General features: G+C 44.5%; 49 protein-coding genes and 1 riboswitch. Of the genes, 15 read left to right on the forward strand and 34 right to left on the reverse strand.

Annotated elements, in window-relative coordinates; translation table 11 throughout:
• Together JKP82_RS17705 and JKP82_RS17710 are read left to right on the forward strand one after the other, a co-directional pair.
• The coding region (locus JKP82_RS17705) for a hypothetical protein (RefSeq protein ID WP_218398065.1) at window positions 1–260 on the forward strand (260 nt) is incomplete at its 5' end.
• Window positions 257–610 carry a hypothetical protein gene (locus tag JKP82_RS17710; RefSeq protein WP_159528692.1) on the forward strand — a complete coding sequence of 118 codons (354 nt, stop codon included), beginning with the start codon at window positions 257–259 and terminating at the stop codon, window positions 608–610. The genes JKP82_RS17705 and JKP82_RS17710, both read left to right, overlap by 4 nt.
• A 55-nt stretch (window positions 611–665) precedes the next feature.
• On the opposite strand, the gene JKP82_RS17715 is transcribed toward JKP82_RS17710, so the two are convergent.
• Both JKP82_RS17715 and JKP82_RS17720 read right to left on the reverse strand, forming a co-directional pair.
• Entirely contained in the window at window positions 666–1,535 is an 870-nt protein-coding gene (locus JKP82_RS17715) for an amidohydrolase family protein (protein ID WP_218398066.1), read from the reverse strand.
• Window positions 1,532–2,281 carry an SDR family NAD(P)-dependent oxidoreductase gene (locus JKP82_RS17720; protein ID WP_159528688.1) on the reverse strand — a complete coding sequence of 250 codons (750 nt, stop codon included), beginning with the start codon at window positions 2,279–2,281 and terminating at the stop codon, window positions 1,532–1,534. The genes JKP82_RS17715 and JKP82_RS17720 overlap by 4 nt, the downstream gene beginning before the upstream one ends.
• Before the next feature lie 245 nt (window positions 2,282–2,526).
• On the opposite strand from JKP82_RS17720, the gene JKP82_RS17725 reads away from it, so the two are divergent.
• Window positions 2,527–4,287: an acyl-CoA dehydrogenase family protein gene (locus JKP82_RS17725; protein ID WP_159528686.1), complete on the forward strand. Its 1,761-nt coding sequence runs from the start codon at window positions 2,527–2,529 to the stop codon at window positions 4,285–4,287.
• Window positions 4,288–4,428: 141 nt separating this feature from the next.
• Here the strand turns inward: JKP82_RS17725 and JKP82_RS17730 are convergent, their stop codons facing one another.
• Window positions 4,429–4,959: a DUF3016 domain-containing protein gene (locus JKP82_RS17730; protein WP_159528684.1), complete on the reverse strand. Its 531-nt coding sequence runs from the start codon at window positions 4,957–4,959 to the stop codon at window positions 4,429–4,431.
• A gap of 248 nt (window positions 4,960–5,207) precedes the next feature.
• A complete protein-coding gene (locus tag JKP82_RS17735; RefSeq protein WP_159528682.1) occupies window positions 5,208–5,573 on the reverse strand; it encodes a hypothetical protein in 366 nt (121 codons plus the stop codon).
• Window positions 5,574–5,882: 309 nt separating this feature from the next.
• Between JKP82_RS17735 and ccoG the strand changes: the two genes are divergently transcribed.
• The 5 genes from ccoG (at window position 5,883) to JKP82_RS17760 (ending at window position 12,079) form a co-directional block, all read left to right on the forward strand.
• Window positions 5,883–7,316 (forward strand): cytochrome c oxidase accessory protein CcoG, encoded by a 1,434-nt coding sequence (gene ccoG, locus JKP82_RS17740; protein WP_218398068.1) that lies wholly within the window; start codon window positions 5,883–5,885, stop codon window positions 7,314–7,316.
• Window positions 7,313–8,284, forward strand: coding sequence for a serine/threonine protein kinase (locus tag JKP82_RS17745; protein WP_218398069.1), 972 nt, complete (start codon window positions 7,313–7,315; stop codon window positions 8,282–8,284). Before ccoG ends, JKP82_RS17745 begins: the two co-directional genes overlap by 4 nt.
• A 44-nt stretch (window positions 8,285–8,328) precedes the next feature.
• Window positions 8,329–8,544: riboswitch (cobalamin riboswitch) on the forward strand.
• A gap of 52 nt (window positions 8,545–8,596) precedes the next feature.
• Window positions 8,597–10,525, forward strand: a complete 1,929-nt coding sequence (locus tag JKP82_RS17750) for a TonB-dependent receptor plug domain-containing protein (protein ID WP_218398071.1) — start codon at window positions 8,597–8,599, stop codon at window positions 10,523–10,525.
• 197 nt (window positions 10,526–10,722) lie between these two features.
• Complete coding sequence (locus JKP82_RS17755; RefSeq protein WP_159528674.1) at window positions 10,723–11,355, forward strand: thiol:disulfide interchange protein DsbA/DsbL; 633 nt, start codon at window positions 10,723–10,725, stop codon at window positions 11,353–11,355.
• Between the two features lie 121 nt (window positions 11,356–11,476).
• Window positions 11,477–12,079, forward strand: coding sequence for an HD domain-containing protein (locus JKP82_RS17760; protein ID WP_159528672.1), 603 nt, complete (start codon window positions 11,477–11,479; stop codon window positions 12,077–12,079).
• A 163-nt stretch (window positions 12,080–12,242) separates the two neighbouring features.
• Here JKP82_RS17760 and JKP82_RS17765 read toward each other — a convergent pair whose 3' ends face one another.
• From JKP82_RS17765 to JKP82_RS17815, 11 genes are all read right to left on the reverse strand, one after another.
• The gene (locus JKP82_RS17765; RefSeq protein ID WP_232370714.1) at window positions 12,243–13,418 is read right to left on the reverse strand and encodes an alginate export family protein; all 1,176 of its coding nucleotides are present in this window, start codon (window positions 13,416–13,418) and stop codon (window positions 12,243–12,245) included.
• Between the two features lie 274 nt (window positions 13,419–13,692).
• A complete protein-coding gene (locus JKP82_RS17770) occupies window positions 13,693–14,559 on the reverse strand; it encodes an ABC transporter ATP-binding protein (RefSeq protein WP_159528668.1) in 867 nt (288 codons plus the stop codon).
• A gap of 15 nt (window positions 14,560–14,574) precedes the next feature.
• The gene (locus JKP82_RS17775) at window positions 14,575–15,570 is read right to left on the reverse strand and encodes an ABC transporter permease (RefSeq protein ID WP_218398073.1); all 996 of its coding nucleotides are present in this window, start codon (window positions 15,568–15,570) and stop codon (window positions 14,575–14,577) included.
• 36 nt (window positions 15,571–15,606) lie between these two features.
• Window positions 15,607–17,022: a CmpA/NrtA family ABC transporter substrate-binding protein gene (locus tag JKP82_RS17780; protein ID WP_159528664.1), complete on the reverse strand. Its 1,416-nt coding sequence runs from the start codon at window positions 17,020–17,022 to the stop codon at window positions 15,607–15,609.
• Between the two features lie 392 nt (window positions 17,023–17,414).
• Entirely contained in the window at window positions 17,415–18,731 is a 1,317-nt protein-coding gene (locus JKP82_RS17785) for a methyl-accepting chemotaxis protein (RefSeq protein WP_218398075.1), read from the reverse strand.
• A gap of 199 nt (window positions 18,732–18,930) precedes the next feature.
• Entirely contained in the window at window positions 18,931–19,926 is a 996-nt protein-coding gene (locus JKP82_RS17790; protein ID WP_159528660.1) for a glycosyl transferase family protein, read from the reverse strand.
• Entirely contained in the window at window positions 19,910–20,809 is a 900-nt protein-coding gene (gene cobA, locus JKP82_RS17795; RefSeq protein WP_159528658.1) for a uroporphyrinogen-III C-methyltransferase, read from the reverse strand. Before cobA ends, JKP82_RS17790 begins: the two co-directional genes overlap by 17 nt.
• Window positions 20,810–20,959: 150 nt before the next feature.
• Window positions 20,960–23,749 (reverse strand): nitrate reductase, encoded by a 2,790-nt coding sequence (locus JKP82_RS17800; RefSeq protein WP_218398076.1) that lies wholly within the window; start codon window positions 23,747–23,749, stop codon window positions 20,960–20,962.
• A gap of 42 nt (window positions 23,750–23,791) precedes the next feature.
• The gene (nirD, locus tag JKP82_RS17805) at window positions 23,792–24,145 is read right to left on the reverse strand and encodes a nitrite reductase small subunit NirD (protein WP_159528654.1); all 354 of its coding nucleotides are present in this window, start codon (window positions 24,143–24,145) and stop codon (window positions 23,792–23,794) included.
• A 14-nt stretch (window positions 24,146–24,159) separates the two neighbouring features.
• Entirely contained in the window at window positions 24,160–26,709 is a 2,550-nt protein-coding gene (gene nirB / locus JKP82_RS17810; protein ID WP_218398078.1) for a nitrite reductase large subunit NirB, read from the reverse strand.
• A 351-nt stretch (window positions 26,710–27,060) separates the two neighbouring features.
• Complete coding sequence (locus tag JKP82_RS17815; RefSeq protein WP_218398080.1) at window positions 27,061–28,626, reverse strand: SulP family inorganic anion transporter; 1,566 nt, start codon at window positions 28,624–28,626, stop codon at window positions 27,061–27,063.
• A 331-nt stretch (window positions 28,627–28,957) separates the two neighbouring features.
• On the opposite strand from JKP82_RS17815, the gene JKP82_RS17820 reads away from it, so the two are divergent.
• Both JKP82_RS17820 and JKP82_RS17825 read left to right on the forward strand, forming a co-directional pair.
• Window positions 28,958–29,242 carry a hypothetical protein gene (locus JKP82_RS17820; protein WP_057793943.1) on the forward strand — a complete coding sequence of 95 codons (285 nt, stop codon included), beginning with the start codon at window positions 28,958–28,960 and terminating at the stop codon, window positions 29,240–29,242.
• A gap of 242 nt (window positions 29,243–29,484) precedes the next feature.
• On the forward strand, window positions 29,485–30,849 hold the full coding sequence (locus JKP82_RS17825) for a nitrate regulatory protein (protein WP_159528648.1): 1,365 nt from the start codon (window positions 29,485–29,487) through the stop codon (window positions 30,847–30,849).
• On the opposite strand, the gene JKP82_RS17830 is transcribed toward JKP82_RS17825, so the two are convergent.
• From JKP82_RS17830 to JKP82_RS17845, 4 genes are all read right to left on the reverse strand, one after another.
• Window positions 30,826–31,431 (reverse strand): nucleotidyltransferase family protein, encoded by a 606-nt coding sequence (locus JKP82_RS17830; RefSeq protein ID WP_232370566.1) that lies wholly within the window; start codon window positions 31,429–31,431, stop codon window positions 30,826–30,828. The genes JKP82_RS17825 and JKP82_RS17830 overlap by 24 nt on opposite strands.
• 77 nt (window positions 31,432–31,508) lie before the next feature.
• Entirely contained in the window at window positions 31,509–32,183 is a 675-nt protein-coding gene (locus tag JKP82_RS17835) for a phosphatase PAP2 family protein (RefSeq protein WP_159528646.1), read from the reverse strand.
• A 79-nt stretch (window positions 32,184–32,262) separates the two neighbouring features.
• On the reverse strand, window positions 32,263–32,577 hold the full coding sequence (locus JKP82_RS17840; protein ID WP_218398082.1) for a BolA family protein: 315 nt from the start codon (window positions 32,575–32,577) through the stop codon (window positions 32,263–32,265).
• 7 nt (window positions 32,578–32,584) lie between these two features.
• The gene (locus JKP82_RS17845) at window positions 32,585–33,214 is read right to left on the reverse strand and encodes an alpha-ketoglutarate-dependent dioxygenase AlkB family protein (protein ID WP_159528642.1); all 630 of its coding nucleotides are present in this window, start codon (window positions 33,212–33,214) and stop codon (window positions 32,585–32,587) included.
• Between the two features lie 30 nt (window positions 33,215–33,244).
• Here JKP82_RS17845 and JKP82_RS17850 point away from each other — a divergent pair, with 30 nt between their 5' ends.
• Both JKP82_RS17850 and JKP82_RS17855 read left to right on the forward strand, forming a co-directional pair.
• Entirely contained in the window at window positions 33,245–34,495 is a 1,251-nt protein-coding gene (locus JKP82_RS17850) for a methyltransferase (protein ID WP_159528640.1), read from the forward strand.
• A 9-nt stretch (window positions 34,496–34,504) separates the two neighbouring features.
• Window positions 34,505–35,128, forward strand: a complete 624-nt coding sequence (locus JKP82_RS17855; protein ID WP_159528638.1) for a peptidylprolyl isomerase — start codon at window positions 34,505–34,507, stop codon at window positions 35,126–35,128.
• Here JKP82_RS17855 and JKP82_RS17860 read toward each other — a convergent pair.
• The 5 genes from JKP82_RS17860 to efp all read right to left on the reverse strand — a co-directional run bounded on the left by JKP82_RS17860 (window position 35,125) and on the right by efp (window position 40,767).
• The gene (locus tag JKP82_RS17860; RefSeq protein ID WP_159528636.1) at window positions 35,125–35,643 is read right to left on the reverse strand and encodes a GNAT family N-acetyltransferase; all 519 of its coding nucleotides are present in this window, start codon (window positions 35,641–35,643) and stop codon (window positions 35,125–35,127) included. The genes JKP82_RS17855 and JKP82_RS17860 overlap by 4 nt on opposite strands.
• Window positions 35,631–36,344: a gamma-glutamylcyclotransferase family protein gene (locus tag JKP82_RS17865; RefSeq protein WP_159528634.1), complete on the reverse strand. Its 714-nt coding sequence runs from the start codon at window positions 36,342–36,344 to the stop codon at window positions 35,631–35,633. Before JKP82_RS17865 ends, JKP82_RS17860 begins: the two co-directional genes overlap by 13 nt.
• A gap of 24 nt (window positions 36,345–36,368) precedes the next feature.
• On the reverse strand, window positions 36,369–38,798 hold the full coding sequence (locus JKP82_RS17870; RefSeq protein WP_218398084.1) for a TonB-dependent receptor: 2,430 nt from the start codon (window positions 38,796–38,798) through the stop codon (window positions 36,369–36,371).
• 239 nt (window positions 38,799–39,037) lie between these two features.
• A complete protein-coding gene (gene epmA / locus JKP82_RS17875; RefSeq protein ID WP_218398087.1) occupies window positions 39,038–40,006 on the reverse strand; it encodes an elongation factor P--(R)-beta-lysine ligase in 969 nt (322 codons plus the stop codon).
• A 191-nt stretch (window positions 40,007–40,197) separates the two neighbouring features.
• Window positions 40,198–40,767, reverse strand: a complete 570-nt coding sequence (efp, locus tag JKP82_RS17880; RefSeq protein WP_013785484.1) for an elongation factor P — start codon at window positions 40,765–40,767, stop codon at window positions 40,198–40,200.
• Window positions 40,768–40,803: 36 nt separating this feature from the next.
• On the opposite strand from efp, the gene epmB reads away from it, so the two are divergent.
• A complete protein-coding gene (gene epmB / locus JKP82_RS17885) occupies window positions 40,804–41,829 on the forward strand; it encodes an EF-P beta-lysylation protein EpmB (protein ID WP_218398089.1) in 1,026 nt (341 codons plus the stop codon).
• Window positions 41,830–41,831: 2 nt separating this feature from the next.
• Here the strand turns inward: epmB and JKP82_RS17890 are convergent, their stop codons facing one another.
• A complete protein-coding gene (locus tag JKP82_RS17890; RefSeq protein ID WP_013785486.1) occupies window positions 41,832–42,023 on the reverse strand; it encodes a hypothetical protein in 192 nt (63 codons plus the stop codon).
• A gap of 159 nt (window positions 42,024–42,182) precedes the next feature.
• On the opposite strand from JKP82_RS17890, the gene JKP82_RS17895 reads away from it, so the two are divergent.
• Window positions 42,183–42,497, forward strand: coding sequence for a hypothetical protein (locus JKP82_RS17895; RefSeq protein WP_159528626.1), 315 nt, complete (start codon window positions 42,183–42,185; stop codon window positions 42,495–42,497).
• Between the two features lie 92 nt (window positions 42,498–42,589).
• Here JKP82_RS17895 and JKP82_RS17900 read toward each other — a convergent pair whose 3' ends face one another.
• The 9 genes from JKP82_RS17900 to nudF form a co-directional block, all read right to left on the reverse strand.
• Window positions 42,590–43,939: a YfiM family lipoprotein gene (locus JKP82_RS17900; RefSeq protein ID WP_159528624.1), complete on the reverse strand. Its 1,350-nt coding sequence runs from the start codon at window positions 43,937–43,939 to the stop codon at window positions 42,590–42,592.
• Window positions 43,940–44,042: 103 nt separating this feature from the next.
• The gene (locus JKP82_RS17905; protein ID WP_159528622.1) at window positions 44,043–44,720 is read right to left on the reverse strand and encodes an HAD family hydrolase; all 678 of its coding nucleotides are present in this window, start codon (window positions 44,718–44,720) and stop codon (window positions 44,043–44,045) included.
• 142 nt (window positions 44,721–44,862) lie between these two features.
• Window positions 44,863–46,365, reverse strand: coding sequence for a GAF domain-containing protein (locus JKP82_RS17910; protein ID WP_218398091.1), 1,503 nt, complete (start codon window positions 46,363–46,365; stop codon window positions 44,863–44,865).
• A gap of 7 nt (window positions 46,366–46,372) precedes the next feature.
• Window positions 46,373–50,875, reverse strand: coding sequence for a chemotaxis protein CheB (locus tag JKP82_RS17915; RefSeq protein ID WP_218398093.1), 4,503 nt, complete (start codon window positions 50,873–50,875; stop codon window positions 46,373–46,375).
• 469 nt (window positions 50,876–51,344) lie between these two features.
• Window positions 51,345–53,240 carry a DNA topoisomerase IV subunit B gene (gene parE / locus JKP82_RS17920; RefSeq protein WP_159528616.1) on the reverse strand — a complete coding sequence of 632 codons (1,896 nt, stop codon included), beginning with the start codon at window positions 53,238–53,240 and terminating at the stop codon, window positions 51,345–51,347.
• A gap of 214 nt (window positions 53,241–53,454) precedes the next feature.
• Window positions 53,455–54,039 carry a YqiA/YcfP family alpha/beta fold hydrolase gene (locus tag JKP82_RS17925; RefSeq protein WP_159528614.1) on the reverse strand — a complete coding sequence of 195 codons (585 nt, stop codon included), beginning with the start codon at window positions 54,037–54,039 and terminating at the stop codon, window positions 53,455–53,457.
• On the reverse strand, window positions 54,036–54,791 hold the full coding sequence (locus JKP82_RS17930) for a metallophosphoesterase family protein (RefSeq protein WP_159528612.1): 756 nt from the start codon (window positions 54,789–54,791) through the stop codon (window positions 54,036–54,038). Before JKP82_RS17930 ends, JKP82_RS17925 begins: the two co-directional genes overlap by 4 nt.
• Window positions 54,788–55,183: a DUF1249 domain-containing protein gene (locus JKP82_RS17935; RefSeq protein ID WP_171008969.1), complete on the reverse strand. Its 396-nt coding sequence runs from the start codon at window positions 55,181–55,183 to the stop codon at window positions 54,788–54,790. The genes JKP82_RS17930 and JKP82_RS17935 overlap by 4 nt, the downstream gene beginning before the upstream one ends.
• Before the next feature lie 41 nt (window positions 55,184–55,224).
• Window positions 55,225–55,851 (reverse strand): ADP-ribose diphosphatase, encoded by a 627-nt coding sequence (gene nudF / locus JKP82_RS17940; RefSeq protein ID WP_159528610.1) that lies wholly within the window; start codon window positions 55,849–55,851, stop codon window positions 55,225–55,227.
• Between the two features lie 292 nt (window positions 55,852–56,143).
• On the opposite strand from nudF, the gene tolC reads away from it, so the two are divergent.
• Window positions 56,144–57,511 carry an outer membrane channel protein TolC gene (gene tolC, locus JKP82_RS17945; RefSeq protein ID WP_159528608.1) on the forward strand — a complete coding sequence of 456 codons (1,368 nt, stop codon included), beginning with the start codon at window positions 56,144–56,146 and terminating at the stop codon, window positions 57,509–57,511.
• The last annotated feature ends 160 nt before the right edge of the window (window positions 57,512–57,671 follow it).

Below are 57,671 nucleotides of genomic sequence, written 5' to 3' on the forward strand. Positions count from 1 at the left end.
ATATTAATAACGCAATATCAAGTTACGAGAACCAACTTAATCGTGCTATAAATAAATCGATTGAAGTAATACTCATGTTAATTGGGGGTATTTCTTTGGTAGATATTACCAATAATTTTGTCGCCGCCTCACACTCTGTGAAGCACGATTCAACGTGGGGTATCTACGATATATTCTCGCTAATGTCATCTGAAAACACGGTTAACTTAGCCTTAATAGCGGTGCTATTAATGGCCTTACTATTTGCGAAGAACAAATGAACAAGCGTACTAAATTTACGATTATATTGACACCAGGTTCACACGCTTACGAGCCAGTGAAACACGCGTTAAACGAATATTTATCTACCTATTATGGTGGATGCACACACATTGATTGTGAAGGTTCATGGCGCGAAGATGCCTGCGAATTCAAGCCTCGCTACGACGCCAGTTTGATCACAGAAAAATCACTCTGTGTGTGGTGCGCGGTAATGCCAGATAAAGCAGAGCGCTTTGTGGATGAGCTTCGTGCCTTCCTCACTATATTGAAAAAACAGCAAAGCGCAGAATTTAGCTTTATTCATATAGAAAGCCAGACGGTGGCCGCCCACCATCAACTTATAGACTAATACGAGGCTTAAGGATTTAGCGTAGCACCTTGTAAGCGGGGCTGAGAAGAGTCGTTTAAATATCTACGCCATACCAACGCGCGGTATTGTTTGCCATTAGGCTACACTTTGCGTCAAGGGTAAAATTTGCCAGCATTTTTTCGTATTGTTGCCACAGTGTTTGATAACTGTGGCGCCAGTTAGAAAGTGGGAAGTTACTTGCTAACATTACTCGCGACACACCAAATATAGCGACTGTTTCCACGACCACATTTTGCGCACTGCGCCAATGCCAATCTCTGCACTGCATTTCCCATCCCGAAAGCTTTACCGCCACGCGAGAACACTGAGCAAGTGCTTTCATATTAATACGCCACTGCTTAACGTAGGCAGCTGTAACGGCAGAACTTATTAGTGCCGCACCTGTGTGATTAATAATAACTTGCAGTGTCGGTCGTGCTTCTAATAGCCTAAGTAATGCATTGACCCCCTTGCTGTCACCCACATCCAATTGGGCATCGAAAGACAACCCATATTCGCTACAACGCTTCAGCGCATGTTTTGTTTTAGGGTGGGTTAATATAGAGGCGGCTTGTTCATCTAAAATATGGCGAAGCCCCGCCACTGAAAAGAACCCTGCTAATATTTCTATATGAGACAAGGTACTTTCACTACACAAATCGATACTTGCAACGCTTTTAAAAGGTAGTTGAGCACGCTGTTCTAAATAACGGATTTCGCGCCAAGGGCGTTGATTATCGAACCCTGCCTCAATATGCACATAACCAGCAAGAGTGTGACCGCTGGAAAGTGTTAAACTTCTCTCACCGCACGCCAACGCAATGGCTTGCTTATCCTGCCAATACGGCGGGTTTTGCGGCTTCAGCCAGTGATAATCACCCGCCTCTTGGGCAAAGAAATGTAGATGACCATCGACGATATTCACTTGGCGGTATAACCGCCATCAACAGCGTGTAAGCTGCCAGTAATAAAGTTCGCTTTTTCACTGCAAAGAAAGTACACCAGTTCAGACACATCTTCGGGTTGGCCAATTCGGCCAATGGGTTGCTCGGCGGCCTCTTGGGCTACGACTGCGGTTTTATCAGCACCTGATGCTGCAACGTACTTGTCAATGGCGTGGTGAAACAAGGGCGTTTCAATCGTGCCAGGGCATACTGCGTTGGCTCTGATATTAAAAGGGGCATAATCCAGTGCTGTGGTTTTTGCCATAGACGCTAAGGCAGACTTTGTTAACCCATAGGCAAAAGAGTTTTGTTTACCCACAAAACACTGATCTGAACCCATCATCACAATAGCCCCGCTTTTTTGTGCTTTCATGATAGGTAATGACGCTTTAATTGCGCCGTACGCCCCCTTAATATTTAGGCTCATCACCTTATCAAGCAATGCTTCATCGGTGTCTTCAATGGTTGCCGACACGTGCATGCCTGCGTTACAGACCAACGCATCTATACGGCCATATTTCACCGCGATATTATCAATAGCATGACGCACCTGTTCCACATTACTGACATCACAAGCCACCCATTCAGCGTTAGTTGGTGTGTCGTCAAAATCTCTTACATCTAGGTTTATCACTCGGTAGTCATTTTCACTGAATGTATGACAAACCGCTAACCCTATTCCTAAGCTACCGCCGGTAACGACACAAACTGATTTTCCGTGGCTCATGAGTACTCAACTTCTTAATACATGGAATTAACTATAGTTATAGGATGCCAGCGAGCTATCGAAAAGCAAGCTTTGGCAAAGATTATGATGGCCCTGTGATATAAATTTAAAGGCGTTGAGTGGTTATTGTACAAATACAGCGATATTATTTTTCATTAACTTTCCCTTAACGGGCTACTCTGTCTATGCTATTTGTGTCTATAATGTGGCAAAATTAAAACACTTGTTTGAAAAGGGAGTCTTCCATGCCTCTGTACCACGCCCCTACTACCGATTTTCAGTTCTTACTTAAGGACTGGTTAGGCCTAGATGCCCACTATGAAAAGTTGGGTATCAGCGATTTTGATAGCGAACTGGCTAACGAGATTATTGCACAAGGCGCTAAATTCGCCATTGATGTTGTTGCACCATTAAACCGTGAAGGTGATGAAGAAGGCTGTAAGCTGGAAGACGGAAAAATCACCACACCGAAGGGTTTTGCCGACGCTTATCAGGAGTATGTAGCCAATGGCTGGAACGCCATGCTAGGCACAGCTGAATATGATGGCCAAGAACTTCCCTACACCATGGCAGTGCCTGTGCATGAAATGCTAAATGCCGCAAACCTAAGCTGGCGTTTAACGACTATGCTGACAGAAAGTGCCACATTAGCGGTGACTAAACATGCTAGCAAGGAATTAAAAGACAAGTATCTCGCTAAACTCATCAGCGGCGAGTGGACAGGTACGATGAACTTAACCGAACCGCATGCTGGCACCGACCTTAGCTTACTTAGCACTAAGGCTGAACCACAAGGTGACGGAAGTTATAAAGTGACAGGTAATAAAATATTTATTACTGCTGGCGATCAAGACTGGAGCAGCAATGTTATTCATTTGGTACTTGCTCGCTTACCCGATGCGCCTAAAGGCGTGAAAGGCATTAGCTTGTTTTTAGTGCCCAAGTTAATGCTTGATGATAATAACGAGCCAAGTACTGCGAACTCGTTATCTGTGGGAAGTATCGAACATAAGATGGGTATCAAGGCGAGCCCGACCTGCGTGATGAATTTCGATGAGGCTACAGGCTGGCTAGTGGGTGAAGAAAACCAAGGCTTAGCCTGTATGTTCACTATGATGAACGACGCACGCTTCCAAGTTGGCTTACAAGGTCTGGGAGCTGCAGAAGCTTCTTACCAAGGTGCGTTAACGTATGCCCGTGAGCGAGTTCAATCTCGTGCGCCGCAAGGCATTCAAAACCCTGACGGAAAAGCCGATCCTATTGTATTTCAGCCTGATGTAGCCCGTATGCTACTCACGCAAAAATCACAAATTGAAGGTAGCCGCGCACTCTCTTTGCTTTACGCAAAGTACATGGACATAGAAAAACTAGGCACTGACGAGGAAAAAGAAAATGCAGATAAAGTGTTGCAGTTTCTTACACCAATTTGCAAAGCCTACATGACAGATATGGGCCTTGAAACTACTAGCATTGGGGTGCAAGTATTTGGTGGTCATGGGTTTATTCGTGAGTGGGGCATGGAGCAATTGATGCGTGATGTACGTATCGCTATGCTGTATGAAGGCACTAACGGTATTCAGGCATTAGATTTAATTGGTCGAAAATTAACCCGCGATGGCGGGCAAATGATGGAAGCAACTTACGGGGCGTTTGCACAGTTGGTTGCTGATATTAGCGATGCTGAAAACAAAGGGCTGGCGCAAGGTCTACTTGACGATTGGCGTGCATCATCGGCTGACTGCCTAGGTATGGATGGCACTACTGCAGCAGCGGCAGCAGCAGATTACTTAGCCTATTCTGCCTACTCGCTAATTGGTGTGCTGTGGTACAGCATGGCAGATAAAGCGGCGAGTACAGATAACGCGGTGCTAGCTTCTTCTAAGCAGAAAACCCGTGACTTCTATATGCAGCGAATATTGCCGCGTCGCAATGCACATAAGCAAGCATACTCAGCAGGCTATGAAAGCACACTGGCTATATCTGGCAGTGAATTCGATTACATTTAACTATAATCGTTAAGTAAAAAAAAACCGCCGATAAAGGCGGTTTTTTATTATCTTATCAATACAACAACAGCAAACTAAAACCCGTTAAGCTCTGGTGTTGTTGCTGCTCATTGGCACCATCACAAACGATGAGCAGCGGTGTTAATCGTGACTCACTATGCTTTGTGCAAACGTATCGTTAAACCAATCTTCAATCATGTTCTTCTCGTAAACCAGATTATCGGTGCTCAGCCTACGATTAACAGTATTCATGAACATCATATCTTTAATCTTAACGTCTTCGCTTTTAAGCACGGTGTTATCACTGCCAGAAAGTACATATGAAAACGACATTCTGGGAATGTCTATTTCCTTAATGATCCTTACATCAGTAGCAGACTGCCCCATACCAACAAAAGATGCAGGCCAGACCTGACCGGCTAAATCTAAGTCTGTTACGGTAATTAACAGCTTTTGATCTTCGGGAAGTTTTTCAGCGAGTTCAATAAAAAATTCATCGAGCTCTTTAAAAGTACGCTCTCTAAAGTGCACGCGAGATTCATTCGACGGCTTAACATCTCGGTAAGACTTTGGTTCTTTCCAAGTTACTTCAACCTGTGCTGCTTGCAACACACCAGACATACCCACGCTGGCGAGCAATACCGCACATAAACTTAACTTAGCTATTTTCATGTAACCCCCTACCTTGTTTTTAGAAACCCGGTATTAGTCAGCTACAAAGACTGAGTAAGCGGGTAACGGCGCTTAGTGAAGCATGGTTTCAACCATAGCAATGCTACTACTTTTATCACAACTATATGCTCAATAATAGCACAGGTAGCTGAACGTAAAGTGAATGGCTTTATCTATATACACGGTCAAAATGGGAAGAATTAGAGGACACAAGAAGCCAAGAAAAGAAACAAAGCGTTTATCGCTAATTATTTATCGGGTTCGAGTAACTTTGATTGCTCTATCAGTGTACATAACTGCTTGCGGTTGTCGCGACTAAAGTTAGGGTTTATATCGGTGGTTTCGCAATAAGCGCTATGAAAGCGCGTTACCGTTGAACGACTTGCCAGTATTCTTCGAAGGTAGTTCGCTTCGAATTCTTTTAAAGGAGCCAGCTGCGCCGCGGCCTGATTTCTTAACGTATCCAACTCTCGTTGTTCAGGTAACTCAGAAATAGAAACAAACCAACCTGAGACGGTACTTTGTATATCTGAAAAAAAGTACTGAACAAAAGGCGAGCGCAGCACAATCACCAATAATACAATTTCAGCACAGATGACAAAGAAACGAAGCATTTAAAATTATTCCACTACTACACTTAATTTAAACAACGCAGCTATCGTTAGTTATTTTTAATAAACACTTTCATCAAAAAAATCAAAAAGATAATTACTTGTATAATTTTCATTCGGTATTAAAAACTATTATCGCTATAAGAGTCAACTAGCATTAAGTAAAGGCATACCGATAAAATATAATTTCTGAACTTTCAGTATTGACTGAAAGATAAATAAAGATGATCATTGATCTATGTTAAACACGCTGAATTTTCAGCTGTTATAATGCGCCGCGCAATACAAGAAGTTGGCTAAGGTTTTGAAAAAATGAACGAACAGATTCCGGTTAAAAACGTTACCCCAGTAAAGGTGCACAAACCCGCATCATCCACTGAAGGGAAACGATACGATTCGCGCAGTCGCATTTATGTTCGTGCGGTTAAAGGCCCTCTTGAAACATTCAGGCGTTTCTTTGGTTTGTTTTTCCTCGCCTTATTTGCCGCTATTCCGTGGATTAAATTCAATGGTCAGCAAGCGGTGTTACTCGATATTGTAGAGCAGCGCTTTTCTATATTTGGGTTAACCTTATGGCCGCAAGATTTAACCTTACTTGCTTATATTTTTATCGTGGGTGCATTCGCGCTTTTTTTCGTGACGACCTTTGCAGGCAGAGTGTGGTGTGGTTTCATGTGCCCTCAAACCACCTGGGTATATATCTACACGTGGTTTGAAGAAAAAATAGAAGGCCCAAGAAATAAACGCATAAAGCTAGATGCGCGAAAAATGGACGCGGATAAGTTTATTCGCAAAATCCTCAAACATACGGCCTGGGTGGCAGTTGCCTTGCTTACCGCACTCACCTTTGTGGGATATTTCACCCCAATCGGCGCGCTCTTTATTGATTTTTTCACCTTCAACACGGGTTTCTGGGCAGCGTTTTCAGTGGTCTTTTTCGCGGTATGCACATATGCCAATGCGGGATATATGCGTGAAATCATGTGTACCCATATTTGCCCTTACGCGCGTTTTCAATCTGCCATGTTCGACAAAGACACCTTTACCGTTTCATACGATGCGAAACGGGGCGAACAACGAGGTCCGCGTCCGCGTAAATTAAGCCATGAACAGGTTCACGAAAAAGGCTTGGGCGACTGTATTGACTGTAATTTATGCGTACAGGTTTGTCCTACCGGTATTGATATTCGTAACGGCTTACAATATGAGTGTATTAACTGCGGCGCGTGTGTAGATGCGTGTAACGGCGTAATGGATAAAATGGGTTACCCCAAAGGGCTAATAAGCTTTACGTCGGAAGAAGAGCTGGCGGGGGGTAAAACACACATTGTACGGCCTAAGCTTATCGGCTACCTTATCGTTCTTATTGTCATGACAGGGTTATTGGTTGCTGACATTGTGACCCGCGTGCCTCTGGAAATTGACATTATTCGCGACCGTAATTCGTTATATCGCGAAACCAATGAAGGGTTAATTGAGAATGTTTATACCGTTAAAGTACTCAACAAATCTCAACAAACTCAGACCTATACCATTTCGGTTCAAGGGCTGCCTGAATACACCTTTATTGGTAATAAAGAAGTGACGGTACAAGGTGGTGAGGTTTATAGCACACCGATTTCGGTTGCAACCGACCCGTATAATCTGGAAGATGTGGTAACAGACATTCAATTCACCGTTACCACTACCACCGATTCAGGTGAAAGTGTAACGGTTAATGAGCCAACCAAATTCCTTTATCGATGAAAGATTTTTCGTTTTCTGGATTAGATCCAGACACTATATTAGATGCCCTGGAAACTCAGGGCATTTTTCTTCAAAGCGGCTTACTTGCTCTCAATAGTTACGAGAACCGGGTTTACCAATTTCAAGCCGATGACAACAAGCGTTACGTGGTTAAGTTTTACCGCCCCGCCCGTTGGACAGACGCGCAAATTATAGAAGAACACAGTTTTGCCCAAGAACTTGCTGATAGCGAGATTCCGATTGTGGCGCCATTAGCGCTAAATGGAAAAAGCCTTCACCATCATGGAGATTACCGCTTTACGGTTTTCCCTTCTGTAGGTGGGCGCCAGTTTGAGAACGATAATTTAGATCAACTTGAATGGATGGGACGCTTTATTGGCCGTATTCACCGCGTATCTCAAGCGAAAACTTTTAAGCAACGCCCAGATATCGACACGCAAAGCTATTTAGATGAACCTAGACAGGTTTTAGAAAATAGTACCTTGTTGCCCGATCACCTCAAAACGGCCTTCTTTGCTATTTTGAACCCCGTTATAACTGCGGCTTCCTCATCATATAAAGCCACCGACGTTATTCGGCTACACGGCGACTGCCACCCTGGAAATATTCTCTGGCGTGATGGCCCTACCTTTGTTGATTTAGATGATTGTCGAATGGGCCCCGCCATTCAAGATTTGTGGATGATGTTAAGCGGTGATCGCCAGCAGCAGTTATTACAACTTGATACATTGGTTGAGGCTTATGAAGAATTTCAGCCGTTTAATACTAATCAACTTGCGTTAATTGAACCCCTTCGCGCCATGCGTATGGTGCACTATATGGCATGGCTGTCTCGCCGCTGGGAAGATCCAGCCTTCCCTCGCGCTTTTCCGTGGTTTGCCGACGATAAATACTGGGAAGGTCAAATTCTTGCGTTAAAAGAACAGCTTTCTGCCATGCAGGAACCGCCTCTTAAAATCGGGTATTAGATCGCAAAACCTGAACACACTCGCTATTTATTAGGCACTTAAGCTATACTCCTTCGCGCTTAGGTGCCCATCAATGGGTTAAACGGGAAATCAGTGAAATCTGATGCTGCCCCCGCAACGGTAAACTCAGTGTGAACACACACATTCTCCTAAACACGCCACTGTGTCATCGCTATTTATATCGCGACATGGGAAGGCCGAGAAACCATACATTGTATTGGTGAGTGAGCCCGGATACCGGCCTAGCTTCACGGCAGTTAATCTGCTTACATTCACCCTTGTACTCGGGCGGAGTACATAGCGAGAAATACAATGAAATTTCAAACACACTTTACCTGCACTGCAGTTTATGCTGCCGTGGCAACACTGCTGTCTGCACCCGTTTTAGCGCAAACTCCTGATACCATTGAAACACTTACCGTTACTGGCACCCGTTTACCTGTACAAATAGCCAAGCTACCTGCATCGGTAAGCGTACTAACCGAGCAAGATATTCAAGCCTCAGGCGCAGTACAACTTACCGATTTAATTCGCGGCTTACCAGGTGTGAGCCTTTCTCAATCAGGTAGCCCAGGCGGCCTTACCGAACTTCGTGTTCGAGGCAGCGAAAGTAATCACTTACTGGTGCTTATTGATGGCGTGGTGTCTAACGACATTGGCCAAGGAAGCTTGATAGATTTGGCCCACTTGACCTCAGCGAACGTGGTACGTATAGAACTACTGCGTGGCCCGCAAAGTGCCTTATGGGGCAGTGGTGCGATTGGTGGCGTATTGAGTATCACCACCAAAGCAGGTGAAGGAACCAGCACAAAACCCAGTGTTAATTTAAGTGCAGGAATAGGCACACAAGGTACTTACCACGGCAGCATAAATGCCGCCACCAAAAATGGCGATGTGGCAGTGCGCACCTACGCCAATTACCTAAAAACAGATGGCGATAACATCTCACGCATTGGTAATGAAGATGATGGTTATGACAACATGACCGCAGGCATCAACATCGATTACGCATTGGCAGATGCACACACATTGAGCGCGAAATTCCGCAGCACCCAATACGAAAATGATTACGATGGTACTGACTATGTTACCACCGGATTGCCTGCAGATGCCGACAATGTGACTGATGGTAGCCAACTGAGCACTAAGCTAGCATGGCGCTTCGCACCAGATGCATCGGCTTATGCATCTACTGTGTCTTTCGATTACCGAAAAGATGATAATGAAAATACCACATCGGGTGCCGATGCGGGTGGCACGACTGGCGAGCGACTAGCACTTAACTGGACAAGCTTTTATCGCTTCGACAATTGGCAAGTGGCAGGTGGTGCTGAATACTTACAACGTTTGTTTGAACAACGTGGCCCTGTGGTGTTTGGCGATCCTAATCAAAAGCAACATGACAATACCACCAGCCTATTTGGTGAAGCTACAGGTGACCTTGTTGAGAATGTTTTCGCAACCTTAAGCGCACGATTCGATAACAACAGTGAATTTGATGACGCCGTTAGTTATCGCGCGGGCCTTACATGGCAAGTATCAAAAAGCTATGCGCTATTTTCTAGCTACGGCAAGGCCATTAAAACCCCAACCTTTACTGAGCGATTTGGCTATTTCCCAGATAGCTTTATTGGCAACCCAGACTTAACGCCTGAAGAGAGTGAAGAATGGGAAGTTGGCGTAAAAGCACATTGGAATTCGGTTTCGGCACAAGTAAGCGGTTATAGTGCCCAACTTGAAGATGAGATTAATGGCTTCGTTTTTGACACCACTCAAGGCGTGTATACCGCTGCGAATACAGACGGTGAAAGTAGCCGTGACGGCGTAGACGTTGAAGTAACGTGGCTTAGCGATTTAGCGAAGGTATCGGCGTCGTATAGCTATTTAGACGCCGAGCAAAACGATAATGGTATTGCTAACACCGAGCTTCGACGTGCACGACACCAAGGCGCATTATCGGCATTGTCTGATTTAGGTACCGAGAAATTTAGCCTTTATGCAAGACTGGCCTATACCGGAACACATTACGATACTTATTTCCCACCCTACCCAGCTAATGCAGAAACTTTGGGGCTGTCAGCTTACACACTAGCGTCAGTTAACCTTGGTTATAATATTTCTGAAAAGTGGGCGTTATCATTAAAAGTAAATAACCTTTTTGATAATGACTACGAGGATATCGTAGGCTATGCAGGCCAAGAACGTCGTGCATTGTTATCGGTGAGCTACAACCACCAGTAACTCCGAATATGTCGCTTTATAGACTCAAATAGCGATACTTCATTCGCTTCTTCTTTAAGAAGAAGCGAAACTTTCTGGTCTTATATCATCCATTCGTTGCATTTTTCCGCTCGCTTGTCGCGTAAACTAGTGCCCAATAAAAGCCTGTGGTAACCTCAACACTGATAGATAGATTTGAAATCAAAGGATTCAATTACATGAAGAAGTTTGTAGTATTGTTTGTAATGGCAATGCTTTTGCCATTAACCGCATGCGCCCAAGAAGGCGCAGCAAAGTGGAAAGAAGGTACCCATTACACGGTATTAGATGAAGAAGCGACCAAAAAGCCAGTTATCACGGAATACTTCTCTTTCTGGTGCCCACATTGCTTCCAATTTGAGCCAATCGTAAAACAAATTAAAGAGAAAAAAGGCGAGAACACTAAGTTCGAAAAAGTGCATGTTAACTTTATGCGCTTTACAGGCCCTGATGTTCAAGATGCCGCCACCCATGCCATGTTGATTGCCCGCGCAATGAAACAGGAAGATGCGATGAACACGGCTATATTCAACTACATTCATAAGCAACGCGCAACCATTACCAACCTTAAAGATTTGCGAAACATCTTTGTGGTAAACGGTGTTGATGGCGCTGAGTTTGATAAGTTAGCCACCAGCTTTGGTGTAAACAACATGATTCGTAAGAACCAGCAGCTTATCGACAAGAACCGAGATTACTTATCAGGCGTACCAAGCTTCGTTATTAATGGTAAATATCAGCCTACATTTACTGCTGAAATGACATTTGATGATATTGCTGATTTGATTGTTTGGTTATCTGAACAAAAGTAATTGCTAGGATTATTGAAGTAGGCCCCAATATGCCTATTTCAGTACAAGATTAAATGGGCCGTAGCGGTTAACGCTAAGGCCCATTTTCATTTTTCAATGCGAAAAAAAGCCGGAGCTATTCATGTCGTTTCTACCCGAAGATTTCAGTGCCTTTATTTGCGAATTAGACCAACTAAAAAGCGTTAAACGCCAAATAACCTTGCCTTGTGATGGCGATCGTCAGGAAAACTCTGCCGAGCACAGTTGGCATGTTGCATTGATGGCCAGTACCTTGGCACATTATTCCGAGAAGCCAATAGATGTCGCTCGGGTTATACGTATGATTTTAATTCATGATGTAGTGGAAATTGATGCAGGCGATTTGTTTGCCTTCAACGAGGACTCAGAACACGACGCGCAAGCACAAAAAGAGCTTGATGCGGCGAAGCGTATTTTTGGATTACTGCCCAGTACCTACGCCGATGAATTACTGTCATTATGGCTAGAGTTTGAAGAAGCGAAAACCCCTGATGCCGAGTTTGCCAAGGCGATGGACCGGGTGCTTCCTGTGTTTCAAAACATGCAAAACCAAGGTGGTAGTTGGAATAAACATGCTGTTACCAGAGATAAGATAGAAAAGCGTAACTTACATTTGAAGCATTGTGCGCCTAAGTTATGGGATTACGTCACTCGTCAATTAGATACCGCGGTACAAAATAATTGGCTACTTCCAGCACAAAGCTAAAACGGTAAAACGCGCTGACGTTCACACTTATAAGCGACAAAAAAGGCGCTAGAGAATCTGTTCTCTAGCACCTTTTTTATGAGCTTTTTTGGTGCAACCTGTTGGCAACGCTTAGTTGATGTCGCTTTTTATAAAATCTCCATCAAACACCCTTTGAGCTCGATTAAAAACGCGTACTTGCCCACATCCACAACTTGTTGGCATCTACCTTAGTGTCACCCGCAGAGTAGCTACCATACTTCACCGCGAGAGTGACTTTATCCATCACTTTAGTCACGTACTGCACGTTAATCTCGCTACCTAAATCATCCACTTCTGCGGAAGCTTCATCGGCACTAAAATCATGGTAGGCCAACAACCATTTACCACCGGCTAATTTTCCGGATACCGAAAAAGTAATATCTTGAAGTCCCTGTGCAGGCGTACCTAAGAATTGATCAGTCCAACCGTTAAATTTATGCAGGGTGGCCAGTGGCGTGGCAAAGCCGTATGCACCATCGTCAGAACCCAGCAATTCATAGTCAACCTTTGCGGTAATGCCTGAAAAAGTAGCAGCAAGGTTGGCATTAATATAACTAGCATCATAATCGGTAGCGGTGTCGCCTGAACCTGACTCGCTGCTTTGCGTAGCAAATTCAGCGCCGTATGCCCAGTTCACCGTCTCACCTTTCATACTGCCGTTATAGCGAATACCGTAGGTATCAAGCGCATTATCGGTGTCATTGTCAATTTCTAACAAATAGCCATAAGCGGTAAATTTTCCTACCGCTGTTTTGAAACTTGCGTTAAATAAATGGTCTTTTGAATCAAAGTCGGCGGCTTCTGCGAATATTCGATTTCGCTGGGTGAGGTATCCATAAAAGAAATTCACTTTCTCGTTAAGCGCATAGGTAGCAGTAACACCATCAAAGGTCTGCCTATCTTGACGCCATCCCACATGCCCAACGAATCTGTGATTATCGAGGGCAATCACTTGTCTGCCCCCTTTGAGTGTTAGCTTTTCATTCTTATACTGAATAAAGGCTTGATCCACTTCTGTGGTTTCAGGATCTGCAATCACTGAATACTCACCTACTTTATAGCCAGTAGGGCCTACTGTATAATCGCCCTGCCCCATAACAATACGGCTATCTTCCACTTCTGCGGTAAAGGAAAACCCGTTCAACGTTCCGGATTTAAAACCTAGGCGAGTACGAAGTGTTAATGCGCTAGCATCATCAAGTGCATTATCCTGGTCGACTGATTCATAACGTAAGTTCAAGTCTGCCCATGCAGACGCTTCACTAAGTACATCATGCCAGCTCTGCGCCATTGATGGCGCACTAAAACACGCCAACATAGCACTTGTCAGTGCTGCTTGAGCAAAGCGCTTTTGTACCGGTTTAAGTCTATATGACGGTGCTTCTGTCAGCGATGCTGATGCTTTTATATCTTGCGTATTCATGTGCGTTCCCTTGTTATTAACGATGTTAACGTTTGTTGGTTAGCGTTCTTATTGACGATTTTTAGTTAAGGGGCTCCCTCCCAGTAAAAAATGGGATAAGCACCTAAGGGTTTAAATAAGTTTTAGCGACTTATGTTGTCGCGCTTTGAATTAGCGTTAGACGCCTAACTCAAGCTGCGTCGGATTTACTGTTCGCTTTTTTTGCAGAACCACCTCCAGCTTGGTTAGATTTGATATGGGAAGACACTGGCTCAATTTTTTTTTGCTTATCGTACAAAAAGGTCAGCACTTCATGCCGATAGTGGTTGTACTGAGGGTTGTCAGCAAGTTTAAGTCTGTCTCGGGGTCTGGGCAGCTCAATATCAAGTATTTCACCTATAGTCGCTGCTGGGCCGTTATTCATCATCACTATTCTATCGGAAAGCAATACTGCTTCATCGACATCATGCGTGATCATAATCACTGTATTACCTAAATCTGCATGGATTTCCATCAATGAATCTTGCAAGTGCGCGCGCGTTAGCGCATCTAGTGCCCCAAAGGGCTCATCCATGAGTAAGACTTTAGGCTCCATGGCTAACGCGCGAGCAATACCAACACGTTGCTTCATACCCCCAGATATTTCACTGGGTAATTTATCAAGAGCGTGGGTCATATGCACAAGTTCTAGGTTATGCATGATCCAATCTCGCATTTCCTTTTTAGACTTACCACGCATGGTGTGCTTTACCGCCAGTTCCACGTTTTTATAAACGCTCAACCAGGGCAATAACGAGTGATTCTGAAAAACAACCGCACGTTCTGGCCCGGGGCTTTTTACTTCAGCACCGTCGAGTATGACGCCGCCCGTGGTGGCTTGGTGTAAACCCGCCACAATATTTAGCACGGTTGATTTACCACAGCCCGAGTGACCGATTAATGAAACAAACTCACCTTTCGAAATTTTAAGGTTTACATCAGTAAGTGCCGTAAACGGGCCTTTCGGTGTAGGGAAATCGATGCCTACTTGTTCTAATTCCAAGTGTTTAGCTTGCATGTTCTTTCTCCTTAATTACCGTAATAAGCTGGTTTTGTCCCAGCTCACTGCACGTTGAACCGACAACATTATTCTGTCTAGTATGAAACCAATGGCACCTATAGTGAGCACCGCTACCATGATGCGTGCTAAAGATTCTGAACTACCATTTTGAAATTCATCCCAAACAAATTTGCCAAGGCCTGGGTTTTGCGCCAGCATTTCTGCCGCAATCAATACCATCCACCCGATGCCAAGGGAGAGTCTTAACCCTGTGAATATCATAGGGATGGAAGAAGGTAGTATAATTTTTGTTAAATGAGAGGTAGGCGTTAAACGCAGTACCTTGCTCACGTTAATTAGATCCTTATCGATAGCAGACACCCCAACCGCCGTGTTAATTAACGTAGGCCAAAGGCAGCATAAGGATACCGTGAGTGCCGAGGTAACAAATGATTTTGAAAACATAGGATCATCGCTAACGTACAGCGCGCTCACTACCATAGTGACCAATGGCAACCATGCTAAAGGTGACACGGGTTTAAACAATTGAATCAGCGGATTGATAGCTGCATAAGCTGATTTACTTAGCCCACATAAAATACCGACAGGGACGGCAATCACTGAGGCAATGAGAAACCCCACCATGACGGTATAAAGACTTGTCCATATTTGATCAAAGAAGGTCGGTGAACCGGTGAACTCGCGAGTTTTTGGTTCGTAAGTTGGGTCTTGTGCAACCCGCGCGGCGTTGCGCTCTTCTTGTCTTGTGTAAAACGCGTCAGCTTTATCTCGCTGAGCACTGTGCTCAGTAATAAGCGAGCCTGCCTGCTCCCACACTTGAGCAGGGCCAGGAAATTGCCCGAGTGAGGTATCAATACTTTTTGCCACACCATTCCAAATAGCGAGGAACATCAAAAGGCCAATGAGAGGCAGTAGTAAAGCGGGCGCTCGACTATAAACCGCCCCCATGGTGCCGCTCATTGGTGATTTGGCTGGCGAAAAGCTTAATATATTTGCCATCTTACTCATGTTGTTCTCCGCTAATTGTGTATGACAGTGAAACTGTTAAAGAACAGTTTCACCCTTTAGCCCAATACCAAACTGTTCAAGGTAAGCATTTGGCTTGCTACCGTCGTAGGTAACGCCATCGATAAATTCAGATTGAGGTGGTTTGAAACCAGTTTCAGTGGCAAACGCAGGGAAGTCCGTTGCTTTTGCTTTTCCTTCGGCAATAAGCGCTTTTGCCGCCATCGCGTAAACCTCAGGCTTGTACACTTTGCGTGCCGTTTCTTTATACCAATCGTCTGGTTTAGGCTCTGAAATTTGTCCCCAGCGGCGCATTTGCGTTAAATACCAAATCGCGTCACTGTAAAATGGATAAGTAGCGTTATAGCGGAAGAATACGTTGAAGTCTGGTACTTCACGCTTATCGCCTTTTTCGTATTCGAAGGTGCCTGTCATGCTGTTAGCCAATACATCTTCATCAGCGCCAACATAGTTACTTTTCGCTAAGATTTTTACTGCTTCTGGGCGGTTAGCATTGTCATTTTCGTCTAACCACATGGCGGCGCGAATTAACGCTTTTACTACACGAATGTGGGTATTAGGATACTTTTCAGCCCATGCTTGGCTCACACCAAATACTTTTTCTGGGTTATTTTTCCAAATTTCGTAATCAGTAATAACCGGAACACCAATGCCTTTAAATACCGCCTGCTGGTTCCAAGGTTCGCCTACACAGTACCCATAGATAGTGCCCGCTTCCATCGTAGCTGGCATTTGAGGAGGTGGTGTAACTGATAGCAAAGCTTCAGCATCAATTTGGCCAGCATTATCGCCTTTGTGAGGTGCATAGTAGCCTGGGTGAATACCACCGGCAGCAAGCCAGTATCGAAGTTCGTAATTATGCGTCGATACGGGGAATACCATACCCATGTTAAATGGCTTACCTGCATCACGATATTCATCAACCACTGGCTTTAAGTAATCAGCTTTGATTGGGTGAACAGGCTTGCCATCTTCTACCGGAATATGGGCTTTCATTTTTTCCCATATTTCGTTTGAAACAGTGATGCCATTCCCATTTAAATCCATACTAAACGCCGTCACAACATGTGCTTCAGTACCAAAACCAATGGTTGCGCCAAGCGGTTGCCCTGCCAGCATGTGAGCACCATCAAGTTGGCCGTCGATGGTACGATCAAGCAATACTTTCCAATTTGCCTGGGCTTCTAAGGTTACATATAAACCTTCGTCTTCAAAAAAACCTTTTTCATAAGCGATGGCCAATGGCGCCATGTCGGTCAGTTTAATAAAACCAAATTTTAATTCTTCTTTTTCTGGCCAACCCACTTTTTCATCGCTTTGTGCGCTAGCGAGTGGCGCGCCTAAGGTGAAGGAAAGGGCAATCGCAGCGGTTATGCCTGCTGCCATTTTTTTCTTTATTTGTTTGAGCACTGAAACGTTTTTAAACTTGGTCATTTATGTTTCCTTTAGCCAAAAAAAAACCCACCAGCGTAGACGAATAAACGTCGCGCTTGGTGGGCTTCGATGCCAGGCCTGTAATCATTAATTAATGAGATACAGGCGAACTTATTGTTTGGGTGTTGGTTGTTGCTACCAGTACTTAATGTACTTTTTTGTTTTGGTGTCGCTTAATAGTGTAACTACGCCTGATAAAGCAGAGTTCGTGCCAGAACCCTAACCCATTGAATTTACAGGATTTAACAAAATCGCAAATGGTAATCATTCTTTTACATGAACAATAACAGTGCGTTTATTGCACTAGAAGTGTTCGATGCACGGCGGTGACGAGAATAGAAAGGCGAAGGAGACGCCACGTTCTCCCTCAATGCTTTATTTGTAGTTTAAGGTTACAGCCGTTGGGTGAATTGACCAATGGCGTTTACGACTTCTGTGGAGCCATTTTGAATTTCGTTCATAACTTTGCCTGACTCTGTTGAATACTCAAGCGCTTCTCTTGCTTTTTCCTGCCCCGCCTCAATGAGCTGCACCGCATTTTCAGTGAGCTTTCTGTTTTCATTTACTACACTTACAATTTCTTCGGTGGCAGTACTGGTTCTTGACGCAAGTTGACGCACTTCATCCGCAACAACGGCAAAGCCTCTTCCTTGGTCACCCGCTCTGGCCGCTTCAATTGCCGCATTCAGCGCCAGTAGGTTGGTTTGATCGGCAATGCCACTGATGCTTTTAACTAAATCGGCCACTTTTTGCGACTGCTCATCGAGTTCACGAATACCCTCGCTTGCCGTCCCCATCTGCGAAGTGAGTTCCCCCATAATACGCACCATGCTACCCACAACCTCTTTACCTTTCTGGGCTTGCTCTCCTGTACCTTCCGATATATTAAAGGCAACATTAGCGGCTTCGGAAATAGCAAACTCCCGTTGCATTTGTTCGGTAATAACGGTGGCAAACTTAACCACTTTGTAAAGTACGCCTTTGTCGTTTCGTATGGGGTTGTAAGATGCCTCTAACCACACTTCATTACCGCGACTATCCACTCGCTTAAAGCGGCTTGAAAACATTTTCCCCTGCGCAAGGTCGCTCCAAAATTGTCGGTATTCTGGTGTGTCAACTTCATCTGCAGGACAAAATATTTTATGGTGCTTACCGACTATTTGCTCTGATGAATAGCCCATAGAAGATAGAAAGTTATCGTTGGCTTTAAGAATAATACCCGTTAGGTCAAACTCAATCACTGCAGTGGAGCGATGCAAGGCCTCAAGCATGTCTCTCATTTCACGGCTTTTATTGATATTTGAGGTTTGCTCTGCCATATACAAGGCAAGCCGTTCGACCGCCCCGCGGTCGTTAAGAATGGGGTGCAGTATGCCTCTAAACCAACGGTCCTCGCTGTTAGCATTAGCAAGATTAATCGCACCATGCCAATGCTGAGCTTGCTTTATCGCAGAAATAAACTCTTTCGTGGCGGCTTGACTCATTACTCCCTGAGGAATGAGACTATCCATAGTTTTTCCATCAAGTGCATTGGATGAAAAATCCATTACATCTGAAAAGCTGTCGTTGACTCGATTGATTCTTCCGCTTCTATCTAATTCGATGTAGAGCATTTCAGCTCTGAGTTCACTTTCCACCGTATGAAATGATTCAACATCTTTGCGTAAGCGCTCCACTTCTTCTAACAATTGCTTATTCTTAAAAAACATCCCGTACTCCTCGACATTCGGATATAGCATCTCGCTCACATAAACTTCTCATAACGCTCATGAGAGCGAGCGAGGATACAAAGTCGTTATTGCTTAAATTGGTTGATCTAAAGATAGCAGAGGATTTACAAGTTACTTAATTATTAGAATAATTTGGAAATGATTTGATTCTTAGACAACAGCATTAACCCCAAATGGCCTAATGCTGAGTGAAGGGTAACGCGGTTTTATCTCGTTGTACCCACAGATTTGTGGCAAGGCCTCTCGCTTCATCTACGTCACAACCTTCAAGTAAAATAAGGTAGCTCACCAAGGTAGCGTGAATAGCTTGTTCACCATAAAGATGCGAAGTATCGCCCCGCCAAACCGCAAGCATATCGCTCACGTTCATTTGCGTATCTTTAAGAGCCATTTTTTCTGTTAACTCAGGAAGTATGATTTCTTCGGTACTTCCATTGCGCGTGACATAGAGTTCGGTTTTTCGTTCACTGTTTACTTCCGGATCTCCCCCATCGCCACGAAAGCACAGCGCTTCGAACGCGGGAAAACTTTCATTCACACGACAATGTTTATGATCAAGGTGCATGTGATAAACCCCCTGCACACAAAAAGGGGCCGACGTCGGGTTCAGCAAGCGCGCCAAGGTATTTGCGCATGAGCGTAACCCAAATACTTCACGTAATTTTATGATGGTATTGAGCGCTGGCAATAAATGCGACAAATCGAGATAAGTGGCACCAAATTCACGCATTTGGCGAGAGGCATCGGCAATACTGTTTACTTCTACAAGCCCCAATGCAGGTAACGCTTTGCTAGCATATAACCGACCCGAACCTGGCTCATGGGCGCCGTGCAGCATAATGGTATAATTATTTTTAGCCAGCACCGCGCACGATAATAGATACCAAGGTAACTGGCGGCGCTTACCGGCATAACAGCCCACATCTAATGTGGGTGTTAAGTTAGCAAGTTCAGGCTCCAGTAATTCACGGCATGCATCAATAAACCCAATGACTTCTTCTGGGGTTTCTTCTCGCGTACGCAAGAGCATTAAAAATGCACCACGTTGATCGCCGGTAACTTGATTAGACAGTACCATTTTCATAGACTCGTAAGCTTCTTGGCGGGTAAGACTGCGCCCACCTTTTTGGCCCTTGCCGATGATTTTTATATAGTTGCTAAATTGCTGAGACATGCTGCTTATTGTGTAAAAGTGATGTATTGACGAGTTGTCGTGACTCTATCACTTTTCCAAAAATAAGTAACGTAGGGCCGCTAACATTGGCGTTAGAGACTATACTACCAATGGTACTCACAGTACCTTCTATCACCCGCTGTTGCGGACTTGTCGCATTTTCTACTGCGGCTACAGGCCAATCATCGGCAATGCCGTGTTTTACCAAAGCATCACATAGCAAAGACAAACGACTCAACCCCATGTAAACCACCACGGTTTGAGAGGCAACACTTTTAGCCAATTGGGTCATATCTGGCCATGTTTCAGGGTTTTGAAAATGTGCAGTAATAAAGCTCACTGCCTGCGCACAGCGCCTATCAGTAAGTGGGATCCCCGTATAAGCAGACATGCCTGAAGCCGCCGTAATGCCAGGTACAATAGCAAAAGGAATGCTCGCTTCTGTCAGCGCTATGGTTTCTTCGCAGGTTCTAGCAAACAATGCAGGGTCGCCACCTTTAAGTCGCACTACACAATGACCTGCCTTCGCTAGCTCAACCACCTTCGCGCTAATCTCTTGCTGCTTCATACTGTGCTGACCACAGCGTTTACCCACATATTCACGTTTCACATGACGGGGAATTTCCGCAATAACATCTTTGCCCACTAATGCATCAAACAACACTATATCAGCTTGTTTGATTAATCTAAGCGCCTTAAGGGTGAGTAATTCAACATCGCCTGGGCCAGCCCCAACAATGTACACTTTGCCTTCTTTCTTGCTACGTGGCGCGCTTTTTCCGTTGCCTAACCATCCACTTAAAAAACCTGATGTGGAGTAGCTAGCAGGTTGCGATAATGCATTGCGAAACAACAGCCCAAAGGTGTTAACTAAAGTGTTCATGATAACCTCTCCAGAGCAAAGTTCGTCGTCGCTCTTGTGATAATAGCTATTGTAGGAGTCACGTTTATGCAAGATGCTTTGCTAGTAACATTGCCAGTAGCATTCTCGATAGTATCCTGTGTAGCCTTCTTATCAGCTACGCGCTTGGTGTTAACTTTCACGAGCGACGTCTTCTACTGGGGTGGCATATTCGTTAATTAATGTTGCTAAAGCCGGTTTGCAGGAACCGCAATTTGTGCCGCACTTTAACGAATCGCCCAATGCAGAAACTGATGAGCACCCTGCTGCTACCGCTTTATTAATGGTTTTTTCCCTCACAGAAAAACAACTACACACCACAGGGCCATTTAAAAATTCTTCGTCGACTTCACAGCGTAAAAAATTAGCGAGTTTTTCAGCGCTGAAACGTTGCTTCAATGCGCTGTCTACCCATGAATTTGGTACATCATACTTTGGCTTCGTACTGGGGCTGTGCGCACCAAAAAACGCCATAAAACAAAACGAATCTTGATAAGTACAAATAAGCACTTGGCTGTCGGCGGTTTTGTGTTGATAGCACACCCAAGTTTTAGGTAGTTTTTCTAGCAACCCTTTGATTACCGCTTGCGATTCAAGTTGGCTGGCAATGGATACGCCCAGCCCATTATCGATTAAATATTTAGCCCAGTAGCCGTTATTACTTTCCACTACCTCGCTCAGCACTTTTACGATATCCAATTCGCCATTTGCCACTTGAATGTCATCACTAATATAGAGCTTTCCGTAGCTTGAAAAGTTATGGGGCGTAATGGATACCGCACCATGTTTTAGTTCTGGCTGCCCTGAAATAGGATCGGTTGCCGGCGCATAAAGTTTTGCCAGCTTGCTGTGCGAACCCCACTCCCCTGACCAATGAATAGGAACGAACACATCGCCTTGGCGCTGACGTTTATCGATTTGCACAGGGAAAATACAGGGTGTTTCGCCGCTCACTTTACTGCTGAGAGAAACATAGTCATTTGCGGCCACACACAATGCTTTGGCATCTTCGGGATGAATATAAATATTGGCGTGCGCAGTATGGGCATGAAGTAAAGGCGCCTTGCCTGTTCGAGTCATGGTGTGCCACTGGTCACGCATTCGCCCGCTATTAAGCACAAACGGAAATTCACGCGAGGTAACTTGAATAGGAAGAGAAAACTGCACGGCGACAAAATTTGCTTTGCCCGATGGGGTAAAAAACACTTTGTTATAAAAGGGGCGAACAGCTGAAAGCGTTTTATCGCTATTGGTATTAAGTGGCCATTGTACAGGCGCCATTGCATCATATTGAGCCTGAGATTTCCCGGTTAAGGGGGAAAGGTTGAGCAATCGCGTGCCGTCGTTTTTGTATGCCGTTAACCGGGCGTGTTCATCAAATATTTCGCTAGGGTGAGAGTAGGCAAATGCGCTGGCAAAGCCCATTTTATTAGCTACATCACACATAATTTGCCAATCGTGTTTGGCTTCGCCTGGAGGCGGCATAATGCCTCGTTGACGGGAAATTCTGCGCTCGGAATTAGTGACGGTACCGTCTTTTTCAGACCACCCGGTTGCAGGCAGTGCAATATCAGCAAAGGCAAGGGTATCGTTACTTTGTACAATATCTGATACCACCACCATGTCGCACTTTTTCAGCGCCGATTCAACTTGCTCCCGATAGGGCATACTCACCACAGGATTTGTGCCCATTATCCACACAAACTTGATTTGTCCCGCATCCATAGCTGAAAACAAGTCTACTGCTTTTAATCCGCCGCACTCTGGCATAGCCGGAGACTGCCAAAACGCTTTTACATTTTCACGGTGGTTGGGGTTTTCAATATCACAGTGGGCCGCCAGCATATTGGCTAAACCACCCACTTCCCTGCCCCCCATGGCATTGGGCTGACCGGTTATAGAAAAAGGGCCGCAACCTGGCTTGCCAATAAAATCCAATGCCAAGTGACAATTAATAATGGCGTTAGCTTTATCTACCCCAGCTGAAGATTGGTTAACACCCATGGAATAGAAAGTAACTGCAGTGTCAGCATTGATAAACCAATCATAAAAAGTGGTTAAATCCGCCTCATTTAAACCGCACAGACTAGCCACGTCTTTTGCATCAATGGCGTTGGCACTGCTGACGGCTTCATCTAGCCCTTGGGTAAATGCGCTAACGGCAATCTTATCTATTGCCCCATTGTTGTGAGCAAATTGAAGTAACCCATTAAATAACGCAACGTCACTGCCTGCTTTTAGCGGTAAATGTAAGTCTGCGATAGTGCAGGTCTCAGTTTCTCTGGGGTCAATCACCACCACTTTCATGTTTGGATTGCGCAGCTTAGCCCTCTGAATACGCTGGAATAGCACAGGGTGCGCCCACGCAGCGTTGCTGCCTGTGAGCACCAATAATGAGGTACATTCCAAATCGGTGTAATCGCAAGGCACCACATCTTCACCAAACGCACGTTTATAACCGGCAACGGCAGATGACATACAAAGCCTTGAGTTCGTGTCTATATTGGCGCTGCCAATAAACCCTTTCATGAGCTTATTAGCAACATAATAATCTTCAGTGAGTAATTGCCCTGAAACATAAAACGCAACGGCATCCGGCCCATGTTCAGCAATAGTCTGGGTGATTTTATCAGCCACCGCGCGGGTAGCCGTGTCCCAATCTACCTTCGCACCTGCCATGGTTGGATGAAGCAAACGGCCGCTAAGATCGTTTGTTTCGAGCAGGTTTGTGCCTTTTACACACAGACGACCATAATTGGCCGGATGCTCGGGCGTACCAGTAACCTTGTCCAGGGAGGTAATACGCCCGCTAACGTTGCAACTGATATCTACACCACAACCCACACCACAATAAGGACAGGTGGTTTGCTTTTGCCGTAGTCGTGGTTCCAGCATAGTGGTTTTTGGTGTAGCCATATTCATGGATAAACTCTCTTAATAAACAAAACAACATAGAAAAGTGGGTTAGACAGCAACGAGTATTCGCTCACCTTCCACTTTCACGTCATACGCCACTACGCTTACGTCATCACGTTCAATACACTTGCCTGTGGCCAACACGTAGTGCTCTTTATAAAGAGGCGATGCCACCACAATATCATCCGCTATGGAGCCTATAAGGCCACGATATAGCACGTTTGCTTTGCCGATGGGGTCCCAGTTGCTAATGGCGTAAAGAAACTGCTCGCCACCTCTCATCACACTAAACAGTGCCACTTGCTGACCTTCAATAAGTGCACAAACACCGCTGTTTGTTACCACGTCATCAATGCCACACACGTCATGCCAAAGGGGCGCCACTTCTGTATTTGCTGTCATCAGTTTGTTCCTTATTAAATTACGTCAACCGCAATGAGGTTGTCGGCACCTTTAGATTTCTCTAATTCAGTGGCAGGCCTAACTTGACCTCGCTCAGAGACAAACTGAATGTTTGTGTCGGTGCCATCTGTGTTAACGAATTGACGGAAACGTTTACGCGATGCTTCGCTTTCAAGCGTGGTTTTCCACTCACACTGATAAGCACCAACAACGGTTTCCATTTGAGCTTCTAAATCAGCGTTAATGTTAAGCGAGTCATTCATAACAACATCTTGCAGGTAAGCCAAACCACCTTCTAAGTTATCCATCCATACCGATGTACGTTGCAATCTGTCGGCGGTGCGTACATAAAACATCAAGACCCGGTCGATGTACTTAACCAGCGTTTCGGTATCTAAATCGGTGGCGAATAAATCGGCATGACGAGGCTTCATACCGCCGTTTCCGCATACATATAAATTCCAGCCATTTTCGGTGGCAATAACACCAATATCTTTACTTTGGGCTTCTGCACATTCCCGCGTACAGCCGGACACGCCGAATTTAATTTTGTGCGGCGCGCGTAAGCCCTTGTAACGGTTTTCTAAATCGATGGCGGTTTTCACCGAATCTTGAACGCCGTAGCGACACCAAGTGCTACCTACACACGACTTCACCGTACGAAGGGCTTTAGCGTATGCATGCCCAGTTTCGAAGCCGCCTTTGACAAGGGCTTCCCAAATATCAGGAAGTTGATCGACCCGTGCGCCAAATAAATCAATTCGCTGACCACCGGTGATTTTGGTATACAGGCTGTATTTCTTGGCAACTTCGCCTAATAAAATTAGCTTTTCTGGCGTAATTTCTCCCCCCGCCACGCGAGGAACCACAGAATAAGTACCGTCTTTTTGCATATTACCAAGATAAATATCGTTGGTATCTTGCAGGGGTAAATGCTCTTGTTTAAGTACGTAATCGTTATACACAGACGCTAAAATAGAGCCTGCTGCTGGCTTACATATTTCACAGCCAAGACCAGTTCCATGCTTGTCGAGTAATTCGTCAAACGAAGTGATGCCGTTCACTTTTACAATATGAAATAGCTCTTGGCGGGTATGATTGAAATGCTCACAAATGGCTTTCGAGACTTCTACCCCTCGCTTTTCAAGCTCACTATCAACCACATTTTTAAGCAAAGCAGTACACCCACCACAACCGGTGCTGGCTTTCGTACAGCTTTTAACTTCGCCAAGGCTGCAACAGCCCTCGTCAATAGCCGATACAATGTCGTTTTTTGCCACGTTGTGACAGGAGCAAATTGTGGCGGTGTCCGGTAATGCATCAGCCCCTAACGCTGGCGCAGCACCTGAACTTGGCAGAATAAGCGTTTCAGGGTTTTCTGGTAAATCAATGCCGTTTAAGGCGTACTGCAATAAGGTGTCGTAGTCGCTGGTATCACCGACTAACACCGCACCCAATACTTTCTGCTGGCTTTCATCTACCACCAACTTCTTGTACACGCCTTCAGGCTGGTTAAAATAGGTGTAGCTTTGTGCGCCAGTAGTACGTTCGTGTGCATCGCCAATAGAACCTACTTCCACACCCATCAACTTAAGCTTAGTACTCATGTCGGCGCCAGTGAATACAGTATCACCACCAGTTAACGCACTTACCGCTGCGCGAGCCATGGTGTAACCTGGCGCAACTAAACCAAATATGCGGTTTTGCCAAAGCGCACATTCGCCCACGGCAAAAATGTCAGGATCGGAAGTTAAGCAGTTGTCATCGACAACAATACCCCCACGCTCCCCAAGCGCTAGCATGGATTTTCTGGCCAGTTGATCTGATGGACGAATACCCGCTGAAAACAGCACCATATCGGTCTCAAGAAAAGTGCCGTCGGCAAATACCATGCGATAACGTGCTTGCTCCCCAGCTTCGATAACCTGTGTTGCTTTTTGGGTATGAACGGTTACCCCTAACGACTCAATTTTACTGCGAAGTACGTCGCCCCCCGTTTCGTCTAACTGCACGGCCATCAGCTGAGGCGCAAATTCCACCACATGGGTTTCAAGTCCGGCTTCTTTCAACGCGTTTGCCGCCTCAAGGCCCAATAAGCCGCCCCCCACTACCACACCGACTTTGCTTTCTCGAGCAGAGTTTTCAATGGCAATCAGGTCATCAATAGTGCGATACACTAAACAATGTTCTTGATTGTTTCCGGGGATAGGCGGGACAAACGGGTAAGAGCCGGTGGCAAGTACCAATTTATCGTAGGGAAATACCTGACCATCTTCGGTTAACGCCTTTTTTTCGTCGCGCAGCAAGTCAGTTACTATGGCGTTCGTTACCACATTAACGCCCCAATCACGATATACATCAGCGGTTGTCAGCGCTAAGTCATCTGCGCTAGCGCCACTAAAGTAAGAGGATAAATGTACTCTATCGTAGGCCAGTCTCGACTCACCACACAACACGGTGATATCAACGTTATCGCTACTTTGATGAAGCTGTTCAACAAAATGGTGCCCTACCATTCCGTTACCAACGACGAGAATTCGCGTTTTAGATGCCAAAGATGTCATGGTCTCTCCCTTTATTCGGGACAAAAAAAAGCCCGCATCAACTTTCGTTGTTGCGGGCTTCATTGCCTATCAAGCGCTACGAGTTTTCATAGCTATCAAATTTTTCTGAGCTAGGTTGCTCTAAACATACACACACAATTTTTCACACTACAAAGTATATCCAATATTAGTGCCATGTCATTACCAGCCTGTTTTATATAGATTTATTAAAAAACCGGCTTTTCGAGCCACCTTATTTTGCACCAAATAAAAGCATTTGCGATATCATTTGGTGCACTCACATTGCTCTACCTTACTCTCCAGCCCTGGCAAGCACCTGAGCATTCACACCAAGGCGATTGCCACCAACTGTTAAGCCAGCTTATCGGTAGCAACACGATAACGAGGATCTTCATTCACGTTAATTTCTACGAACTTGTCAGCTTTACGCAGTAAGTTGCGACACTCGTCACTGATATGGCGAATATGCAGCTTCTTGCCTTGCTGTTCGTATTTATCAGCTAACGTATCTAAGGCATCAATACCTGATGAATCCCAAATTCGCGATTCTTTAAAGTCGATAACCACGTGCTCAGGATCATTGGCAATATCAAACAAGTCTTTGAAGTGGGTCACTGAACCGAAGAACAATGGTCCTTCTAATTCATACACTTTCCAATCATCGCTATCAATGTGGCTCTTAATTTCGATATGACGAGCGTGCTTCCACGCAAATACCAAGGCAGACACAATTACACCCACCACAACCGCAATCGCAAGGTCAGCAATGACCGTTACTGCGGTCACTAAGAACAGAACAAAAGCGTCCTCTTTATTTACACCACGAATAATGCGGAACGATGCCCATTCAAAGGTAGCAATAACCACCACGAACATAACGCCAACCAATGCCGCTAGCGGGATCATTTCAATTAATGGCGCAGCAAAAAGAATAAAGGCAAGAAGCACCAATGCTGCAGTAATACCTGATAAACGTCCACGACCACCAGAGTTGATGTTAATCATGCTTTGACCAATCATGGCACAACCGCCCATGCCGCCAAAGAAGCCATTTACAGTATTAGCCACACCTTGACCCACACATTCTTTGTTGCCACGGCCACGGGTATCTGTCATTTCATCAATAAGCGATAATGTAAGGAGTGACTCAATCAAACCAACCAGACACAGAATGATTGAAGTAGGCAGAACAATCATCACAGTTTCCCAGGTAAACGGCACCATAGGGATAGCAAAAGTAGGTAGTTCACCGGCAAGGGTAGCGCTAGCTTTCTGTGCTTCAGGTAGCAAATCACGCACGAAATCGATAACCGTACGGGCTTCTAAATCTAGCCCGTGCACCATAGCCGTTACGGTAACAATAGCCACTAAAGACGCTGGTACCGCAGTGGTTAACTTAGGCAGTAAGTAGATAATCGCCATAGTAAGCGCAACCAACCCAAGCATCCCGTACAACATGGTTCCTTGCATCCACTCCAACTGACCGAGGGCATTCACTACTTTAAATTGACCTAATTGGGCAAGAAAAATAACAATTGCTAAGCCGTTTACAAACCCGAGCATTACCGGGTAAGGCACCAGTCGAATAAATTTCCCGAGCTTGAACACCCCGCAGAGTATTTGCAGTAAACCGGCTAAAATAACAGCGGCAAACAGATATTGAACGCCATGCTGTGCCACTAATGCCACCATGACCACGGCCATGGCACCTGTCGCACCAGAAATCATTCCCGGACGTCCGCCAATGGCCGACGTGATAAGTCCCATCATAAATGCGGCGTACAACCCAATCATGGGCTCAACGCCAGCAACAAATGCAAAAGCAACCGCTTCTGGTACCAGTGCAAGTGCAACGGTAATACCAGAAAGCACGTCATTTTTTACATTACTATCTCGATTAGTAATTAAATCAAACATGTTTTCTCAGGAGTCTAGAGGTTTTAGGAGTCGTGCGTTGCCAGATTAGCTGTGGATGCTGTAAATCACTGTCATGCACAAATTTTGCGTGCGATTCTACCACTAATAATGCTGAAAATCTTTTAATAGAATGTTAATCGTACAGAGGATTTTAAGCTGACAAGGCTGACTTTCCATGGCATCGTAATAAGCTTAGTTTTTGCCGAGCAATTGATTTGCCATTGATTCGTCATTGGCGCTCTCAGTTGTATTCACACTGACTGTTTCAATCTACGTTGCTGATCCTTTTGTTGGCGGCGAGGTGTATTTGACCAACCGATAAGGAGTGGAAGTGGTCCCTTATTTACTCACAATTTTATGCGTGCTGGTGGCCGGCGCTATTCATTGGGCGTTTCCAAAAACCTTTTGGAAATCTACGTTAATGTCTACTGCAGTCATTTTACTGTTTTCTATTGCCGCATTATTTATCTTCAAAGCATCCGGCATGTTAATGACTGAAACCGGTGAAGATCCTGACTTTTCAGGAAAGTTATTGATGATTACTGCTTTGATGTCTTTCTTCGGCCTTCTTATTTCTATTTTTGTTGGCTGGTTTCTCCGAGTAGTAAGGGCGTAATACCAAATATTGAAGTAGGTGCAAGGCTAAGATCATCTCAACTTGCACCATTATTGAGCATCTATGATGAGACGCTCAGTATTGCTGATTAATATTTGCTGGAAAATCCCCCAACATTGAATCAAACGAAAAAATTATCCGCATAAAAACAGCAACTTAAATCAACTTCATCAAGAGTGGTTCGTTAAGGCATAGGCATTGCTTTTGTTAGAAGCTAAGTCCGCTAAACTCCTAGATGTATCATGCAAACAGACCATGAAATAACGGCCACTACGCATTATAGCGATGCCACTAAGCGTTTCTTGCTTGCCGCTAAACGAGCTGAAATTACTGTGCTTGAGCAGCTATCCAGCAACTGCCGCATTGTTATTTCCGTTCGAAACATGGTGCATGCCCTACAGCGGGAGCGTGGTGCCACCAACATTTATTTAGCGTCTAAAGGCGAAAGATTTTCGCAGCAACGTGCTACCCATATTGAAGCCAGCTGTGAAGCCGAATCTATGTTGCGCAGCCAACTTAAATCATTGTATTTAACCGAAAGTCATGACACCGCAAACCCTCGCTTATTAAGCAGCATTACGTTAGCGCTTCAAGGTATTGACTACCTCCCGGTTCTTCGTGAACAAGCGAAAAAACTCACACTGTCTCCGTTAGACTCCACCCGCGCTTATTGCCGCTTAGTGGCAGGGCTACTTACGGTAATTTTTGAAGCGGCAGACATTGCCAGCGATCCAGTAATTACCCGCCTTTTAGTTGCACTATTTAATTTCATGCAGGGTAAAGAGTATGCAGGGCAAGAACGTGCATGGGGGGCTATTGGCTTTGCAGAGACGCATTTTGATAAACGCCTGTGCGACAAGCTCAGCGCACTACAGCACGCTCAGCAACATCACTTTACCGTGTTCAATGAATTCGCACGGACTTGCCATAAAGACGCCTACGAGCTTTTAGATGACAGCCCTGCCGCACATGATATTAATCAATTACGGAAAATGATTGCACAGCTTGCTGATGGTAGCCCCATTGCGGCTGAAATTAGTGAAGTGTGGTTCGATGTAGCCACGCGGCGTATTGATGCAATGCAAGAAATTGAAAATAAGCTGACCGACAGCTTAACGAAAGAAGCGCAAACCAAAGTAAGTAACGCCCATCATGAAATGAAAAACCATCAGCGGTTAATTGAAAGCTTTACCGATGAACACGCACAAGATGGCTCCCCCCTCACTATGCTGTTCGACCCTAGCATGCCAGGTTTGGTGGAAGACAGTGAGCTCGCGTTGCTACAGACTGATATGACTGGCTCGAGTAAAAATGCTGATATTAGCGAACAGACACAAACCTTGTCTGCACATCGCTCATTTTACGATTTATTGAGAGGGCAAGCACAGTATATTGAAGACATGAGTCGTGAGTTAGAAGAAGCTAAACGCGCCATTACCGAGCACAAGCTGGTGGATAGAGCCAAACTCATTCTGATGCAGCAATTTCAACTAAATGAAAATGATGCGTATCGAAAACTACAAAAGCAGGCCATGAATGAGCATAAAAAGCTGACCGACATAGCCGCGACCGTGGTTGAAATATCAAATAGCGCTAACCAACGCTGAATCTAAAGTAAGTTGCGGCCACGTTACTAGCCAGTTTTTCGTTTTCACCCGCTGGGTAAATACATCGCCTCTAGGATGGCGGGGGTTTATCGAAATCGTACCGGCAAAATTACTTGATAGCCCATAGGGTGCAAGCATATCAAACTTATCGCCCTCTTTATTTGGGCAAAGCCTAATAGCCACACAGGTTTCTTGTTCTATCCAATAGCTAATCGCTTCTTCACAGTCTTTATACGCGTTGTGACCGTGGTGCACATGCATACGAGCCTGATTCTTCACTTGCCAGTGGGCTGAAGGTACCTGCGCAGACAACGCATTTTCTATGTGGAGCTCTGATTCTTTTGAAGTATCTGATGGGTTGAAGTAGATAACATCGATGTCATTTAACGGCGTTGGTTTCTTATAGCCGTGACTATCATCCCATATAGCATTACGCAGAAACCCCGCCGCTAAATAACCTTGGGGTAACTGTAGCGATTTTAATGCAGCCAAGCATTGCATCCGGTATAAGTCGTGAGACATCATACGGATAACGGCTTGCTTAGCGTGTTCTGGGTTTTCTCTAGGATCGCATATGTTCACAACTTGTACCTAGTTTGGTCTTCGTATTGTGGCCGCCCTAATTTCCCCTAGCAGTTTGGCCTTCCACGTCTAGAAAACTAAGGGTTATTTCGAATGCGCAGATTTCTTTGCCATTTAATCACATAAAAACTAAACGCGGCAATGGTTCCGCCACCGAGCCACCCAGCAATGACATCGGTAGGCCAATGCACGCCTAGCTGTACTCGACTCAGGCCAATAACAAATACCAATAGTGTAGTCAGAGAATATACCCATATTTTCAATTTAACTTTTGTAATAGAAAAGCAAAAAAGCCTAGCAATACAGAAGTAAACAAGGGTAGACATCATGGCATGTGCAGATGGAAAGCTTTGCGTTAATACGGTAACTTGATGGCCAGACAGCGGCGGCCTAGGGCGGTCTATACCGACTTTAAGTACAAAGGTAATCACCAATCCTGCAGCTACCGCTATTAATAGCGTAAATGCTTTATTGGGATGCCCGGTTAATTTCAAAAAACCGGCTACGGCAAGTGAAAAAAAGATAAGTACTTCGTTACTGCCAAGCGCAGTGAAATTTTCAAAGAAGCGTTGAATCACCCCGGGCATATCGTCCCACACCAGCATCTGAATGACGGCGTTATCGAAAGGCGCTAGAACCTGCATAGAAGCAAATAGCATTAGCAGCAAAAAGCCCCCCCCTAATAACACCACCTGCACCGTGGGTGTTTTTACTATCTGCAAATACGCGTTTACCGAACTTCTTACTTCCATGTTACCAAGCGCTCCTGTTGGGGCTATAGAAAATTAAAATAAATACTCAATTGAAAAACGAAACGAATATAAAAACGCGTTACGACTTACTGCCACCTAAACAGACTGGCGAAGTGAGCGCTTCGCCACCTCGCGCCACCCACTCTGTTGGGGTATAAGTATGTAATGCTAGCGCATGCACAGGCCCTTTCAAGGCTTCATCGACCAACGTATTAATTTCACGATGACGGGCAATTAAACGTTTGCCTTCAAAGGCATCCGTGACCACGGTTACCTTGAAATGGCTTTGCGCACCGTCTGGAACGTTGTGCATAAAGCTCTCGTCTTCCACGTTCAACAACGCTGGCGAAAGCGCGCGTGTTAGGGTCGATTCTATAAATTCTTTAACATTCATATGAAAACTACTTGGTTGTAATTAAGTGCCGGAAAGTAAGGTTAATTCTACCACCGATATGTTTAGTCGTCTTAGCAATACCGTGCAGATATTGCGATTGAGTGGTTTCCCCCATGACTAATAGACTACCGTGCTCTAATATTTGGGTAAAACGGGCACCGGTTTCTTTGTGTTTAAACACAAAAGGGCGAGACTCACCAAAAGTGACCGACGCTACCACGGGATTAGGTCCGAGTTCAGGCTCATCATCAGCATGCATACTCATACTGTCTTGCCCATGTCGATACCAATTTGCCAACACACTGTTGAAAGGAATATGACAAACCTCAATGCATTTATCTCGAATGACCGCTAATTCAGGGGTCCAAGGTTGTGGTGCAAGCTTAATACCCGAATATTTATAAAGACATTCAGGATCACCGTGCCAAGCCTGTAACCTAGGCACATCGAGGTATTTTCCATACATACGAATGGTATCTTGTCGCCACGGCAAAGTGCTTTCAAACACACCTTGGTAGTCATTCGCTTGCTCTGAGCTAAGCCATTGCGGATAATAGCGCACCTCAGCTTCTGGCAACGGTAGCGTAATGGGTGAGTTTTTCGCTGCTTTCGCGTCAGTAAAAAGTGGTAATTGCATAACCCCCCGATAACTTTAGACAAGAAAATAATGAATACAGAATTTTCAATGGCAGAGCGCCAGTTTACCTTAATACGCTACCCTGAAAAACATCAGCACAAAAGCCTACAAGCGTGGGATAGTGCCGATGAGCTGCTTATTGAGCATGTAGAAGCGCACCTTGATGCGCTTGTTGAAGCCCTAAATAAAGCCCAAGACGAAAACCAACCTGAAACGTCATCTACCTTGGGCCCCATACTCATTTTTAATGACGACTTTGGTACCCTTGGATGTTGGTTTACGCAGTATAGTCCTATTTGGATTTCAGATTCGTATATTAGCTTGCGATCATTACAAGAAAACCTTAGGCGTAACCATTTAAAACCGGTTATTGATGAGGAAGGTGCGCTAACGTCACCCGTAACCAGTTTAACCAGTGTTGAAAGTCTTACTTTCATGCCAGAGAGTGCCCCAAGCGTTATCATGCTTAAAGTGCCGCGCACGCTAGCGTTACTTGAACAACAGCTTATCGATATTAAACGTTATGCAGCGCCTGGTACGCATATTGTGGCGGCAGGTAAAATAAAAGCCGTGACCAAGTCGGTATCCGCCTTGTTCGAGAAAATCATTGGCCCTGCTAAAACATCCTTGGCAAAGAAAAAGTCGAGATTGGTTTTTAGTACCCTTGATGAAAGTATTGCCCCCATCCCTTCGCCTTATCCTGAAATATGGAAATGTAAGGGCGCCACAGGCCAAACTTTTACACTTAAAAATCACGCGAATGTATTTTCTCGTCAGTCATTAGATATTGGTGCCCGTTTAATGCTTGAGCATATGACGGTAAGTGCTAACGAAACCGTGGTCGATTTAGGCTGCGGCAATGGAATATTAGGCGTAAACGCTTTAGCCTTAGCAGGCGACTGCAAGGTAATATTCATTGATGAGTCTTTTATGGCAGTGGAAAGTGCACGATTAAATGTACTTGAGAATTTTCCAGACAAGATTGATCAATGTGAGTTTATGGCCAGTAACTGCCTTGAGAGCTTGCTAGAGCAGCAACAATCGCCTTGGGTAACTAAGATATTGTGTAACCCCCCTTTCCATCAACAAAATGCCATTACCGACCATATTGCATGGCAAATGTTTAACGATTCGAAACACGCGTTAGTAAAAGGTGGCCAGTTAGTGGTGGTTGGAAACAGGCATCTTGAACATCACGTTAAACTTAAACGCATGTTTGGTGGTTCAGACGTACTGGCAAGCGACAAAAAATTTGTTATTTTGGGCACCGCTAAACGATAAGGAATGCACATGTTAAAACCGCTTATAACGGCCTTAATCTTCTCAGCTTTCGTTTTTACGTCTGCAGCAATTAGCCCTAATGCATTGGCGGCTAAAAAAGATGATGGCTCACAAATTCAGCCTGATAACTATTACCCAAGAGTTAAAATTGAAACCACCATGGGTGATATTGTGGTGGAATTAGACCGTCGCCGCGCGCCCATTACCGTGAATAACTTTTTACGTTATGTAGACAAGCGCAGTTATGAAAACACCATTTTTCATCGTATTGTGCCGGGGTTTGTGGTGCAAGGCGGAGGCTATACCACCGATTTTGAAGGTAAGTCTAACTACCCTGAAATATTCAATGAGTCGGGAAATGGGCTAACCAATGACTTACACACCATCGCTATGGCTCGGCAAGATGATCCGCATACTGCAAATCGTCAGTTTTTCTTTAACGTTAATGACAACGAAACGCTAAACCCAGGGCGAGACTGGGGCTATGCGGTGTTTGGCATGATTGTAGAAGGTGAAGATATTGTAGATGCGATGTCTGAAGTAGAAACCGAGTATTCGCTAATGCTAAACACCAACAATGTACCTATTGAACCTATCATCATTAAAAAGGTTACGGTGCTTCCACCGTTCTAACGGCTAGCGAAATCACTGTTGCGCCAGAATAGGGTTTGAACCGGTGTGGACTTATCAATAAAGTAAGGGCCGCGTTTTTCAAACCCTAGCTGGTGTAATAGATGTTGAGAACGTGCGTTTTCGGGGTGGGTAGAGGCGGTAATGAAATGCATATCTTCTTCCATGTCCACCCAATCAATAACCGCTTTAGCTGCTTCTATCGCAATTCCCTGTTTACGCGCACTCGGTAGCAGTGCAAAGCCTAAATCAGGGCAGCTGAAAACAAAGCGATTAATAAGCCCACAAACACCATAAGGCGCGTTGGTTTTCTTATTTCTTATTGCCAATAAGCCATATCCCCACTCATTAACCTGCGCGTTAACCCGGTCAATATAATCAGCGGCATCTTCAACGCTCGCCACCCCACGATGACCAATAAACTGCTTCCATAACGGGTCTTGGTGCATTTCAACTATCCACAGTTTATCTGCTTGCGTCAGTGGGCTTAATTCCAACCGTTCAGTTAGTAACAACATGAATGAGTACGCCTCTGTGTGGGTTGTTTTACCTTTTTTAGCAGCGTGTCTATTTGCGTTAAATGTTGCTTAGAAATAGCGGCGGCTCTTGGGTAAACAGGATTTGATCTGTCATCAATACTAGGGTGATTCCACCCATGGGTGTGTTCAATAAAAGCGGTAGCTTCACTTATTCCACCATGCTCTAAACAGCCCACAAGACAGGTATCAATGTAGGTTTGTGAAACAGGAAAGTCGGTGCTGGGGTGATGACAAAGTAAGGTTTCACATAACCAGAGTTGATGATGGCTTAACGCATCGCGAAGCGCAGGGGTGAAAGAAGGTTGATTGCACAAGGAGGAACTTACATGTTCGATTGCACTGGCTGGTACTTCGACAAAGCGGTAGTTTTTTTCTCGCGCGCGTAATGAAGGGTTTACTTCGGCGGGAATAAGCTGTGCATTTAATTGAGATGCTTTATCGGCAACGGCGCCTACATAGGTTTGCTTTTCTTGCAGACTACGGGTAACCCATGCGCGCTTAAAACCTGAAACACGCACGGGTAAACCTTGAGTATATATTTGGGAGTGACGCTCTCGGGAATCTCGACTAAGCAAACTGCCGTAACCTAGCACAATATGCTTACTTTTTTGGCTAGCTAAGGTAGCTAACCAACTGTCTTTCACTGATTCTTTCACCGATTCTGCCTTTACGTCTACCAAGCGCACCCCGTTTTCGCTGCAATATTAGAACAGCGCACGTACTCCTAGCGTAAGATTACGGCCAGGTAGTGGCGCCTGATCTTTCAAAAATGATGTATGAACGCGAGCCTCTTCGTCTGTTAAATTGTTTCCTTTTGCATAAACAATCCACTCAACGCCTTGGCCGCCAAATTCGTACTGAACACTAGCATCTAACAAGGTATAACCATCGGTTTGTGTCTCGTAAGACGCAACGTCGTCTTGGTCATCATACCAAGTTACGCCAACATCAGCACTTAGCCCATTGCTCACATAACTGATGTTACCACCAAATCGCATAGGTGGCGTTCGAGGCAGGTTATCATCATCAATTTCTGCGTTAATGTAATCGCTAAATACCGTCACGCGTACTTGCGCGTTTATATCGTAGTAGGCTTCGGCTTCTAAGCCCCAGATATCCGCATCAGCTTGCTGGAAGTAGTAGATAGGTGTGCCTTCTTCTTCATGGCCTTCCTCATCTTCTTCCTCGTGATCTTCGTGCTCTTCAGTTATTGCCAATAACCCAGTATTCGTTTGATAAATATAATCATCCGCTTGGTTATAAAACAATGAAACCGTATAACCCCAATCGCCGGTGAATTTACGGAAAGTAACATCGATATTAGTGCTAACTTCTTTTTCTACGTCTTTTAAGCCTTCTTCAATATGACCGTCTTCATCTAAGTCAAAAACCAAACCTAGCTCGTAGCTTTGTGTGGCCAAATGCTGACCTGCAGAAAACAGCTCTTGTTGGCTAGGCGCACGCTCACTACGTGAAAGTGTAGTGGCAATTGAGCGACCTTCTGCATATTCCCAGTTTAAACCAGCAGATAAAGACGTACTGGTGAAGTCATACTTATTGAAGCTATAAGACGTGACTTGCTCTTCATGTTCTTCGTGATCCTCTTCTTCATCAGCATGGGTCACTTCAAGAGATAATTCACTGTCATCGGCATCGTATTCGGTGTATTCAACACGACCACCTAATTCGAAGGTCACATCACCCACGACTTTTTGCTCTACAAGGTAGACAGCATAGTTAGAAGAGGTATTTGCAGGGGTAAAGGCTTCTTCACCCTCTGCTTCATAATCACTGTGTTGGAATTGAACACCTAGCACACCATGCCAGCCATCCACTTCTTCGTGCGACACTGAAGCGCGAATATCGCTAGATTTGTTAGTGAAGATAGTCCCTTGCTCGCCATCTTCAATTTCAACATGTTCGTAATCGGTATAAGCCGCGGCAAACTTCGCATTGGTTAACCCTCTGATAGGTGAATGCCATTCGCCTGCCGCTTGATAACGTGTCATGTCTACGTCAATCAATACGCCTTCTTCTTCGTGCAACTCTTCATCATGATCTTCTTCATCGTGAGCTTCGTCGTCATGATCTTCATCATCGTGCTCTTCTTCATGTTCGTGACTGTGACCAGGCACGCCATAACGGTTATCAAGTTGCTCTACCGCAAAGCCAAAGTAACCTTCCTCACCAATATAAGACAAGCCAGCCGTTATATCGCTGGTTTCCATCGCAGTGCTTTCTAATACACCGTATGCTTCGTCTTCATCAGGCTCTACTGAGGCATAACCAGGAATATCAGTGTCATCTGTGTTACGAGAGTAACCATCGATATGCCATGCAAAGTTACCGCTGCCACCAGTGACATCACCGCGAGCGTATTTACCGTTATCTACTGTGCTGTAGCTAACTTCAGCCTCGCCTTCAACACCGTCCATTTGATGTTGCACAATACGCTTATCAACAATATTAACCACACCGCCAATGGCGCCGCTTCCATATTGTAATGTTGCAGGACCACGAAGCACTTCTACTTGTGTGGCACTTGCCAGGTTGCTCGTGACGTTATGGTCAGGGCCAACACGAGATACATCAGAAACATCTAACCCGTTTTGAACAATTTTAACCCGTGGGCCATCGTTACCACGAATAATTGGGCTACTTGAAACTGGGCCAAAGTACGTGCTTTGTACCCCAGGCGTATTCTTTAAGGTTTCGCCTAATGTAGGCGCTTCAATACGTCTAAGGCGCTCTGCTCCAATCACGGTAACGGGCGTAACAGACTCAAGCACTGAAGATTGTAATGCAGTAGCCGTCACAACAATATTTTCAACTGACGAAGGGATAAGTGAAAAATCAACGGTTTTGTCACCCACGATTTCACCAAGGTCGTTGTCACCATGAATATATTGGCTTGAAAATACGTGAAGATGTACATGAGTTTGCTTAACATCGCTAAAACGGTAAACACCATTTTCATCGGTGGTAACGACTCGGCGAGTACCTTCAATGCTAACCTCGGCACCTTCAACGGGCTGACCTGATACATCGGTAACTTTACCGCTAATAACAGTCGCAAAGGATGGAGACGAAAGTAGACCTGCTATCGTAAGACTTAGCAGTGAACGCATTTTCATAACGGTTTCCCTAACAAATTTTTATTCATTTTGACCATTTGCATGGTCACTTTTGTGATGTTATAACATTTTGTGGGTTAGGGCGTTTATTGTCAATGGCAACTTGTCTATGATTTAACTTCATTCAACGACAACGTTTATTATGTAAATAAGTAATTGATTAGTGTACGCAGCGCTCTGGGTTAAGCGGGTACTGATAAGATCTTGAATCAATAATATCTGAGACTGAAAATAAAAATTTACGCCCTACTCACTGGAAAGTTAAGCACCTCTTTAATATGCGACGCGCCTAATTTAAGCATTAACAACCGATCTATACCTAACGCTACCCCTGCGCAGTGTGGCAAGCCGCTTTTCAGCGCAGACAGAAATCGTGTATCAATGGGCTTTGTAGGCTGGCCATTGCTGCGACGCTTTTGATTGTCGTGCTCGAAGCGTTGCTTTTGTTCCGAAGCCTCGTTTAATTCATGAAAGCCATTCGCCAACTCTGCCCCTTTAAAATACACTTCGAATCTGTCGGCAGTACGTGAGTCTTGTTTATTGATACGGGCAAGAGATGCTTGTGAAGCAGGAAACCCAAACACAAAACATGGCCGTTCTTGGCCAATAACCGGTTCAATCGCCGTTGAAAACAGCAGTTGTAGTTTACTGTCTTTATCAAGCTGTTCAGGGCTTGAAATATCGATAGTGCAGTCAGCCATTTTAGCCAGAAGCATCTCATCTGTAGCGGTTAGCGGGTCAATACCCAACTGAAATTTAAACACATCTTGATAACTGATCATCTCGCCGGTATCTGTGCCTAGCGTTTGTATTAATAACGCATCAACTTCCTGCATTAGGGCATGATGGTCGAAGCCCGGTCGATACCATTCCAGCATAGTGAATTCAGGGTTATGCCAGCGCCCTTCCCCTTCGTGTCGAAATGCTTTGCAGATTTGATAAATAGCACCACTTTGGTCACACAATAGGCGCTTCATAGCAAATTCAGGTGAAGTCTGCAGGTAAAGGTCTACCGGTGCGCCATCCTGCGAATGATTGAACTTTGTAAGGAATGCATCGAGATGTTCATCGGTTACCGTGCCGCTGGACAATAATGGCGTTTCTACTTCTAGCACATCTCGGGTATAGAAAAAGTGTCTTATGCTACGCAGTAAATTGGCTCGCGCAATTCGAGAATCATGTGATGAGGTAGGGTGCCAGTCGTTCATGAACAGAGGTGTCTTTGCTTATTAATAAGGATGATGACAAATATGATAAACAGCTTTGGGGCTATCGATTAGCAAGCTTTATTTGGCGAATAACGCATAGGAAAAAATGCGTAACAGTAAGCGAGTTACCGATGCCAAATACGGCATCGGCTAACTGCAGTTGTTTCTTATTTCTAACTTACTTTTGTTACTTACTTTTGCGCGCGAGACGCATACTCACCAGAGCGAGTATCTACTTTAATCACTTCACCTGTTTGCACAAACAAAGGAACACGTACTACTGCGCCCGTTGTTAGTGTAGCTGGCTTACCACCTGTACCCGCTGTATCGCCTTTAAGGCCTGGGTCAGTTTCAGTAATTTCAAGTTCAACGAAGTTGGGTGGCGTTACTGTAATTGGCGTACCGTTCCACAAGGTGATAACGCACACATCGTTTTCTACCAACCACTTAACACTATCGCCTACTGCTTTTTCGTCAGCCGCGATTTGTTCGAATGTTTCGTTGTTCATAAAGTGGTAGAATTCGCCGTCGGTGTACAAGTAAGCAAGCTCAGTGTCTAAAACATCTGCGCCTTCTACTGACTCACCAGAGCGGAAGGTTTTTTCTAAAACCTTACCTGAAATAAGTTTACGAATTTTAACGCGGTTAAATGCCTGACCCTTGCCCGGCTTCACGTATTCGTTTTCTAAAATGTTACAAGGTTCACCGTCCAGCATGATTTTCAGGCCGGCTTTGAACTCGTTAGTGCTGTAATTAGCCATAATTCCTCTGTCTAAACATAAGGTACAAAAAATTTCGTGGAACAAATAATACCTAAAAAAGCGATTTCTGTAGAGCATAACTGGCAAAAAGAATTAGCTAATAGCTTTACCAGCCCTGAAAAGCTGTTGTCTTTTTTAGATTTACCTAGCAAAGATTACGAACAAGACAGTAAAGCACGACGCCTTTTTCCTATGCGTGTTCCTCGGCACTTTGCCTCGTTAATGGAAAAAGCAAACCCGAACGACCCGCTTTTTCTGCAAGTGATGCCGCTTAAACAAGAGTTTAGTATTGAACCGGGTTACACGAAAGACCCATTAGAAGAACACGACACTGCTGGTAAAGGTTTGCTACATAAGTACGACTCTCGCGTATTATTAATGGTACGTACTGGGTGTGCGGTTAATTGCCGTTATTGCTTTCGCAGACACTTTCCTTATGCCGATAACGCGGTAAATAATACCCAGTGGCAAGAGGCATTAGAATACATTGCGGGCAACCCAGCGATTAACGAAGTGATTTTTTCGGGCGGCGATCCGCTAATGGCAAAAGATGATCACCTAGCCGCATTAGCAAAAGAAATCGCCGCAATACCTCATATTAAACGACTTCGTATTCACACCCGTTTACCGGTTGTACTACCCGAACGCCTCGATAATGCTTTTTTTGACTGGTTTACTCAGCTGCCTATTCAAAAAATACTCGTGTTGCATGTTAACCATGCGAATGAAGTATCACCAGCACTTAAGAGCCGCTTAGAGAAATTGCGCACTCACGGTGTTACCCTGTTAAACCAATCGGTGTTACTAAAAGATGTGAATGACTCAGCAGATGCACTGTGTGAATTAAGTGAGCGTTTATTTGATGCGGGGGTTCTGCCCTACTATTTGCATGTACTTGATAAAGTACAAGGGGCAAGTCATTTCTATGTAAGTGACGACATGGCAAGACAGATTATGCAAGAAGCGATAAAGCGCCTACCAGGCTTCCTTGTGCCTAAACTCGTTAGAGAGATAGGCGCTCAGCCTGGCAAAACGCCTATCGACTTACATTTACATCCCTGACCTTAAGCGAAAGTATCTATATTTGCGCCTACCGCTGGGTTAGAAGATGTTGATTTTGGTACGTCAGCTGAATTTTCTAATAGCTGAAGCGCCGCTTTTCCTTCTTGCTCTTGTTGCCCTTTGGCCAACTTAAGCGAAGCGAGTTCAAGTGACGCACCGGACGTTCCAGAGGCACTAGCACCTTGTAGATCCATACCGTTTTCCTTTGTTGCTTGAAGCAAAGTAAAAAAATAGGCAAAATTGCCCACCTTCGAGGTTATCGGCTCAGTATGCTGAAACTTTAATCTAATTTTACACTGCTTTTTAGGCAAAATTTGTGAGACGTCTTTTTGAGGCGCTTTTTGAGGATATATATGCAAGCTATTCACCAGCAACTTCAGGATACTATCCAGACCCTTTACCGAAAGGCGGTAGATGCGGATCAGGCATTGGATCGTTTGCAAAAAGACAGTCAAGGCAAGTTTGCCGCCATATTTGCTGAAGATAGTCCGTTCACCACACAAGCAAAACGCTTTGGCCCTTATGTAGAAGAGATTGCGTTAGATTGGCAAGCTTTGAAAGACATGACAGAGGAAGAAGCAAAAGCAGCTCTGCCCGCACTGATTAAAAAGATTGAATTGGCACTCACTACCGTATCTCAATTTCAGCAGTCGCTAGCAAGTAAATAGACGAGCATTTCAATGCTGAAAATACCGATGCTGTCTTGGCTCACATCTAAACTAGCATGGTTGTTTTTAGGTTTGGGGGCTAGCGCAAGCTATTAGTGTTCCCCGACCTCACCCGCTTCAATTTGATTTATTAAATTCCCTTCAGCATGCGCCTTCTGATACATAGGCACTTGTTTGATAAGGCGCTTAATCTCAGCCACTTCATTTAAATAAGCTTCACTGTCTACACGTCCATACTTCTCGGTAAACGCTTGCTTACTTAATCCTTCAGGAAAGGCTTTTATCGCTGGAACAATATCGGAATCAGATTGGATTCGTGCCACAGCATTTTGCGTACTTTCGGCATGCTCAGGCATGGTCGCCACTCGGGCAAATTGTGAGCCCGACATGTCGGCACCTAAATCCACAAAACTGTAGCCTGAACCACCTGTGCCTCTGTCCATTAACTCTTTAAATTCACCAATTGCCCACGACATGTCTTGCTCGGCAAGTAACTCTAGGGCGGCGGAAATAATGAAATGACGGGCTAAGTCGTTACGCTCTAGTAAAATAGCAGGGGCACGAGGCTTTAATGCTTTTGTCGGATCGGGCTGTAAGTCGCCCACTAAGCTACCAATACGATAATGCCCCACATACGCTGCAAGAGCCAAAATCACCGCTTTGTTATGTAGAGCAGCCTGTTGTGCAGAATTACTCTGCTCTCTTGCACGGGCCATGCCTTCCCGTAAGTACTCAATAAGAGGCACTGGCTGCTTTGATAGCGCTAAATCTCGCCCTGAGATGTAACGCAAATAATAAGCCGCAAGGGTTTGAAGCTCTGTTTCTTCTTCTACGCCCATATTGTTAGAAACCACGGTAAGCTCTTCTAACAAAGAGGCCAGTGGCGCAGTATGTAAAGACACCTCACCGCGGCGCATCGTCACTTTTTCAACCCGCGTCAGGGCAATAGTGGCAATTTCAGACTTTGTCCAATAATTTATACCCTTTTCAGCAAATGCTAGCATGAGAGGCCCAGACAAAGACAAATCGCCCACACTAATATAATCAATTTGCAGGCTGTCGCCGGGTAAAATCAATGCTGATACATTGAAATATAAATCAACACTACTGGGTGAAAAGGTAAAGGTAATAGTACTGCCCACTTCGGTAACGTTCACTACGCCACTAAAATTAGGCACGGCTCGCTGCAATACGCCTACTAAGCTTTCAATTTGGGTTTCTGTCAAATGAATAACGTGGTTAGAACTGCGCTCAGTGAACGCATTTTGTAACTGAGACAGTAAGTCGTTCACGCTATCTGCGCCATCTAATTGGTTTGGTGCACTAGCCACCACTAACGGCGAGCGCTGAACCACAGCAACGCTCACCCCTATCAATATGATAAAAGTAACCACGAATACAGTAACGATAACACCAAGAACCCAACGACCCACACTTCTCATGATTTAATCACTTCCCCAAACACCATGAATACATACAACCGTGACATTACCAGCACGCTACGTTGTGAAGAATAGAAATAGTAGCTAAATCTAGTGTTTATGACTAGCGACCTGTGATCTCTTGTTCCACCCATAATTGTAAGCTTTCGTAACGGGAAGTGGCGTTGGTAAAATCGTGGGTAGCCGATTGCGTAGTAGGAATAACTACACACGCTAATTCAGCCGACAACGCCGACTGCATGCCAGTGTGAGTATCTTCAATGGCAATACACTGGGCTGGGGATACACCTAACTTCTCCATTGCTAACTGGTAGCAATCGGGTGCAGGTTTACTGTGAGTAACATCTTCTACCGCCACCACACATGAAATGTAGTTAGCTAGGCCATAATCAGTCAATGTTTTTTCAACTGATAATGTACTTCCCCCCGTTACTATCCCTATGGTGTACCCTGCATTTGCGCACGCCTTGATGGTTTCAGCAGCGTGTGGCATAAGTGGGAAAGCTTGCTGAGAAAGATACGCTTCAATTTTTTCGTGTTTCTTTTTGGCCAATTGCTCAGGGGTTTCGTCTAATGAGAAATGCTCAACGACATCTTTGGCATTTTGCTTAACCGGTATACCCGCCATTGCTTTGCAGTAAAATTCATCTGTTAGCTCTGCACCATAACTGGCCACTATTTCTTGCCACAGTGCAAAGTGGACGTGTTCTGAATTAATCAAGGTACCATCGTGATCAAACAATAGCGTGGTAGTGTTATTGGAAACGGAAGAATTTGCCATCGGTTCACCTCGAATATGAACAAATATTAAAACGACTTTTCGACTTCTTGCGTGAAAGATTGTTGAAAAATGTAGTGGTAACTGTACTTGAAAAAAAGAACCTCCAATCAGGAGGTTCTAGATAGATTGTCAGACTAAATACCTAACGTGTTAGCGTTCGGATTAACGATGCCCGCAGTTTTTTGGAAAACAAAATATCTCGTTTAGTCCACGGTAAGCTTTGCTCACCATCAACTTCACTCCACCGCTCAAAAGACGCACGTGGCGATAGCATGCCTTGTTCGTTAACGCCTTTTTCCGGTTTACCAGCCCAGTGTGTTATTTGCGCTTCGGGCTGTCTAAAAATATACAATCGTGCTTTGGCTAATTCGTAGTTCATACGAATTAGCATCACGCCTCTTACATTTTCTGGGTCTAATGTCTCTAGCCCTGTGTACTGGCGAATATCTTGTGTATGCAGAATCACATCAGAGGTGTCTGACTGAAAGACTTTATCGATACGCTTTAGTTGTCTTTTATCATAACCATCATCGTTACTGAAAAACCACTCCCCATTAATAAAAATGGCCGCCCCGCATGCGGTGAAATCTCGCTTTACGTCTTCTAGGAAAGCTTGGGTTGCTTGGGCATCTTTCAAGCGAAGCTTATGCGTAATGGCGCCAACCTTCTCGTCCAAAGATGTCAGTAATTGCAGGCGCTTTTTCGATTTGTGCGTGGAGTACACCATAGAAAAATACTTAACCAGCATTTCAGCTTGATGGCGCAATTGCGCATCAATGTGCGATTCGGTGCTATTGTGACAGGACACTATGCCCCACAGCTTACCGGTTTGAATGATAGGAATAGAAAATGACGTAGCCACCCCCATATTTTGCATGTATTCGCCATGAATTGGCGACACACTTCGTAAGTCTGAGTAAGTTAAGTTTAGCGGTTGTTCTGCTTGATTCAGAAAGTGAGCTGGCGGTGTAACACTGCTAGCAATATATCGTGACGGATTCTCATAATACATTTGACGGGCAATAGCAGGTATGTCCGATGCTGGAAATTTTAGTCCGAGATACTTCGCTGCCCCTTCAATCACCTTTTCGGCCACGACTTCGCCGCTCCAAAGCTCATTAAAGCGATAAAGCAGTATACGCTCACAGGGCAAAAACTCATCAAGGGTTGAGATAAGTTGCTCCCAAAAATCTTTATCTTCCCAATGCTGTTCGATAGTCGGAAGTATTGAGGATCTTAATTGTAAGTACTGACGCTGAGAGACGTTGGTAATACTAGATTCTATCTCAATTAAAATACCTTCGTCGCTACGATGGCTTCTAAAATTCATCACATCATCGTTGACGGGCTCGTTAAAGGCATAAGCTCTGTCGCCAGGCTTTGACCCTAAGTTATACAGTAAACTTAACGGCAACCAGTCGAGTGATTTTACCGGGCAGCCCACCAGTTCAGAGGGCGAAAGTTGAATGAAACGGGCCAAATTACTGCTAGCCGCAGTTACCTGTAGGGATTCACTATCGATAAAAAACGCACCACCAAATTGCTGTACCTTGCCACTTAAGTGCAAAGCCTCTTTTTCGCAATTTTCAACCAAGGTGTCCATCTCAGCATCGTGTTTATTTAGGGTAATCGTATCAGTGTTCATAATCTTGTTAGCTAATTTTTTTATTAAGCTCTAAGCAAGTAAGCATAGGTGAAAGAACCAGCCCCTGTACCACATCGCACCCGATATCTCGTAAGTATTCGAGTTGTTGTTGAGTTTCAACTTTATCCGCGATGATTTTAAGGCCTAGGGCTTTTCCTGCATTAACCAATGCTTGGATGAGTTTGTATGTGTCTTTGTTGTCGCTAGCGTCGGCCATTAATCGGCTGGAAAGCTTAATTTCACTCGCACCGCTTCGCTGAAGCTGAGATATCGCACTGTTGTACAGACCATAGTCATCTATACTGATCATACTGCCCATGGCGGCCAAAGTCTTCAACCGATGGAAAATTCGCTCTTCACCACTTTCAATATCTTTTTCTGATACTTCGAATTTAAATAGGCCTGCGGTTAGTTCATAACGCTCAAGTACTGCCACAAAGTTTTTAATAAAATCAGATGTAACCAACTGCGCTCCAGATAAATTAATCGCTATGGCGGGCAGTTTACTACCAAGCTGAATATATTGAGCAATTTCTCGCGCTACCAACTCAACCGCATGAAAGCCAATTGTTTCAATCAGTTTTCCACGCTCGGCAATATTAATAAATGACTCAGCATTGAGTACTTCACCGTCGCTATTTTTATAGCGCAACAATGCCTCGGCGCCAACTATGACGTTCGAAGTAGACTCGTACTGTGGCTGGTACACCATAGAAAACTGTTTACCTTCTAGCGCCACTTTAAGCTGTTTCTCAACTTCTAACCGCGCCAATGCCTGTTCTTTCATCTTAGCAGTAAAGTACTGATATTGGTTGCGACCAGAAGATTTTGCTAAATACATGGCTTCATCTGCGTGCTGCAAGAGTACTTCTGAGCTGATCCCATCAGCAGGGTAAACGGCGATACCAATGCTCGCAGAAACTGAAATAGAATGGGTAGATACATCAAACTCGTTTTGAACCTGACTGATAATACGCTTTGCAATATCATCAACCTCGTCAATATGAGATGCCGATATTAGGGCTACAAACTCATCGCCACCTATTCGTGCCAACATATCTGTGTCGCGAATACATTGTTGCAGACGCTTCGTGACTTGCTTGAGTAGCAAATCGCCTACCTTATGGCCCAAGTTATCGTTAACCGGCTTAAAGTTATCTAAATCAACAAAGAGTACACCGCATAATTGTTTGCTTCGCTTCGCCCCACTAATCATTAATTCCAGGCGTTCAAGCAACACGGTTCTATTGGGTAGCCCTGTAAGCTCGTCATGGGTAGCGAGATATTCAATACGGCGCTGCATATTCTTTATTTCGTCAATATTACTATAGGCCGCCACGTAGTTAACAATATCGCCATTGGCACCTTTCACCGCATTAACCGTTAACCACATTTTTACGTGGCTACCATTTTTAACTTTGTTAATGACCTCACCTTGCCAAAACCCTCGTTCATTCAACGAGGCTTTCATTGCTACAAAGAAATCTTCGGAGTGCTCCCCTGATTCCAGCATTTTTGGCGTTTTGCCAGTTAACTCTTGCTGAGAAAAGCCCGTCAACTCAGCAAACGTTTCGTTAGTGGTAAGAATGCGCTGGTTTGCATCGGTGACAAGAATCGCTTCACTGGTACGTTCAAATATCTTGCCGGCTAAACGTAATTGTTCATTGGCATGTAGCTCTTTTGAAATATCAGTTGCTTGTGTGCAAATTGATTTAATCGTGCCTTCGGCATCAAAAATAGGGAATCGCACACTTTTTATAATAACTTTACCGGCCCGTAAGGTGAACTCATCAAGGGTTTCTACCGGAGACAAGTTACGCATAGTATCTAAGTCTTTTTCACGGAACTGACGAGCCGTATCTCGCTCAAAGATTTGAAGGTCGGTTTTGCCAATCACATCCTCTGCGGTTACGCCAAAGACGTCCTCAAACCGCGAGTTAACAAACTCATATCGGCCCGCATTATCTTTAAGTGCAATTAACGCCAATGAGTTATTCATGATAGATAGAAGCTGCTCTTGGCTTTTTTCAATTCGCTCGTGGGCAATAACCAACTCTGAATTATCAATAATAACTAAAATAGCCCCAGTGATGCGGTCTCGGTTGTTTAGAATTGGCGTAATGAACACATTGTAAGTTTCTTGGCTAGATGGCTTGATCACCATGCTGGTATTTACCCCATTGCGCAGGGTTTTACTTAAACGCTTTTCAATGTCTTCAAAATAGTCAGGGAAATTTAGCGAGTACATCGGCTTTTTAAACGAACCGTTATTCAAGTGAAAACGGCGATTGGCGGCGTCATTAGTTCGGCTTAAACAGGTATCAGTATCAAATACCAAAATTGGAAAATCTAACGTGTTGTAAACGCTCATCAATTCACTGTTTATCGCCCCTAAATCAGCAGACTTACGCATGCTTTCTTCATTGACGCTAATGAGTTCTTCGTTGGTAGCCTGAAGCTCTTCATTAGTAGCTTCAAGTTCTTCGTTATTCGCTTGTAGCTCTTCATTAGCAGCCTGCACTTCTTCATTAAGTGCCTGCATTTCTTCTGCAGAGGCAGCCATTTCTTCGGTAAGCGTTTGTAGTTGCTCACGGGCCGCAATCAACTCAGCCACATCAGCCTCATTGTTTGCCACTGCCTCTTTAGGCTCGACATCAATAATAGTGTCGTCTTCGTAAAAATTAACCAAGTAATGCTGAGGACTTTGATTTTCCAGAGGCAGTACCCGTAACTTCCACAGTTGACTGTCATCGTCAGCCAATCGCTTAGCTCGGCTTGTCGCTATTTCACCTGTTCGACTTGCCTTATTTACGCAAGAGATTAAGTCTGCGGCAAAAGGCGCAGCAATCAGTTTCGATAAGTTAAGATCGGGCACCCCAGATGGAAAAGTAATAAAGCGTTGTAAGTTGCCATGCGAGTGCAAAATGGCAAATCTTTCACTTATTAGTAAACTTGGGCCAAAACTATCTAGAACGGAACGAGTGAAAATATTTTCGTAGCTGTTAGTGATAGCCGTTTTCGTTTTGGTGATATCTACATGGCTTTTTAACATTTTCGGGAGTGCGGGAGGCTTAGACGCCTCGCTTACTTTAAAAACTCTACTGCGCCTATCAAGGGCAACAAACATATCTTCTGTTGAGCCAATCGATTCAGACTTACCTAGAAATAGAATACCTTCTTTGGTTAGCGAGTAGCGAAACAGCGATAAAACCCGCTGCTGCAATTCGCTGTTAAAGTAGATAAGTACATTTCTAAACGACACCATATCAAGGTGTAAGAACGGCGGATCGCGAGTGATGTCCTGACGAGAAAAGGTGATCACATCACGCAGTCGCTTTTGCGGATAATATGCATTGTCTGCATATCGAAAGTATTTGTCGGTTAAATCCGATGAAAGGCTCGCTATGGCTTGAACAGAATAAGCACCTTTACGAGCAACTGAGAGCGCATTTTCGTCGATATCAGTCGCAAAAACCTGTAAGTTGGCATCAATACCCTGCTTCTCAATAGCTTCTAGAAACAAGATGGCTAATGAATATGCCTCTTCCCCTGTAGCACATCCTGCTACCCATAACCGAATAGCGTCGCCACTGTTTTTACGCTCTACAATACTCTCAATATGTGTATTGATAGCTTTAAATGCCGTGTTATCCCTGAAAAAGTCGGTAACTGAAATCAGTAGCTCTTTCGACAACGCAATGACTTCGTCAGCGTTATTATCTAAATAAGCCAGATAAGACGGCAAATCTTCAGTTTGTGTGGCAATTAAACGGCGGTTCACTCTGCGCAATAAGGTCGACTGTTTATAAAAACTGAAGTCTATTTTTGTAGCCGTTCTTATCTTTCCGTAGAGCTCACTCATTAATTCACTTCGAGTGTCTTCCTGCACAGCTAAGAAATTGCGTGCTATGTTCTGAGAAATATGTGCTATTTCTTGCCCCATTTCTTGGGGCTCAAGAATTGAATCCACAGCCACATTTTCGAGAGCTGCTTTGGGCATGCCATCATACTTTGCTGAGGCAGGGTCTTGTACAAAGGCAAATCCACCCACGCTTTTAATAGCTTTCAGCCCTCTGGCACCATCGCTGCCAGTACCCGATAAGATAACGCCAATTGCGTGATCGCCAATTTCATCAGCTAATGATTCAAACAAGAGGTTTACGGAGGGCTTAGGAGATAGTTCATCCGGTGATTTATCGAGGTGTAAATACCCCTCTTTGTATTTAAGGTGGTAACCCGGTGGGCCCACATAAATGGTGTTTGCTTTAATTTTGCAATGCGGCGTAGCCTCAACCACAGGGTATTCAGTTTCTCGCGCCAATATTTCCGTCATTTGGCTTTTATGGGTAGGAGATAAATGCTGAGCAATAATAAAAGACGCATTGATGGCTTTTGGTAATTCGCTTACCAAGTTGATTAATGCTTCTATTCCACCCGCTGAAGAGCCTACGCCAACAATAAAAGGAGCTATCTCAGGCTTAGTCACCCGCGATGACGGTAAAGATTCCATACTACATTTAGCTCCGTTTGAGTTAACTGAATGCCAATGCGAACACTCAGTAATTGCGGCATCTTCACCGCATCTAATACGCTTACTATACCAGTAACTAGCACTCCAGAAATATACTAAAGTCTAATATTATTACGTTAAATAAAACGTGTTATGCGCCTAAAAGGTTCAAAAACCCCAATGTTGATGCTGAAAACTAACGTAAAAATCACGATAACTCGCTGGTCTTAGATAAATAATTTATCAATATTATTTGATAACTATTTCATCACGTTAAATATAGTTTTGAAATCGAGGCGCTAAACAGGAAGATATTAGTGAAGGGGAGCAGCAAAGAAGCTTGAAAGTAATGGGTAAATGCATACTTATTGATAGGCGAATTGCTTGAGGAATTAATACGTGAACAACGAAGGGTATTGGACAGAGTAAAGCCATATCGATACCGATATGGCTAACAGGCAAGTAAGAGTTAAACCCCGACTTCCGCCATGTTTCCTTTACTTTCAAGCCAGACTTTTCTGTCGCCAGAACGCTTTTTAGCTAACAGCATGTCCATCAACTCTAGCATTTCTGCCGAGTCTTCTATAGTGAGTTGAACCAACCGACGGGTATTAGGATCCATCGTAGTTTCACGAAGCTGCAACGGGTTCATTTCACCTAGCCCTTTAAAGCGTTGAACGTTTACTTTACCGCGTTTCTTCTCGGCTTCTATACGATCTAGTATGCCTTGTTTTTCACCTTCATCGAGGGCGTAATATACTTCTTTGCCCACATCGATACGAAATAGAGGCGGCATGGCTACATAAACATGGCCTTGGTCGACTAGCGTTCTAAAGTGCTTCACAAACAACGCACACAGCAAGGTAGCAATATGCAGTCCGTCGGAGTCGGCATCCGCTAATATACAAATTTTACCGTACCGTAAGCCAGATAAATCGGTAGAATCTGGATCGATACCTAACGCTACTGATATATCGTGAATTTCTTGTGATGCTAATACCTGTGAAGAGTCTACTTCCCAGCTATTTAGGATTTTACCGCGAAGGGGCATGATAGCTTGGAATTCTCGGTCTCTAGCTTGCTTGGCAGAACCACCTGCTGAATCTCCTTCCACTAGGAAAAGCTCAGAGTAGGAAATGTCTTGAGAGGAACAATCGGTTAATTTACCTGGCAGTGCTGGCCCTTGGGTGACCTTTTTACGCGCCACTTTTTTGTTTTGGCGTAAACGGCGTTGTGCATTGTTAATACACATATCTGCCAAGGCTTCTGCCACTTCGGTATGCTGGTTTAACCACAAGCTAAACGCGTCTTTTACCACGCCAGATACAAAGGCAGACGCTTGGCGTGACGATAAGCGCTCTTTGGTTTGCCCTGCAAATTGTGGGTCTTGCATTTTGGTAGATAAAATATAAGCACATCGGTCCCAGATATCATCCGGTGACAGCTTCACCCCACGAGGCATTAAGTTTCTAAATTCACAAAACTCGCGCATAGACTCTAACAAGCCTTGGCGCATACCATTTACATGGGTACCGCCTTGGGCAGTAGGGATAAGGTTAACGTAACTTTCGGTGGTTAACTCTCCGCCTTCAGGCAGCCACATTACCGCCCAATCAGCGCCTTCGGTGTTACCTTTAAAGCTACCTACAAAAGGTACATCGGTAGGAAGTGTTTCGTATTCTTGTACCGCTTGATACAAGTAATCTTGCAAACCATCTTCGTAGTACCATTCTTGTGAATCTTTGGCGATTTTATTGTCAAAACGAATACGTAAACCTGGACTTAGTACGGCCTTTGCACGAAGATTATGAATAAGACGGCTGGCTGAGAATTTTGCTGAATCGAAGTATTGCGGATCGGGCCAAAAATGTACCCGGGTACCAGTGTTACGTTTGCCACACGTATCTATTACCGCGAGTTCTTCAATTTTATCGCCATTGGCAAAGGCAATTTGATACACGTTACTGTCACGACGAATAGTGACTTCTACCCGTGTGGAGAGGGCGTTAACCACTGAAATGCCCACACCGTGTAACCCCCCAGAAAACGCATAGTTTTTGTTGGAGAATTTCCCCCCAGCATGTAGCTTACTTAAAATAAGTTCTACACCAGAGATTTTCTCTTCTGGGTGGATATCCACCGGCATACCTCGGCCATCATCAATGACTTCAAGAGATTGGTCTTCATGCAAGATAACCTTAATGTTGGATGCATGACCTGCTAAGGCTTCATCCACACTGTTATCGATAACCTCTTGGCCCAAATGGTTGGGTCGAGTGGTATCGGTATACATGCCTGGGCGGCGCTTAACCGGATCGAGACCGTTTAAGACTTCAATTGCATCAGAGTTATATTGATTTGACATAGTTATGGTTATTATTTAAGCCAGCAACAAGGGTTAACGTACGCAGAAGACAACTGCAACGCAAGATAAATTGATGTTACCAAGGCTAGCCTACCCTCGCAATGAAAAGGCGAAAGTCAGCAAGCTTGGTTGGTACGATATGAAGCTAATACTGCTAAAATTAATACTACAAGTAGTAACGCAACAACGAGCAGCAAGATTTCGTTAACGGCTTCTAATCGTTAAGTAGAAAGTCGGCAATAGCGGGCAAGTGATTTTCAAAGCCAATAAAGCTGTGATCGCCGCCTTCCTCAACGACTAGCGTGCTCGATGCGTATTTTGTTTCTGCTAAACGATAATCTAAGGTTTCGTCCTCAGTTTGCAATAGCACCTTGTACGCAGGTCCATGCTGCAATTCTTTAGCATCTAGCTTTTCTATTACATCAATATCGCTTTCAACGATGTGGAATACTTCACCTGTGTACGGGTTGGTATGCTCACCAATAAAACCTTGCAGTAATTCATAAGGTTTTACAGCAGGGTTTATCAATACTGCTTTGCCCGAGAACTTTTCAATCAAAAACGTAGATAAATAACCGCCCATAGAACTGCCAATAACACGCAGCCCATCATTAATTAACGCGGGGTTACTTTTTATCAGTGCCATTAACTGGCTTTCTACTTGGCTTGGGTAATTCGAAAGCGCGGGAATATGCAAGGTAACATCGGGATGATGCTGCTTGAAATAGGCTTTGGTGGCCTGCGCTTTTACAGACTTTGGTGAGCTTAAAAAGCCATGAAGATATAACACGTGTTTCATATTGTTTTTATTCTCTTTATGTCGCAGGTTAACGTTCCATCGCCGTGTAACCTAATGAGTTGATAACCGGGCTGTTCATTACTTACCGCAAATTCAGGCGTCATTTCCCACTGCCAACAACTCGCAGGGCAGCCCATCACTGGTACCGGATTATTTGTACCAAGCGTATAACGAAGGGGGGAATGAACATGGCCATGAATAATCGCCGCTAATGAAATGCCCTCCTCTACCCAGTTTAAAAACTCACCGGCGTTAGACACGTCGTGTTTATCCATCCAACTCTCTGATGGCGAAGCATGGTGGTGCATAGCAAGTAAATGATGGCGATGAGAATTTTCAGCTACCTGCTTGCCTATAGCCTTAAGCTCATGAATATCTACTTGCCCCCTTGCACCTTCAAAACGTGTATCTAGGCCGTGAATTTGCCAACCATTTAATTCAACAGGCACGCCAGCAACAAGGAGGTAAGCAGATAATGTATCAAAGTGAGGGTTATTATCATGATTGCCCGCAATCACATAAACCGGTGTTGTGACGTGGTTTTCCATCAAGGTAGTAAAATGCTGATAGCTTGCTAAGGAATCATCGCCGCTAATATCACCGGTTACGATTACCGCGCTAATATTTTCGCAGTGCTCGAAAGCTTCAATCAATATTTGTTTTAAGCTGTAATAAGGGTTAATTGCGCCGTAGCCTTGGCGAGTGGTATCACCAAATAAATGGCAGTCGCTAATATGCAGCAGGGTACTCACGCTAGCGAGGTTACCTTAGGACGCAATTTGCGGCAAAAATCTAACCACTCAGCAAGGAAGATATTCACCATTTGCTTTTCATTGCGCTGGCGCATTTTTAAGTTAGGGTATTCGTAAGAGGGTTGTAGAGCCCCCGTATTTTGGCTATTTATGACTTCGGCCATTCGGGCATCGTGGTACAAACGTACCGTCATTGATGGCGTTAAATAACTGGGCATATCGTCGGACGTTTGTTTAAGGCTTAACGTACTGGTGTAACGTGCAGACTCAATAATCTTAATTTCGTACGTAAGCGTGTCGCCCACGGTAAATACGTAGTTAAGTTCCTCGGTATCACAATCTGGCAAAATACGAAGAATGTGCGCGTAGTTTAGCTCGCACAATGCCTGCATTGTGGGTAGATGAGGGACGTATTTTCTGTGGGTACGTTGTGTCACGATATCTTCCATTGCTCCATTAGCGTGGATTTGTTCATAAAGAACCATTGTAGCGCAATTACTGCGGCAGCGTTGTCTATATGGCCGTTTTCCAGCCATTCAAGGGCTGTTGCTTCAGGCACTCTATGAACTTTAATATCTTCCGATTCGGTTTCTAATCCGTGAATGCCGTGGGCTTTTTCTGCATTGGTTTTTGCAATAAAGATGTGAATACGTTCGGTCGTGCCCCCAGGGCTAGATAAATAACTCATTGCTTTAGTGAGATTTTCAAGCTCAATACCGGCCTCTTCCATTGACTCTCTATGACATACGTCTACTTCGGTTTCCCCTTCGTCAATCATGCCCGCAATTATTTCTATCAACCAAGGGGTTGAAGATGTCGCCAACGCCCCTATTCTAAATTGCTCAATAAGCACAAATTCTTTCAATACAGGATCGTAGGGCAATACGCCTACAGCATGACCGCGTTCAAATAACTCTCGTTTCACTGTACCGCTATGGGTGCCGTCGAAGCATTTGTGCGTAAACAGATATTCTTGCATGGTAAAAAAACCACGATAAACCGGTTTTACACTCGTGATTTCAACGTCGTTTGAGGTAAATGAAAGGATTTTCTTGCTCATCTGCAGACACTTTTGGTTTGAAACGATTTATCATGCATAGTACATAGACATACAACTTTTGTATACGCGCCCTAACCGCGGACGAAAGCATAAAAAGTTAACACCGAATTTTCTGAGATAAATGTGAATACTTGTCGATGAACAAGGTCGATCACATATTCTGTTACAGTTAAAGCAATACTGTTACGACTGTACTGTTTCGGTTTACGAATAAAATTTATACACTTCACATATTATTTATAATTATTAGCAGTCACTTAGACTCATCTAGACATAACAGGAAGACGTAAGCATGAATCGAAAACTTCTGTCGCTGGCAATCGGTTTCTCAGTAACAACCGGTGCCCTTGCCGATGATCTGACGCAAGTGTATCAACAAGCACTGGCCAATGACCCTTTGGTAAACCAAGCGAAAGCGCAGCGTGATGCTGCATTTGAAGGGATCAGCATTAGTCGTGCAAACCTTCTTCCTCAAATTTCTGGCTCCGTGTCATACACCACCTCTACCACAGAGAGTGCACAGACATTAGGTACTAACGCAGACGACCTACAAGTAGTCACCTTTGAGACAGACAATGACAATATCGATTACGGTATTTCGTTGTCTATGTCGTTGTACGACCACGCAAACTGGGTTGGCTTAGATCGTGCCGAAAAAGTGGCAGAACAAAGCGATGCGCAATTAGCCGCTAGCATGCAAGACCTAATTGTACGTACGGTTACTGCTTATTTTGATGTATTGCGTGCACGAGACAGTGTTGAATTTGTTAATGCAGAAAAACGTGCCATTGAACGTCAGTTAGAACAAACTCGTCAGCGCTTTGAAGTTGGTCTAACTGCTATTACCGATGTTCACGAAGCACAAGCTAATTATGATAGTACTGTCGCCCAAGAGATTCAGGCTGAAAACCAGCTAGAATTTGCCCTTGAAGCGTTACGAGTGATCACCGGCAAATACCACGACCGCTTGTTTGGCTTAGATAAAGAAACGTTCTCTGCCACTATGCCAGTGCCTGCGAAAGTCGATAACTGGTTAGAAACAGCGCAAGATAAAAACTTAGCATTGTTGGTTGACCGTTTAGCGATGGATATTGCTAAAGAAGATATCGCGGCTGCCCGTTCAGGCCACTTACCGACCCTTGATTTATCGGCAAGCGTTGGTCGCTCGAAAAATGACGTAGACTCGCAAGTTATTCAGTACGAAACGCCTTACCTTGATAGCCAGTCAATTGGCCTATCAGTGTCAGTACCTATTTACTCTGGCCACCGTGTAAGCTCGCAAACTGACCAAGCGAAATACCTTTACGTCTCTGCCAGCCAAGCGGCTGAACAAACGTATCGTGAAACCGTACAGTCTATTCGCAGCTCGTTTAATAACGTAAAAGCGTCAATATCAACCATTCGCGCCCTTGAACAGTCTGTGGTTTCAGCTAACAGTGCATTAAAAGCAACTGAAGCGGGTTTTGATGTAGGAACGCGTACTATTGTAGATGTACTTGATAGCACCCGTAATTTGTTTGATGCACGCAACAACTTATCTGGCGCGCGCTACGACTTTATTCAATCGGTTGTTACCTTAAAGCAAGCGGCTGGTACCTTAACCGGTGAAGATGTGGCGATTATCAACCGCGGCTTAAAGCCCTTGGAAGACACTGAATAGTCATCGGCAACACAAACTGAATAAAACTTGGCGATTTAACCAGTGTGATTAAAGAAGGCGGCATTAGCCGCCTTCTTTGTAAATGATATAATGTCAGAACATAATGGCAGGCACTTTAAGCCGGTAATACAATTTTACTTGCATCAAGCACAATGCATCG

Origin of the sequence: Alteromonas lipotrueae (genome assembly GCF_019249215.1) — a bacterium.
In the GTDB taxonomy this organism is placed as follows: domain Bacteria; phylum Pseudomonadota; class Gammaproteobacteria; order Enterobacterales; family Alteromonadaceae; genus Alteromonas; species Alteromonas lipotrueae.

What these genes read in the sequence shown, in the direction of transcription:
- JKP82_RS17710 (WP_159528692.1), top strand. Translation starts at nt 257, where the DNA reads ATGAACAAGCGTACTAAATTTACGATTATATTGACACCAGGTTCACAC.
- JKP82_RS17720 (WP_159528688.1), bottom strand. Translation starts at nt 2,281, where the DNA reads ATGAGCCACGGAAAATCAGTTTGTGTCGTTACCGGCGGTAGCTTAGGA.
- JKP82_RS17725 (WP_159528686.1), top strand. Translation starts at nt 2,527, where the DNA reads ATGCCTCTGTACCACGCCCCTACTACCGATTTTCAGTTCTTACTTAAG.
- JKP82_RS17730 (WP_159528684.1), bottom strand. Translation starts at nt 4,959, where the DNA reads ATGAAAATAGCTAAGTTAAGTTTATGTGCGGTATTGCTCGCCAGCGTG.
- JKP82_RS17735 (WP_159528682.1), bottom strand. Translation starts at nt 5,573, where the DNA reads ATGCTTCGTTTCTTTGTCATCTGTGCTGAAATTGTATTATTGGTGATT.
- ccoG (WP_218398068.1), top strand. Translation starts at nt 5,883, where the DNA reads ATGAACGAACAGATTCCGGTTAAAAACGTTACCCCAGTAAAGGTGCAC.
- JKP82_RS17745 (WP_218398069.1), top strand. Translation starts at nt 7,313, where the DNA reads ATGAAAGATTTTTCGTTTTCTGGATTAGATCCAGACACTATATTAGAT.
- JKP82_RS17750 (WP_218398071.1), top strand. Translation starts at nt 8,597, where the DNA reads ATGAAATTTCAAACACACTTTACCTGCACTGCAGTTTATGCTGCCGTG.
- JKP82_RS17755 (WP_159528674.1), top strand. Translation starts at nt 10,723, where the DNA reads ATGAAGAAGTTTGTAGTATTGTTTGTAATGGCAATGCTTTTGCCATTA.
- JKP82_RS17760 (WP_159528672.1), top strand. Translation starts at nt 11,477, where the DNA reads ATGTCGTTTCTACCCGAAGATTTCAGTGCCTTTATTTGCGAATTAGAC.
- JKP82_RS17765 (WP_232370714.1), bottom strand. Translation starts at nt 13,418, where the DNA reads ATGTTGGCGTGTTTTAGTGCGCCATCAATGGCGCAGAGCTGGCATGAT.
- JKP82_RS17770 (WP_159528668.1), bottom strand. Translation starts at nt 14,559, where the DNA reads ATGCAAGCTAAACACTTGGAATTAGAACAAGTAGGCATCGATTTCCCT.
- JKP82_RS17775 (WP_218398073.1), bottom strand. Translation starts at nt 15,570, where the DNA reads ATGAGTAAGATGGCAAATATATTAAGCTTTTCGCCAGCCAAATCACCA.
- JKP82_RS17780 (WP_159528664.1), bottom strand. Translation starts at nt 17,022, where the DNA reads ATGACCAAGTTTAAAAACGTTTCAGTGCTCAAACAAATAAAGAAAAAA.
- JKP82_RS17785 (WP_218398075.1), bottom strand. Translation starts at nt 18,731, where the DNA reads ATGTTTTTTAAGAATAAGCAATTGTTAGAAGAAGTGGAGCGCTTACGC.
- JKP82_RS17790 (WP_159528660.1), bottom strand. Translation starts at nt 19,926, where the DNA reads ATGTCTCAGCAATTTAGCAACTATATAAAAATCATCGGCAAGGGCCAA.
- cobA (WP_159528658.1), bottom strand. Translation starts at nt 20,809, where the DNA reads ATGAACACTTTAGTTAACACCTTTGGGCTGTTGTTTCGCAATGCATTA.
- JKP82_RS17800 (WP_218398076.1), bottom strand. Translation starts at nt 23,749, where the DNA reads ATGAATATGGCTACACCAAAAACCACTATGCTGGAACCACGACTACGG.
- nirD (WP_159528654.1), bottom strand. Translation starts at nt 24,145, where the DNA reads ATGACAGCAAATACAGAAGTGGCGCCCCTTTGGCATGACGTGTGTGGC.
- nirB (WP_218398078.1), bottom strand. Translation starts at nt 26,709, where the DNA reads ATGACATCTTTGGCATCTAAAACGCGAATTCTCGTCGTTGGTAACGGA.
- JKP82_RS17815 (WP_218398080.1), bottom strand. Translation starts at nt 28,626, where the DNA reads ATGTTTGATTTAATTACTAATCGAGATAGTAATGTAAAAAATGACGTG.
- JKP82_RS17825 (WP_159528648.1), top strand. Translation starts at nt 29,485, where the DNA reads ATGCAAACAGACCATGAAATAACGGCCACTACGCATTATAGCGATGCC.
- JKP82_RS17835 (WP_159528646.1), bottom strand. Translation starts at nt 32,183, where the DNA reads ATGGAAGTAAGAAGTTCGGTAAACGCGTATTTGCAGATAGTAAAAACA.
- JKP82_RS17840 (WP_218398082.1), bottom strand. Translation starts at nt 32,577, where the DNA reads ATGAATGTTAAAGAATTTATAGAATCGACCCTAACACGCGCGCTTTCG.
- JKP82_RS17845 (WP_159528642.1), bottom strand. Translation starts at nt 33,214, where the DNA reads ATGCAATTACCACTTTTTACTGACGCGAAAGCAGCGAAAAACTCACCC.
- JKP82_RS17850 (WP_159528640.1), top strand. Translation starts at nt 33,245, where the DNA reads ATGAATACAGAATTTTCAATGGCAGAGCGCCAGTTTACCTTAATACGC.
- JKP82_RS17855 (WP_159528638.1), top strand. Translation starts at nt 34,505, where the DNA reads ATGTTAAAACCGCTTATAACGGCCTTAATCTTCTCAGCTTTCGTTTTT.
- JKP82_RS17860 (WP_159528636.1), bottom strand. Translation starts at nt 35,643, where the DNA reads ATGTTGTTACTAACTGAACGGTTGGAATTAAGCCCACTGACGCAAGCA.
- JKP82_RS17870 (WP_218398084.1), bottom strand. Translation starts at nt 38,798, where the DNA reads ATGAAAATGCGTTCACTGCTAAGTCTTACGATAGCAGGTCTACTTTCG.
- epmA (WP_218398087.1), bottom strand. Translation starts at nt 40,006, where the DNA reads ATGAACGACTGGCACCCTACCTCATCACATGATTCTCGAATTGCGCGA.
- efp (WP_013785484.1), bottom strand. Translation starts at nt 40,767, where the DNA reads ATGGCTAATTACAGCACTAACGAGTTCAAAGCCGGCCTGAAAATCATG.
- JKP82_RS17890 (WP_013785486.1), bottom strand. Translation starts at nt 42,023, where the DNA reads ATGGATCTACAAGGTGCTAGTGCCTCTGGAACGTCCGGTGCGTCACTT.
- JKP82_RS17895 (WP_159528626.1), top strand. Translation starts at nt 42,183, where the DNA reads ATGCAAGCTATTCACCAGCAACTTCAGGATACTATCCAGACCCTTTAC.
- JKP82_RS17900 (WP_159528624.1), bottom strand. Translation starts at nt 43,939, where the DNA reads ATGAGAAGTGTGGGTCGTTGGGTTCTTGGTGTTATCGTTACTGTATTC.
- JKP82_RS17905 (WP_159528622.1), bottom strand. Translation starts at nt 44,720, where the DNA reads ATGGCAAATTCTTCCGTTTCCAATAACACTACCACGCTATTGTTTGAT.
- JKP82_RS17910 (WP_218398091.1), bottom strand. Translation starts at nt 46,365, where the DNA reads ATGAACACTGATACGATTACCCTAAATAAACACGATGCTGAGATGGAC.
- JKP82_RS17915 (WP_218398093.1), bottom strand. Translation starts at nt 50,875, where the DNA reads ATGGAATCTTTACCGTCATCGCGGGTGACTAAGCCTGAGATAGCTCCT.
- parE (WP_159528616.1), bottom strand. Translation starts at nt 53,240, where the DNA reads ATGTCAAATCAATATAACTCTGATGCAATTGAAGTCTTAAACGGTCTC.
- JKP82_RS17925 (WP_159528614.1), bottom strand. Translation starts at nt 54,039, where the DNA reads ATGAAACACGTGTTATATCTTCATGGCTTTTTAAGCTCACCAAAGTCT.
- JKP82_RS17935 (WP_171008969.1), bottom strand. Translation starts at nt 55,183, where the DNA reads ATGCAGGCATTGTGCGAGCTAAACTACGCGCACATTCTTCGTATTTTG.
- nudF (WP_159528610.1), bottom strand. Translation starts at nt 55,851, where the DNA reads ATGAGCAAGAAAATCCTTTCATTTACCTCAAACGACGTTGAAATCACG.
- tolC (WP_159528608.1), top strand. Translation starts at nt 56,144, where the DNA reads ATGAATCGAAAACTTCTGTCGCTGGCAATCGGTTTCTCAGTAACAACC.